Genomic DNA, 57246 nt, shown 5'->3' on the forward strand with positions numbered 1-57246 from the left:
ACCACCAGTAAAAAAGAAATAGCTGCCTAACCACTAGGTAGCTCCACTACGTGTCCACGATTTGCGGGCAACCCCACTCGGAGCGACCGCCTTATTAAACCAATCCTCAACCGTTTTTCCCGACACGATCGCACCATTATCAGCACCCAAAAACGCCGACACCCCAGCCACGTTTTCACCCCGAATCCACACCGACGCCGGCCGCTTTCCATCCTCGGAATAATACGAATCCGACCCCCGATCCTCATCAACCGTGGACTGATAATAGGCCACCGAATGCGCACCCATCTTCGCGATCGTCAGCACACCCGCCACCTCCTCTAACCAGCACGGTGAGCATCAGAACACCCCTAGGCACTTCTAGTGCAAATGTGCCATGGGATTAATCGCGGCAGCGACCATGAGTCGTGGTCAGAGGTGTGAACATCTGCGAGCAGATAGCAGGGCGCTTGTGTCACGCGATGTGCTGGCGCATTTGCGTATCAGTATGAGCAACAGAGCGCGTTCAAAACGTTAGGGTGCGCACGCGCAATCGAGCACCAGGACGTGACAATCACACGGGGCAAGGAAGTCTCGCGGGCGCGACTTCTGCGGCAGCACGAAACCTATAACTAGACCTACACATAACGAATTATTCGTCGCATCCGGTTTTCAACAACTCATCACACTTGATTGCACATACCGAGAGTTTTATTAGCTAGCGACCTACTGCGGATGCTCTTCGCTATAACGCAGCAAGGTTTCCGCAACAATCTGGGCTCCAAGCAAAGCTTCGTCACGCAGCTGTGCTTCGGAGTACTCAACCCCTTGATGATTCGATGCTCCGCGTGGATAACACTCGCAGTCTGCTGATCTGCACGAAAGACAACCAGCCACAGCGCACGATTATTAAAGTCGCTGATCCAATTAGGGTGTACTCTTTTTGTTCATTATGGATACATAATGAACAAGTCTTTACTTCATCTGCTCACTGTATGAAGCGCGTGATATGGAGGAGATTCCGCAGGCACTATCTGAGCATGCGTTCTTTTCGTAACTCAAGCGGGCTGTGATTTCTTCTGGGGCGTCCCATCGGCGGATTTCAATAGAGTCCTTGCGACGAATTCCGAAAAGCGCCTCAGCTGAAAAATTAACTGGCACAAAACTTTTCTCATGGAACTCCGGAATTGTTCCAGTGAGCTCCGGAGGTTTAGTGTCGCGGTGGTTGATAAATACGTTGCCGTTAGTGTCAATGACACCATTCTCGCCCAACGGTAGGCTTCGTGTAACAGCAAAGTCTTTAGGAAGAACCATGGAAAAATGGCTGACCTTCTGTGTTACCAACTCATCATCGTCACTGATTCGGACCTCAAACGACTTAAAAGGAGTGACCTCTCCTGTTGTTCGTCCCTCTAGGACCTCGAATACGCCGTTACCCAAATAGTTGACGTGAGGATATTTGAAATCCGGGATAGAGGTGTCATAACCGCGGGGGAAATCAATAGTTTTTACGGAACCATCGCTGCGGACCAACACGAGGTCCTTCTTGTGGCGTTCGCCTTCATAAGAATCTCCGACGACAAGTGCGGCGTCCTCTCCTACGGCAAGGGAGTGCGGAACGGTTGGAATCGGTTCCTTGAATGTTGATTGTCCGTGAAATACAACAAGGGAGTGGTGGAATTCAGCCGAATCGGAATCGTTTACGATGCCTACGGTTAAATTTCCTTCAGGAGAACCGCCATAGAACGAGACGGGACTTCTCTCTAGAAAGCAAGCTTTTTCTTCACCTGATCCGAGATCCTTTATTGAGTCTGGAAAATAGCCGTAACTTCCTTCGCGGGTGGTCAAGGCTACGGGGGTCCAGCTTCCTTTACCCTGCGATGAGGCAAGACGCTGCCCAGAGGAGGAGTACAAGTAATAAGTGTTGTGGATACTTGAAGGATAAGGCTCAACCACGGGGCCATAGGAGACTACGAAGTTTCCGGGAGAGGCCCAGGCTTGTTTGTCTCCAGTAGATCGCTCGACGTCTGTGCACCCCGCAAGAACTAGGCACGCAGCTGGTACAACCAGCCAGGGAAAGCTGTGTTTTCTCGAGAGCATCTTTCTCATCTGAAGGTTCCAGTACTATTCGTAGTCTTCTACGAACGGGCTATCTCTGACATCGTCTGGATAGACTCCTGGTCCTCCGTTTTTGTCCAAGTCAATATCATTTTTAGAAGCGTACATGTATGCAGCCCAAACTAGAGAAGAACAATTGAAAGAGTCACCGTCGACATTTCTGTTGAAAGCGAAGTTGTACCGATATCCTGCCCCAGGGGAATTATACCCTGCTCCAGCCTTGCTAGCTGCCCATCTTGCTGCAGAATTTCTTATTTCCTGGGACGCGTTGACTGTCTGCTTACGGAGGTTCCTTAGCCGCGGAGCATGGGTTCTTCGGGGATCTCCGTTTTCAAAGTTTTGACGTCGTTTCACCCCTGCTGTTGAGTCATCCTGTCCGGACAAAGAACTGCTGCCCACTGCCCCCGAGGCTTCAACAGTGTCGTTTTTCGAGTTATCGCTAGCATGGGGATCGCCAACAAAAATTCCATTGTGCCCATGATTTACACGAGCAGTTGTCGCGTCAGAATAGAATATATCTCCTCGATTTTTGGGATTAATAGGATCTACATCCGTACCTTCAGGCAGGCCCCCTGACTGTAAGGATATAATTTCCAGCTCATACCTGTCGTTGTATTCGATTAACTCATTAAGCGCATCAGCGAAAGCTTTCTTTACATCGCTCTGTTTAGTGAACTTTATGTAGTCCATTCCATCCGCATATACTTGGCGTGCGTCAAGATGTCCATGCTAATTACCGGGCATAAAATCTACGATTTTCTGGACTACATCGCCGTACCCCGTTAAAGTTTTATGCTCAAATTTTTGACTAATTTTCACATCATTAGCGGACTCAACGGCATCTTCTACAGGGTATCCGTAGCTACTTTTTTCGAAACCAGCTTTACCCCACTCTATGAGGATAGAACCGAGAACAGCATGTGCCCCATGTCGTGGAGTCCAGTAGATCATTCCGCGCTCGAAGACGTTGTAGCGTCCGACACCGTCCGGGGTGGTTAGCTCATCGCTGATCGGGTAGCCGAGTTCACTGTTTTGGGCTCCCATGGATTGCCATTTGTCATAAATTCGGCCTTGGATGCTGGCCTGAGTTGCCGGCAATGCATTGTGGGTGTAAACATGTCCGCCTTGGAAGTCTTGCTTAAACCACTGGTTTCTTAAAGCCATATCGCTGCTAGTGGGGTACCCAAGGAAGCCCTTTTCCCAGCCATGACGCTCCCAGACTTTAGCTACTGGGAGACTAACTGTATGTGCTCCTGTCTTGGGGTGCCAGTAGATATATCCATTGACAAACTCAGAACGCTTTCCTATTCCGTCTGGATTGGTGAGCTCATTAGACTTTGGCAGAAGAAGGAAGCTGGTCGGGCCGCCTACCTTATCGTATTTTTCTTTAATTAAACCGCATACTTCAAAGGAGGAAGGCCAGTACACTTTACACCCTGGCCGAGCATTCAGCGTTGGAGTATCAGGGCTGGCAAGTTGCGCTTCTCGTATTTCTGCCTTGTCGGCTTCGTGCTTGTCGATACCGGCAGGAATTTCTTCTCTGTCGGAGCGCATTTGACCAGGAATAACTTCACTGTTGGGATTAGTAGTCGGATGCCATTCTTTCAGCCCTTGCGGGTTGAGCTCTTCATTTGTGGCTTGGTTGATTTCATACCCTTCTGCCCCTGGAGGGGTTGGGATGCCCCACTGAGCAAACGGACCATCGACTACTTGCGGCGAAGTCGTATCACGGTGATCAGAGGGGTAAAAATCGTTGTCGACAGACGGCGTTTCAGATGCTTGAATTTTTGATTGTTGTTCATCGCGAATCGATGATCCCAGAAGTGATGATTGCGCGACTGCAGTACCGGGAGTGGCACTGATTAATAAGCTTGCTGAGACGAAAGCAAGGAGTTTGCGTGAGAGAGCTTTCATGGCGGATCCGTAGATGAGAGTGAAACAAGGAGTTGTTCTACTAGGTCAGCTTATAGCCTGGTGGCAGGCTACGCTGGTTAAGTGAAAAAGTTCTCCTTTCTAATCTCGTGGGGTACCGATGAAAATAGTTAAACTCGGTCTTTCTTCTCTAGCCTGCGCATTTACTGCGCTAGGAGCTTGTTCTGCCGTGGCTGTCGCTGCAGATAATGACTTCGCTTCATTACAGGCAAGCAGTACTGTGCCGGTGAATGATAATCGTATTGCGGCATTGTGGTCAGTAACTCCAAGTTTGGATGACTCACAGCAACAACGCGTTCGACGTGATTGCACGGCAAGCTATATAGGGGACAACTTCTGGTTGACCGCGCATCACCGTGTGTCTAATTCACCTTTTATGGATGGTTTTCTCCGCCAATCAGATGGTGAAGTAGCAGGTATCGCTACTATCTATACCAAGTCTTCTACCGAAGATGTTGCGCTTATTAAAGTCGGTGACGGAATCAATGCCGATTCATTTACCCTGGCCACAGAGCCGCTGAAGATCTGGGATCAAGCCGTACTTACCGGTTATGGTCAACCCCAGGACTATGCTTCTTCAGCGTCAACAGTCATTTCCGAAAAGTAGACTCCCTGAACTTCGGAAACGTTACGTATACCGATCTGCTCAAAGGAAAATGATCAACGGACTCACGATCCTGCGGCGGAGATTCAGGAGCACCTATCTACAAAAACAACACTCTCTACGCAGTACACACTGCCGGCGGATTCAACCCAGAATGTATCGATGGGAAAGATAGGCCCATGTGGCATACAAACCTCCCCCCGAGGGCTGACTGGGTACATGAAACCATCCACTCTAACGTGAGACTTTCCCCTCAAGAAAAAGTTAAAGCAGAAAACGGCCTTAAGTATGCTCCTCCTGCAGCTCATCTGCCCGTTGAGCCCCATGGCCCAGACACTCATAAAGAAACACGAAAGAGCTCTTCTGATATGTCCTCGCTATCAAGCTCGAGTCATTTTTAAAACATCAATACCCCGAGTAAAAGAAGTATGCTCTATATAGTTCCTGGAATACTAGTTGGAATAATTTTTTATCTTATTCTTACAGTAGTGAGCTGGTTCCTTGGGAGTGTATGGCCAAAGAATCAACGACTACATGCACATAGTCGTCTTGCTATCCATTGTCTAGCCGCTATAACGTTTACTATTTTCCTTGTTGTTTCCGGTGGCGGCGGGAATTGGGCTACTCACTTGCAGATTAGCGGTTTCCTATTTGCTGGATGTATGTTGAGCTTCATAACATCAATCCGAGACAACCCTCGTCCTCAGCAAAAAGAAACAGGCAAGTACCTGACGAAAAGTGGAGACAAAAACTCTATTTCTCAGCTATAAGTAACAATGCCAACACCAGTCCTGGGCGATTCTCTGAACTGCTCTCGATCGCTCTAGGCGCTGCCATCGGCGTACTGCTTGCCGACCCCATGACCGTCATAGACAGCTGGACGGAGCTGCTCGATCTGCTCGTCTTCTGGCGCTAGCGGCAACACACTATTGGCACTCTTAGTGACACCGGAGCATAATTCATCCAACCTAATCTTGTTAAGAGAGGTTTTACTTAACTGCCTAACGGCAGGGGAACCGTATATTGCTTATGGTGTGACCCCCTCCTCCGGTATTGCCCCTTCAGATCGGGGCGCTCTCAGATGTCGTTTCACGGTTGCCTCTGACAATCCTGTTTCAGTCATGATCTCTCGTCGTGTAGGGAGGCAGTCCATCTCAAGCCAAAAAGCCGTCTCAAACTGGCCAACAGATTGCTTATTAGTAAGCCCTGTACTTCCTTGCGTTTGTGTTTCTTTTTCATAACTCTTAATCGGCCTTGTGCGTAATCGCCATCAGGGTCGGTTTTCCTGCGTTGTACGGCTTTCTGCCCACGCTTGCGACCCATGGTGGCGAGTGCTTTACGCTCGCTGCTGGTAGCTTTACCTGGAGCACTAGAGCCGGTGTAGGCATCACCCTTGGACTGAGCACGTAGCCGCGCACGCGACGTGCCATGGTCTGGCGGTCGCGCATGGGCGGCATCTCACTGTAACGGCCTGCTCCGCCGTGGGTCTGAGCGACGTTGTAGGCATGCTCGTGTGCGTCGATAATCGCCGCATCAGTCAGGCGCTGCCCTTGCTGGCGCAAGCGGTGGCCGGTCTTGAGCGCATGCCGGAAAGCGGTTTCGTCACGTGCCGCCTCACCCTGGGGTAATCCACAGCACGCGCACCCCGTCATTAAACTCCCGATCGTACTGGTCTAGTCCCCCGGCGATTTCAGCATCCACGTCCCGGACAAGGGCTTTAAATGCCTGGGCCTCCTCGGGGCGAGTCTTGACCGCTTTGGTTATTGTCCTTGCGTGTAGCCCAGGTGACGCATCCGCCTGGGGCTTCGTTGTCTTCTGCATGGTTACAAGTTCACTCCGCGGCAGCCGGATAAAACAGGGCGCTAGGTGGCCTAGTTGTTGGGGAGTTAGCTCTACTGTGCTGGCGGCTAAAACCTAATAAGCTTTCTAAGCATCATGGAGCACTCATCAGTCTTCGCCGGATTTCATCCCGCACCGTGGAAACTCGTAGCTAGCGGGCATACGTGGCGTGCGCTGGGGATTAGTTTTGTCCTGGCTATGGCTGCGCTACCGATGGTGCTCTGCTCTGTTGTGTTGCTGCCCTGGCTCCCGCTTGTCGGACGCGCGGTAGCCGCGCTAGGGCGGGCGGGCGCGGGTGGAATGGGGATCGACATTGCTCCCCGGCCAAGAAAGGGGATGATAAACGGCCCGCAGCTTATCCATCTGGTAATTCAAATTCTGCTGGCCACAGTCAGTCTGATCGTGTGGTTTGCCGCGATGCTTGTCATCCCGTTGTTATTTGCCATGCCGTTCATCTTTTTAAGCTCGATCGACAGCAGGTTTGAGGTGGGTTTATGGTCGACCGACAACCCGGCCCTGGTCGCCGCGGCGTGCTGGCCGCTAGGGATAGTCTTGTTTATCGTCCTGCTCTACGGGAGCTGGGGTATCACCGGCCTGTCAGTTAAAGCCACCTCAGTCCTACTCAGCCCGAACCAGCAGGAACTGGACTCTCTGCTCGCTTCGCGCGCTACCGTCATCGACGCCTTCGACGGCGAACGCCAGCGCATAGAGCGGGAACTACACGATGGCCCGCAGCAATACCTGACTGCGCTGCAGTTAAACCTATCCACCTTAGAGCTGGCGCTGCAGTCTGATCGCGACCCCGAGAAGGCTCTGCGCTCTGCGCGGCACAATGCGAGTGAGGCCCTGGCGAGCCTCCGCGCCACGGTCCGCGGGATCTCGCCCCAGGTCCTTTACGATGAGGGCTTGCAGGCTGCCATCGACGAGTTGCTGGTGCATAGCGGCCTGGATACGACTCGCTCTTTTTCCGGCCGCGAACGCGGGCTAGACGCCACCTCGGCCCTACTGGCCTACCACTGTGTGGCCGAAGCGTTGACCAATGCCACGAAGCACGGTAAAGCCCAGCGCGTGGCGGTGCGTGTCGAATGGATGGCAGACTCCGTCCTCGTCTCCATCGCAGACGACGGACAAGGCCCGCCGGCCACCCCGAGCACCTCCGGCACCGGTCTAGTGGGACTGCGGGAACGGGCGGCTGACCTGCACGGTACGTTGAATCTACTGCCCGATGTCCGACTTGGTGGGGCACGCCTCGAACTCACCGTGCCCTATCGCAACCTACAGGAGCGAAAAGATGACTAAGACCGATTCCTCTACCCAGCCGTTAACCATCGTGCTGGCGGAAGACTCTGCCCTGTTGCGCGAGGGTCTCCGCGAGCTCTTGTCTGCACTCGGGCACGAGGTGCATACTGCTAACGATGCCGACCATCTCAAACACCAGGTCCGCCAGATCCAACCGGATATCGTGGTCACGGATGTTCGCATGCCCCCAGAACACAGCGATGACGGATTGCGCGCTGCTCACGACCTGCGGAGTGAATGGGAGGCTACCGGGGCCGGTAACCTGCCCGTGGTGGTTTTGTCACAATACGTTGCCGCCAGCTACCTCGATTCCCTACTCGAGCACGGCGGGTTCGGGTACCTGCTGAAAGAACGTATCGCGGACGTAGCTGAACTAAACCGTACCCTGGGCGAGGTAGTAGGTGGTGGAATTGCCGTGGATCCCGAGGTCATTTCTTCGCTTCTGCGATCGCGCCGCTCCGGCATAGCCAACCTCACCCCGCGGGAGACAGAGGTCCTAGAACTCATGGCACGAGGCTTGAGCAACGGCGAAATCCAACAGCGTCTCGTACTTACCGCCGGTGCCGTCAGCAAACACGTGGCCAACGTCTTCATGAAACTGGGCTTTAGCCCCCGAGACGACAACCGCCGCGTCAAAGCCGTGCTGTTGTGGTTGCGTCACCACTAAACGCGTCACTTAAAAGTCCCACCAGCACCTGCACACGCAAAAACGGCAGCAGGAATAGTACTCCCACTGCCGTTGGCCTCCTTAGACGTCGAGGAAACGGACGTCCTTGGCGCGGCGGGTGATAAACGAACGGCGGGCGGAGACGTCGTCGCCCATGAGGATGGAGAACAGCTCATCGGCGCGCTGGGCGTCTTCCAGATCCACGCGACGCAGGATGCGGGTTGTCGGATCCAGGGTGGTCTCCCACAGCTCCTTGGCGTTCATCTCGCCCAGGCCCTTGTAGCGCTGGATGCCGTCGTCCTTGTTGATCTTGCGGCCGGCGTTCAGGCCCTCCTGAAGCAGCTCGTCGCGCTCGTCGTCGGAGAAGGCGTAGCCCGGGGTGCCCTTGGACCACTTCAGCTTGTAGAGCGGCGGGTTAGCCAGGTAGACGTGGCCTTCCTCAACCAGCTGCGGCATGAAACGGAACAGCAGGGTCAGCAGCAGCGTGGCGATGTGCTGGCCATCGACATCGGCGTCGGCCATCAGCACGATCTTGTGGTAGCGCAGCTTGGAGATGTCGAATTCCTCGTGGATACCCGTACCTAGCGCGGTGATGATGGCCTGGACCTCAGCGTTTTTGAGCACCTTGTCCATGCGGGCCTTCTCCACGTTCAGGATCTTGCCGCGCAGCGGCAGGATCGCCTGGTAGAGGGAGTCACGGCCGGCCTTTGCGGAACCACCTGCGGAGTCGCCCTCCACGATGTAGAGCTCCGAAATCTTCGGGTCCTTGGAACGGCAATCGGCCAGCTTGCCGGGCAGGCCGCCCAGGTCGGTGGCGGACTTGCGGCGGACCATCTCGCGGGCCTTGCGGGCGGCCTGGCGCGCGTGCGCCGAGGAGACGGCCTTGTTAATGATGGCCTTGGCCTCCGCCGGGTTGGCGTCGAACCAGTCATTGACGTGCTCGTTAACCGCGCGCTGCACGAAACCCTTGATCTCGGAGTTACCCAGCTTGGTCTTGGTCTGGCCCTCGAACTGCGGGTCCCCCACCTTGACGGAGATGACCGCGGCCAGGCCCTCACGGCAGTCCTCGCCGGAGAGGTTGCCGTCCTTTTCCTTGAGCAGCTTGTGCTCCTTGGCGTAACGGTTCATTAGGGAGGTCAGCGCCGCGCGGAAGCCTTCCTCGTGAGTGCCACCCTCGTAGGTATTAATCGTGTTCGCGAAGGTGTGGACGGACTCCTTGTAGCCCTGGTTCCACTGCAGCGCGACCTCGACCTCGTGGTCCTCACCGATAGCGTCAAAGCTGACGATGGTCGGGTGGATTGCAGTCTTGGTCTTGTTGAGGAACTTCACGTAGTCCACCAGCCCCTCGGGGTAGTGGAACGTGGCCTTCTTCTGCAGCTTTTTCTTCGGCTTGTTCTCCGCCTGCTCCTCGGCGGATTCCGGGTCGGCCGGATCCTCGTTGATGTCGGCGTCGTCGAAGGAGGCGGCATCCAGCTGCGACTCCCCTGACTCGGCCTCGGCGATGGCCTCGAGCTCGAGCTGCTCCTGGGTGACGCGCTCGTCCACCAACTCGATGATCAGGCCCTTGTTCAGGAAGGCCATCTCCTGCAGACGACGCGCGATCGTGTCGTAGTCGTAATCGGTGGTTTCGAAGATCTCCGGATCCGCCCAGAAGCGGACGGTGGTGCCGGTCCCGCGGGCGTTGCCGCCCTCGACCAGGTCCTCCGGGATGGCGTTGACGAAGTTCTGGTACCAGTGCTTCCCGTCGCGCTTGATCTCCGCCTCGACGCGGGTGGACAGCGCGTTAACCACGGAGATACCCACGCCGTGCAGGCCGCCGGAGACCGCGTAGGAATCCGAATCGAACTTGCCGCCGGCGTGCAGCTGGGTCATGACCACCTGCACGGTGGGCGCGCCGGAAGCGTGCATGGAGACCGGGATACCGCGGCCATCATCGATGACCTCTACCCCACCGTCCTTGAGCAGGCGCACGGTTACCTTGGTGGCGTAACCTGCCATCGCCTCATCGACCGAGTTGTCCACGACCTCCCAGATCAGGTGGTGCAGGCCGCGTATGCCGGTGGAACCGATGTACATGCCCGGGCGTTTGCGAACTGCCTCGAGGCCCTCCAGGATCGTAATTGATCCGGCATCATATGCTGGTTGTTCAGCCACGGAACTACGTTCTCCTTTTGGCTATAGCTAGTTTTAAGACCTTTACCATTCTACACTGTGGTCCCCTACTGAAGGCCAGCTAACACGCCTTAAAACCGCCTTTTAAGGGCTAAATTAGCCGTAGGTGTCCTGGGAGCCTTGAGGTTTAACCCACATGCGGCCCTGGTAGTTGCGGTGTTGCTTGGGGCCTACGATCTTCAGCTCGGTGACGACATCGGGGCCGATGGTCTCGGCGATCCGCTTGATGATCTGGCGCTGCAGGTAGCGCAGCTCCGTGGCCCAGTTGGAGTTATCCGTCTGGATGTAGACCGTCTGCCCATCGATCTTCTCTGGCCGGGTGTGCGCGGCGATGCGTTCGCCGACCAGCAGGGCCCAGTGCCCCATGATCCACCCGTGGGCCAGGTCCTGCTGCCACCCGCGCTCGATGATCTCGCGACCCAGCGCCATGCCGAGGCTCGGAACGCCGATGGAGCGTGCCACCCGGCGGCCGTCGGCGCCACTGGGACGGCCCTCCTGGTAGCCCTGGTAATTGTCTATCTCGGTATACCGCTTGAGCGAGGAAATCGAGTGAATATCCCGCTCGTCGCCGGCGTCCTGAGTGTCGTTGTCCGCGTCGCGTTGTGGACGCTCCGCCGAGTTTCCCAGTAATTTGCCGGCAATGCCGGGCACCGAAAGGTCCTCGCGGCCGGGTTCCATCCGCAGCTTGCGGGCCCGGCGAGCCAGCTTGGGCGGGTTCTTGGCCGTCAGGCGAATGCGGTGGAAAAACTCACTGACCGGGTCATCGGGATCAAATTCTTCGCGTTCTACCCAGCGCGCCACTACTGCTCCTCCGAGTCTTCCACGGAATCATCTTCCGCAGAGATTTCCGAGATCCGGCCCTCGTCGGTATCGCGCACGGTGACCTCGTAGCGGTGGATGGTCTCGAGGTTGTCCGGCAGATCCTCGTCCACGGCGGCGGTGATGAGTACCTGTTCGGCGTCGCTGGCTAGGTGCACCAGCTTCTGGCGTCGCTTCGCATCCAGCTCAGCGAAGACATCGTCCAGGATCAGCACCGGGTCACTTCCCTCCTGGCGCAGCAGGTTGAACTCCGCCAAGCGCAGCGCGATGGTGTATGACCAGGTCTCGCCGTGGCTGGCGAAGCCCTTGGCCGGCTGCGGCCCCAGGTTCAGGACGAGATCGTCGCGGTGCGGCCCGACCAGAGAGATGCCGCGTTCGATCTCCCGGTTGCGGGCGTTGCCCAGCTCCGCCAGCAGCACGGCTTCTAAGACCTCGCGGTCGCTGGTGTCGATCGTGGACTTGTAGGTAATCTCCGCCGGGCGCGACTCGGGAGCCAGCCCCGCGTAAGCGGCGGGGATGAGCTCGGACAGGGCATCGACGAGCTCGAGACGGGCGGCAATTACCTGGGCGCCCAGGTGCGCCAGCTGCCCGTCCCACACGTCCAAGGTGGAAAGCGCCGAGGCGCCCTCGTCGTCCTGGTAGCCGCGGCGCAGGGCCGGCGATGCCGACTTCAGCAAGGCGTTGCGTTGCTTGAGCACCTTGTCGTAATCCGCCTTGACCCCGGCTAGCCGCGGGGTGCGTGAGGCGATGATGGTGTCCAAGTAGGCCCGGCGCTCGGCGGGCTCGCCGCGCACCAAGGCCAGATCCTCCGGGCAAAAGAGCACGGTCTTGACCACGCCCAACAGCTCGCGGGGCGAGTTCAGGCGGGTGCGGTTGATCTGCGCCTGGTTCGCGGCATGGGGCTTGAGCAAAAGGTGGGTGGTCAGCTCCCGGCCCTGGTTGACCGCGGTCATGGAGACGCGCGAATTCTGGGCGCCCTGGCGGATGAGCGGGGCGTCGTGGTTGACCCGGTGCGAAGACAGGTGGGCGGTATAGCCCACCGCCTCGACGATATTCGTCTTGCCGAAACCGTTGCGGCCCACGAACAGGGTGATCCCCGGCTCGAGCTGTAAGTGCAGGTTGGGCCAGGAACGGTAGTCCCGCAGATCCAGATCGCGAATATACATGCGTTAGACGCACCCCGCTTTCTGTTTAACCGGGCAGGCGAACCGGCATAAGCAGGTAAGTGAAGTCGGTCTCCGGGGTCGGGAAGTTACCGTCTGCGTCTGCCTCCGGCATGTTTTCAGGTTCCGGGATCATGATGGCCGGCCGGGACGGCTCGGTAAAACCGAAGACCACGCGGTCGGTGTGCACCACGCCCAGGCCATCCTTCAGGTAGCTCGGGTTAAACGCGATGATGAGCTCCGGAACGCCGGAGAAGGCACACGGCAGGGTTTCCTCGGCGGTACCGGAATCCGAACCGCCGGCGGACAGGATCACCTGGCCGGAGGTGAACTGCATGCGGATCTGCGCGTTGCGCTCCGTCAGCAGGGACACGCGCCGGATGGCTTCCTGCAGCGGACCAATCTCGATGGAGGCCATCGCCGTGTGGGTCTTAGGCAGCAGCGGGGCGACGTTCGGGAAGTCCGCGTCCAGCATGCGCGTGGTGGTTTCCCGGCTGTCGGCGTGCAGGCCGAACAGGCCGTCGCCGCCGATGTTCTCGCCGGTACCCACGGCGATCTCGACCGGGGTGTTCAGGCTGGTATCCAGCGTGCGGGCGTTGTCCTGGAGGGTTTTCGCCGGGACCAGGAGCTTGGCCTCGATGCTGTCATCCTCCGGCTCCCATTCCACCGTGCGCATAGCCAGGCGGAAACGGTCCGTGGCCGTGAGGTGAATGGTCTTTCCCTGGATGTCCATGTGCACGCCCGTGAGCATCGGCAGCGTGTCATCCTTACCGGCGGCGGAGGCGACCTGGAAGATCGCGTCCACGAAGAGCTGCGGGTTGATGGTGCCGGTGACCTCCGGCAGCGTCGGCAGCTGCGGGTAATCATCCAGGGGAATAAGCGGCAGCTCGAAGCGAGAGGAGCTACAGGTCAACAAAACCTTGTTGCCGTCCAGGCGCAGGTCCACCGGCTGGTTGGGCAGGTTAGCCACAATCTCAGCGATCAGCTTGCCGGCGACGGCAATTCGGCCGGGGTTTTCCACTTCCGCCGGGATCCGCACGCGCGTGGATACCTCGTAATCAAAGCCGGTAAGTTCCAGTCCCTGCTCGTCAGCGGTGATGAGCATAGCGCGCAGGACAGGCTGCGTGACCTTGGTCGGCAGGTTGCGAGCAACCCAGGCGACTGCGCTGGACAGGTCGTCCTTGGCCACGCGGAATGACACGGAAGAGGAATCATCCATGGTGGGTCTAGCTCCTAGAAATTCGCGAATTATGTAAGTGCTTCCAACTTACCCGATCAGTACCCGCGCTCGATCCGCGGGTTGAACGACATTTTGTCATTCTAGTCCGGGCCGTCTCGGCGGGCGAGGCGAGCCCGAGCCGGACTTTTCACACGCCCCAGTTTTGTTGGATCTCTAGAAATTTAAAGTAGCAATAGTAATAACCGCTGTGGGATCTGTGGATAGCGCCCTAAAAGACAAGTTCGGAGCGCAAATCCGGGCTGTGGGTTCGGCTGTGATCATTCTGTGATCAAATCGGCCGATCTGTGATCAAACTCGGATTCTTGTCATTTGATCACAGGGGCGCGCGGTTTGATCACCGGAATTACACAAATCCCCTCACAGATGAGGCCCGGAGGTGTGTGCCCTGTGTAATTCATTTTGTGAGGCGGATCTATGAATTACAAATCTGTAATTACACAGGTGTGGATAACCGTTGTGGATAAACTTCTCTCCCTGCTGTGAGCTGGTGCGACGCCCAGTGTGAGGCCGGACCGGAAGGGCTGGTGGCGGGCTGCGGGATGTGTAATTCCAAAAGTGGCACCGACTCCGTGTCTGAGTTACTCAGTTACCGAGTTACCGAGTTACCGGGAGGACTAGGCCGGAGGATTAGAGACGCAGAAAGGCCCGCCGTCCCTCGAGGAGATGGCGGGCCTTGGGCTCTGTGTTCTTTGTCGCGGTTAGCTACGCCCGCGGGCCTTGATCCGTTGGGTCAGGGTTTGGATCTCGTCGTAGGTGGCGCGCTTTTCCGTCATTTCCTTGCGGATCTTGCGATCGGCGTACATGACGGTGGTGTGGTCCTTGCCGCCGAAGTGATCGCCGATCTTCGGCAGGGAGAGCTCGGTGAGCTCGCGGCATAGGTACATAGCCAGCTGGCGCGCGTGGGCGACCGTGCGCTTCTTACCGGCGCCGGTCAGCGTGGAGACCTCGATGTCGAAGTACTCGGCGGTCACGTCCATGATGGTGGCCGGGGTGATCTGCGCGTCGGTGGCGTCCGGGGCCAGGTCCCGCAGGGCGATCTCAGCCATCTCGACGTTGATGGGCTCGTTGACCAGAGAAGAATAGGCCGAGACGCGGATGAGCGCGCCCTCCAGCTCACGGATCGAGGACTCGAAGCGGGAGGCGATGAGCTCCAGGACCGCGCGGTCGACGGTGGTGCCGTCGGCGGCCGCCTTCTTCATCAGGATGGCGATGCGCGTTTCCAGGTCCGGTGGCTGAATATCCGTGATGAGCCCGCCCTCAAAGCGGGTGCGCAGGCGGTCCTCCAGGGTGGTCAGCTGCTTGGGCGGGCGGTCAGACGACAAGATGATCTGCTTGTTGGCCTGGTGCAAGGCGTTGAAGGTGTGGAAGAACTCCTCCTGCGTCGACTCCTTGCCCTCCAGGAACTGGATGTCGTCGACCATGAGGATGTCCAGGTTGCGGTAGCGCCGCTTGAAGGACTCCTGGCGGTCGTCGCGCAGGGAGTTGATGTAGTCGTTGGTGAATTCTTCGGAGGAAACGTACTTGACCCGCAGGCCCTTGTGCAGGTACTGCGCGTAATTGCCGGCGGCGTGGAGCAAGTGCGTCTTGCCCAGGCCGGAGCCGCCCCAGATAAACAGGGGGTTGTACGCGCGGGCCGGGTTTTCGGCGACTGCGACGGCCGCGCCGTTGGCGAAGCGGTTGGACGAGCCGATGACGAAGCTGTCGAAGGTGTGCTTCGGGTTCAGCGACTGATCGCGGTTCGGGTCGTGCGCCGGCTCCTCGCGCGGCATCCGGTTGCCGTAGTGCGGCGTCCGCTGCGGTTGCTCCACCGGGGCGGGGGCCTCCGGCTGTTGCTGCTGGTAGTGATCCGCCAGTTCGTCCAGGCTGGCCGGCGCGTGGGTCTGGGACCACGGCTCGCGGCGGTGCGGCTGTTCGCTGAACTCGCGCTGCTCCGGCGCCGGCTGCGTAGCGGTCTGGGAGGTGGCCGGATCCGTGATCTGGTGCGGGAAGTTCGGCATCTTGGTCACGTCCACCTGGTGCAGGCCCGGCTCGGGTTCCGGTTCTGGTTCCGGGGTCTGCTGCGGCGCGGCGGGGGCCTCGGGGGCGGCTACCGTCACGGCCAGGGCGCAGGGGCTGGCCAGGTGCCGGTTGAGGGACTTGGTGATGTAGTGGCCCAGTTCCTGCTCGAGGGTGCGCTTGCCGGTTTCATCGGGCGCGGCGATCAGCGCGTAGCCGTTCATGACCATGATGGGCCGGGCGATTTGCAGGTAGAGCCGCTGGGAGTGGGTAAAGGTTGGTACGTCGGAGTCTGGCTGCTCGGATTGAGCCAGGAGATCATCGACCACAGTTCGCCAGGTGGCGTTTATGTTCGCTTGCGGATCAGACACACCGTTGCCTTTTATTCTCGTTGACGGATAGGGACAGTTAGAAGCCAAAAGCGCGCCGGAGGACGCGCGGATTGCCGAAATTACAGTTTTCCACGGGGTCTTCCACAACGGGATTTTGTGGTTAACCTCGGTCTCCACAGAAGTTTTCACAGGTGTGAAAGATCAGTTTATCCACAGCCTATACGATAGGGTGTGGATAAACTCCACTCGGGTGTTTAACGGTTGTGACCTCGGGAAACTCCGTAAGTCTCAACTATCGATTAAGGGTTATCCACACCCGAGTGCTTTCTGTGGAATATCGATTCTTCATTGATACCCCTTCGATCGCGGCGCTGTCTAGCGGGCGATTTCGTCCCTTCGTGTGTCGCTTCCCGGTGTGGGGGTCACGGTGATGGCACAATCCCAGTAAGACTGGCAAATCTATGGCCTTAGCTGGGCGAAACAACATCTTTGTAATTTCGGGTACCCCTGTGTGTCGATTTGTTCCGAGGTGGGTTCGTCACGTAATCTGTCAGGGTCTATCGCAACTTTATGGTTGCGCGTAAATGCATAACTCGCGCCAAGTTCGCGCGCTTTGGTTGCGCTTTACGGAATCTAATCGTCGTGGAGGCGAGGGTTTGCGCTCTGCGCCTCCACACCCAAATTTCAAGGAGTTTTACCGTGGCAAAGGGAAAGCGGACGTTCCAGCCGAACAACCGTCGTCGTGCGCGCAAGCACGGCTTCCGTACTCGTATGAACACCCGTGCAGGTCGCGCCATCGTGGCCGCACGTCGCAAGAAGGGTCGCGCTAAGCTGACCGCTTAAGACAAGTGCTCCCTAAACCCCATAAGCTCACCTCGCCGGCGCAGTTTCGCCGGACCATCAAAGGCGGGCGCCGGGCTGGGTCACGCACCCTCGTGGTGCATGTCTTAGACACTTCTCACCAGCGTGACGAGATCGCGGTCACAGGTCCGCGGTTCGGGCTGGTGGTCTCGAAAGCCGTCGGGAACGCCGTGGTTCGCCACCGCACCTCCCGGCGGCTTCGCCATGTGTGCCTCGGACTGCTAAACGAACTGCCCGGGCACTACGACGTGGTGATCCGCGCTCTGCCCGCCAGCGGTAACGCCCCGAGCGCCCAGCTGGACGCCGACCTGCGGAAGGCCTTGGCCCGCGCATGCCGTATGTAAATAGCTCCGGGAAAGAAATCCCGGCTGCCCGTGGCGTAGCGAAGCCGTTGGTTGCTATGGTGCGCTTCTACCAAAAACATTTATCAGGCCTTAAACTGGTTTCGACCTGTCGTTTCGAACCGACCTGCAGCGCTTATGCACTCGAAGCTATTTCGGTGCATGGGGCCGTGCGCGGCACCGGGATGGCACTGGCGCGCTTGGCCAAGTGCGGCCCGTGGCATCCCGGCGGGTTTGATCCAGTAAAGAAGAAAACTTAGGAATTCGTTTCAGTGCTTAATATCATCTACTGGCCTATTTCGGCCGTCCTGTGGTTCTGGCACTGGCTGCTGAGCTTCGTGCTCGATCCGGCGGCCGGTATCACCTGGATCCTGGCGATTGTTCTGCTGACGTGGACCTTGAAGGCGATCATGGTTAAGCCGACCATCACGCAGATCAGGTCCTCGCGCCGCATGCAGGAGATCCAGCCGAAGATGCAGGAGATCCGCAGCAAATACGCCAACGACAAGACCAAAGCTGCCGAAGAGATGCAGAAGGTCTACAAGGAGTCGGGCGTCAAGCCGGTGGCCGGCTGTCTGCCGATGTTGGCCCAGATCCCGATGTTCATCGGCCTGTTCCACGTCCTGCGCTCCTTCGACCGAACCGTCTCCGTGGCGGGCGGGCTAGGCCACACGGCCGGCGAGCCGATGACGGTCGAGCAAAACCGCCAGACCGCCAACTACATCTTCAGCCCGGAGCTGGTCCAGCAGTTCCTGGACGCGAAGATCTTCGGCGTTCCGCTGGTGGCCAACCTGCGCGTGAACTCCCCGGTCCTCGAGGACGTCACCGTCGGCCAGGCGGCCGTTATCATCGTGCCGCTGATTGCCATCATTGCGACCCTGACCCACTTCAACGCCCGCATGAGCTTGAACCGCCAGGAGAAGCGCCGCCAGGCCGGCAAGGTTAACGCGCCGGAGGGCGATAACGCGCAGATGATGCAGCAGCAGATGGCTGTCATGAACAAGATGATGCTCTGGGTCATGCCGGGCATGCTGGTCTTTTCCGGCTTCATCTGGCCCATCGGCCTGCTGTTCTACATGCTGGCCAACACCGTCTGGACCTTCGTCCAGACCCGCACCATCTACGCCAAGATGGACGCTGAGGAAGAAGCCGAGGAAGAGGCCAAACGCGAGCTCAAGCGCACCACGGCTCCGAAGCCGGGGGCGCGCAAGAAGGACAACCGCAGCAAGAAGCAGCGCCGTCAGGGCTAGCTCCTTTTGCGGGCTAGTTTCTCAGGAGTACACCACAAGAAAACGGAGATTAGAGTGTCCCAACTGGACCCGTCTGTAGTATTCGGTTCCCGCCTGCCGCTGGCGCAGGCCTACCACGACTCGCTCGCTACGGACGGGTCCACTCGTGGTTTTATCGGCCCCCGCGAGGTGCCGCGCCTCTGGGACCGCCACCTGCTCAATTGCGCCGTGGTCGAAGAGCTCATTGCTGCCGATGCCCGCGTGGTCGACGTCGGCTCCGGCGCCGGCCTGCCGGGCATCCCGCTGGCCATCGCCCGCCCGGATCTGCACCTGGATCTGGTTGAGCCCCTGCTCAAGCGCTACAACTACCTCAACGAGGTGGTAGACCTGCTGGGCCTAGACAACGTCACCGTCTGGCGCGGGCGCGCCGAGGAAGGCCCCATCAAGAAGGCCGTTAGCGGGTGCGACGTGGTGACCTCCCGCGCGGTGGCGCCGCTGGGCAAGCTGGCCAAGTGGTCCCTGCCGCTGGTGCGCACAGGCGGCGAGATGATCGCCTTAAAGGGCGAGTCGGTACGCGACGAGCTCGAGCGGGATGCCGCGGATATTAAGCGGGCCGGCGGCGGTAAAGCCGAGGTCACTACGGTGCGGGGAACCACCGTCATCCGTGTCCCGCGCGTGAACTAGAGTAGTGGGCATGACTACTCCCCGGCTTATCACCATCGCCAACCAAAAAGGCGGTGTCGGCAAGACCACCAGCGCCGTGAACCTCGCCGCCGCACTGGCGGATTCCGGGCACAAGGTGTTGGTGGTCGACTTGGACCCGCAGGGCAACGCCTCTACCGCTGTCGGGGCGGCTCACAATTCGGGCACGGACTCCAGCTACGAAGTGCTGCTGGGTGATTGCCGCGCGGACCAGGCCATGCAGAAGTGCCCGGACGTGGACAACCTCTACTGCATCCCCGCCACCATCGACCTGGCCGGGGCGGAGATCGAAATGGTCTCTCTGGTGCGGCGCGAGTTCCGCCTGTACGACGCCCTGCACAAGGGATTTTTGGATGAGCACGAATTCGACTACGTCTTCATCGACTGCCCGCCCTCGCTGGGCCTGCTCACCATCAACGCGATGACGTGTGCGGAAGAAGTAATCATCCCCATTCAGTGCGAGTACTACGCCCTGGAGGGCGTGGGCCAGCTGCTGGGCAATATCTCCATGATCCGGGAGCACCTGAACGAGGATCTGCACATCTCGGGCGTGCTGTTGACCATGTTCGACGCCCGCACGAAGCTGGCCGAGCAGGTCGCCGACGAGGTCCGCGATCAGTTCGGCGCCGTCGTCTTGGGCAATGTCATCCCGCGCTCCATCCGGGTCTCGGAAGCGCCTGGCTATGGCAAGACCGTCGTGGACTATGATCCTTCATCGACTGGTGCGCGCGCCTACGTGGCGGCCGCCCGGGAACTCGACGAGCGGGGCGACTACCGCCCCCACCCCACCACGGGCGCCATTGGGGTAAGCCCGGAAATTTTCGCGGAATTGGAGGAAGGCTAAAACCATGGCGGACAAGAAAGCAGGAGCACCCAAGGCGGGTAAGGCACCGAAGGCGCAGCACGGCGGCCTCGGCCGCGGTTTGGCGGCACTCATCCCGTCCGGGCCGGACGCGCCGACCCGCAAGCCGCGCCTGGGGGATTCCGCGGCGGACGTCATCCTGGGCAACGCCACCTCGCGCACGCCCGCTGAAGGCTCCTCCGAGGGCGGTTCCGAGGGCAAGCGCGTGAAGGGCGCTCCCACCATCCAGTCCGGGAACACCGGCAAGAAGAAGCAGCCGAAGCCGGCCGCTATCGGGGCCACCTACCGCGAGGTCCCCGTGGGCGACATTCTGCCCAACCCGAAGCAGCCGCGTACGGTCTTCGACGAGGACGAGCTCAAGGAGCTGGTCCACTCGATCAAGGAGTTCGGCCTCCTGCAGCCCATCGTGGTGCGGCCTTCGGAGGAGGGCGGCTTCGAGCTCATCATGGGTGAGCGCCGCTGGCGCGCCTCCGCCAAGGCGGGCCTGGCCACCGTCCCGGCCATCGTGCGGGACACCACCGACGACAGCATGCTGCGCGACGCCCTGCTGGAAAACCTCCACCGCGTGCAGCTCAACCCGCTGGAAGAGGCCAACGCCTACCAGCAGCTGCTGGAGGAATTCGGGGTCACGCAGAACGAGCTGGCCGACCGCCTGGGCCGCTCCCGCCCGCAGGTGACCAACATGCTGCGCCTGCTGCGCCTGCCGGTGGCCGTGCAAAAGCGCGTCGCCGCCGGGGTGCTCAGCTCCGGCCACGCGCGCGCCCTTCTGGGCCTGGATTCGGCCGAGGCGATGGAAGAAATCGCCAACCGCATCGTGGCCGAGGGCCTGTCCGTGCGCGCCACGGAGGAGGCCGTGACGCTCTACAAGCGGCAGGGCAAGGTCGACCAGCCGGCCAAGCGCCAGGCCCCGGTGCAGCCGCAGTACTTCACCGACTCAGCCGAGCGGCTGTCCGATCGCTTCGACACCAAGGTCACGGTGACCATGGGCAAGCGCAAGGGCAAGATGGTCGTGGAATTCGGCGACCAGGAAGACTTCGAGCGCATCATGTCCCTCATCGAGGGCGAGAAGAACTAGCCGCGGCTTCCCCGGCAATACAAAGGCCAGCGTCGAGAGTCTCGACGCTGGCTTTTGTGTTTACCGTGGCTTTTTAGGTCCTAGGACTGCTCGGCCTCGAGCAGCTCGGCGAATTTGTAGGTGCCGGTGGCCAGGTTGTCCTCGTCCATGAGGTAGAGGCGCTTGACGGCCACGACGATGGCCTCGGCGATGTCGTCGCGCTTGGCGGGATCGGTGAGGACCTCCGTGTCGTGCGGGTTGGTCAGGTAGCCCAGCACCACCTGCACGACGGGCATCTGGGTAAAGCGCAGCAGCTCCCAGGTGCGGCCGTGGTTGCGGCAGTTGGTCAGGTGCGTGCGCGCCACGATTTCGCGCTGGATGAACCCGGACAGGGTCTCCCCGATGAGCGAGGAGTTGCCGGACTCGGAGCCGAAGTAGAACGTGGCTACGCCGTTGGCCTTCTCGTTGGCGTAGGAGTCACAGGCCAGGGAGATGACCAGGTCCGCGTCGAAGGCGTTGGCCATTTCGGAGCGTTCCTTGATGGACGGATCGTGCATGCGCGGGCGGGAGAGGATGGTCTCCATCCCGGCGGCAATCATGCGGCCCTCGACGCGCTGGGCGAGGTCCCAGATGAGCTCTTCCTCGGTGATCTCGCCGTAGCGCCCGGTCACGGTCTGACCCTTGCGGGAGCCGCCGAGGCCCGGATCGATCACCACGCGCTTGCCGCTGAGCTTCGGGCCCGCGTTGCGCACGCGCTCGCGCTCCTGGATGTTGTGCGCCGAGCCGCCGGTGATCCGGCGCCCCAGCAGGCTTAAGGCCCGGAGGGTGACCGGACCGCACACGCCGTCGGCCTGCAGGCCGCTGTTGAGCTGGTAATCAGCCAGCGCGTCGTGGGTGTACTGGCCGAAGTGCCCGTCCACGCGGTTGTGGTAAAAGCCGAGCTCTTCCAGTTGGGATTGGAGCTGCGAGACGTCGTCGCCGACTAGCTCGCTGCCCTGCTGGAACTGCAGGACACGGGTGCCGAGGGAATAGGACGCCAGGCGCATCTCCCGCAGCGTCATGTCATCAATGCGACCGGAGGGGATGATCCCTCGCGACTGCTGGAAAGCCTTGATCGCTTCCGCCAACTCAGCATCAAAGTACTTGTCTTGCTCCGAGTAGCTCTGCTTCTTCCAGGCGCTTACCTCGCCGGAGTACTGAGTCAGCTGGCCGAGGCGAGCCAGGTTCGCGCGTGCCTCAGCGACGCGCACGCTGGTGTCGCCCACACTTAAGACGCGATTCACATTCATTCCTTCATCCTTCAAGCATCCCTGAACCACGGTTAAAGGTGGTTGTTGATCTTGGACAGAATGTCTTCCTTGCTGCGCAGGCCAGCAAATTCCTCGACCTTCTCGCCGTTTTTAAAGATCAGCACCGACGGCAGGGACATGATCTGGAACATGGCCGCCAGGTTGCGCTGCTCCTCGACGTTGACCTTCACCACGCCGACCTTGTCGCCCAGCTCTTCTGCGATCTCGTCCAGCAGCGGGGAGAGCTTCTTGCAGGGACCGCACCAGTCCGCCCAGAAATCGACGACGACCGGCTTACCGGCCTCGATAACCTCGGAACGGAAGTTATCAGTGGTCACTTCTTTGACATTGCTCATAATGATTTAACGATTCTCCGCGAGGAAATGTTCCGCATCGATCGCCGCGCGGCAACCGGAACCGGCGGCGGTGATGGCTTGCTGGTAGTGGTCATCGACCAAGTCGCCGCAGGCGAAGACGCCCGGCAGGTTGGTCTCGGTGCCCGGGTGGGTCACGGTGACGTAGCCGGCCTCGTTGAGGTCGACCTGGCCGTCGAGGAAGGCCGAGCGCGGGTCGTGGCCGATGGCCACGAACATGGCGGTGACGTCGAGGGTCTTGGTCTCCCCCGTCACCGCGTTGTGCAGCTCCAGGCCGCTGACCTTGCCGTCTTCTTCGAGGACGCGCTCGACGGTCTGGTTGAGCTCCCACTTAATCTGCGGGTTCTGCTGCGCGCGCTCCAGCATGATCTTGGAGGCGCGGAAGTTCTCGGAACGGTGCACGATGGTCACGGTCTCCGCGAACTTGGTCAGGAAGGTCGCCTCCTCCATGGCGGAGTCGCCGCCGCCGATGACCGCGATGTTGTGGCCCTTGAAGAAGAAACCGTCGCAAGTCGCGCAGGTGGACACGCCGCGGCCGGTCAGCTCCTGCTCACCCGGCACGCCCAGGTGACGCGGGGCGGCGCCGGTCGCCAGGATGACGGTGCGGGCCTCGAAGACCTCGTCGCCGACGTGCAGCTTCTTAATCTCGCCGTCGAGCTCCAAGGAGTCGACGACCTCCATGCGCAGGTCAGCGCCGAAACGGGTGGCCTGAGCGCGCATTTCCTCCATGAGGTCCGGGCCCATGATGCCCTTCTGGAAGCCGGGGTAGTTTTCTACCTCGGTGGTGTTCATCAGCTCGCCGCCGTATTCGAAACCTTCGAAGACGATGGGGTTTAACTCCGCGCGGGCCGCATACAGCGCCGCGGTGTAGCCGGCCGGGCCGGATCCAACGATGGCGACATTGTGAACGGTCATGTGTGTGTAACTCCCCTTGATTCAAATCGAGTCGCTTAACGCCCCAGATTCTACTCGGTCTAGGGAAAACTCCCGCATCGACAGCGCGGGCCTGCGGGAAGTTGATACACAACCTTAATCATTGGGTCGGAATCTCACGGGCTAAAAGAGATGGCTTCTTTGAGTACCCCCTTGGCCCGGGCGCGGCGGGACTTGATGGTCCCGGGCGCCACTCCCTGCTGGCGGGCGACCTCGGCCACGTCGAAGCCGGCGACGTCGATCAGCCACAACGCCACCCGTTGATCCGGGCGCAGCAGGCGCAGCGCGGCGCAAAGCGTTATCCGCAGGTCCACGTCCCGGTCGTCGGTGCAGGCCAAAAGGTGGTTATAGTCCTCGTCCACTACCCCTGCGTCGAGGGAATAATTCTCCCGGTTGGAGCGGTGATTGAGGAAGTCGTAGCCGGAGTTCATCACCAGCCGGTGCAGCCAGGTGCCCAGCCGGGCCTCCCGCCGGTAGGTGTGCAGCTTCCGGCTGGCGCGCAGCAGCGCCTCCTGCACGATGTCCTGGGCGTCGGTGTCGTTGTGCGTGTACCGCCGCGCCACGGTGGTCAGGCGTGAGCGGTGGCGCTCCACGATGGCGGAAAACGCCTTGCCGTCTCCCCCGATATACGCGTCGACGAGTTCCTGATCGGTCTTGTCGCGCCCCGTGTTGTCAGTCCTGCTCGCCCTGTTTGCACTGCTTGTGCTGGTTGTGCTGTCTGTGCTGTCTGTGTGATCTGCTTGGTCGGTTTTATGGCTGGATAGAGTCTCCCCCGAGCCCATCGCTTGAAACACCCCCGAGTTTTAAAAAGTGATGGTGACTCCTATTCCACCTTATTTTTGCGACCTGCGCCACTCGGGGAGGCGAAGTTTTCTCGGGAAGGTGCTCCTAGTGCTGGGCCGGCGAGGCCTTCACGGCCTGCCGGCGGCGCAGCTCGTCCTGGCATTCGGTCAGCACGCGGGCCAGCGCGCGCGGGGGCTGGTGGCTCTCGATAAAGGCCGTGGTGGCTGCGTCGCGGCCCGGTAGGTACGGGTAGAGGCCGCGGACCAGCCGGTTGGCAATCTCGATGGGGTGGGCCTCCCAGAGGTGCGACAGCTTATCGAAATAGGCCTGGGCGAAGGGCTCGCGCAGGGCCTTCGAGCGCGGGGCGTTGAAGGCAGCCAACAGGGAGTCGACCTGGGCGTTGGAGAACTTCTCCGGGGTGGTCACCAGGTCGAAAACCTCGCGCTTGGTGGCGTTATCCGGGGTGGAATAGCGCGCGCCGAGGGCGGCTGCGGCGCCGGTCAGCGTGGCATCGTTAGCCTGCTCCGCCGCCAGATCCTCGGCGCTGAAGGCGTCGCGGGCGCGCAGGGCCTTGACCAGGGACCAGCGCACATCCGGATCGAGGCGCAGGCCGGCAAGCTGCCCGTCCAGAAGCTGTTTCAGGCGCGCGATGGGGGCGTCGCCGGGCGCGGCGGCCAGGGCGGCAATCGTGCTGCGGGTCAGGATGAGCTGCTCGTCGGAGCCGGGCGCGGCTCGGTGGACGAGGTCCCAGAGCCGGTCCGCGAAGTCGGTGCGGGCCGGGTCCTGCTCGGCCTCCGGCACGAAGCAGTTGATCGCGTAGTGCGCGTTGTTCAGCGCGGTGGCCAGCAAAGTCGCGTTGGTCTCCGCGGCGGCGTGGCGGGTGACCGTCTCCACGTACTGGCTGACCGGCCAAGCGCCGTCGCGGGTCATGTTCCACACCCCGGTCCAGATCACCGCCCGGGTCAGATCGCTGTCGATCTCGGACAGGCGGGTGCGGATGGTCTCCAGGGAACGGTCGTCGAAGCCCACCTTGGCGTAGGCGTGGTCCGAGTCGTTGACCACCACCAGCGCGGGCAGGTCCAGCCCGGCGGCCGCGGGGATCTCCGTGGCTCCGGCGCCGGCTGCGATATCGACGTCGAAGGTGGCCTGCTTTCGCAAGTGCTCGTCCAGCAGCGTCACGTCCAGGCGGTGCGGGCGGGTGGATTCCGGGTCCTCGCTGAGAACGGAGAGGTGCTCGATGGTTGTGGTGCCGGTGACCTGCGGGCGCAGGCTGTCGATGCCGGTGGTGCGCAGCCAGTGCCGCGCCCACTCCGGCAGGTCGCGGTCGGTGTGCCCGGCCAGCGCGTCCAAGAAGTCGTCGAAGCTAGCGGCGGCGAAGGCGTGGGCGGCGAAATAGTCCCGCGCGCCGGCGTAGAAGGCCTCGCGGCCGACGTAGTGGACCAGCTGCTTCAACACGGCGGCGCCCTTGGCGTAGGTGATGCCGTCGAAGTTCTGGCGGGCGGCGTCCACGTCCGGGATCTCCGCCTTGATGGGGTGCGTGGTGCGCAGCTGGTCCTGCTGGCAGGCCCAGTTCTTGCGGCTGCCGGCGAAATTCGCCCAGGCCTCCGTGTAGGCGGTGGCCTCCACCGAGGAATCCGCGCCCATGAACTCGGCGAAGGACTCTTTCAGCCACAGATCGTCCCACCAGCGCGGGGTCACCAGGTCGCCGAACCACATGTGCGACATCTCGTGGAGGATGGTGTTCGCCCGCCCAGCGTGCTGGGCGCGGGTGGCCTGCGAGCGGAAGAGGTACTTCTCCGTGAAGGTGACCAGGCCCGGGTTTTCCATGGCGCCCAGGTTGTATTCCGGCACGAAGATGGAGTCGTACTTGCCCCACGGGTACGGGAAGTCGTAGTGCGCGTGGAAGAAGCCCAGGCCCTGCTGGGTCAGCTCAAGGATCTCGGCGTCGAGGTAGTCCGCCATGGACGCACGGGCGAAGGCCCGCAGCTGGATCGGCTGGGCGCTGTCGCCCTCCGGGGCCCAGGTGTCCTCCACCACGCGGTAGGGCCCGGCCGCGAAGGCGGTCAGGTAGGTCGACAGCGGCGGGGTGGGCGCGAAGCTAACGGTCACGCAGTCCTCGCCGCAGTCGGTGCGGCTTAACTCCGGCTGGTTGGACAGCACCTGCCAGGTGGCGGGGGCGGTGATGTGGACGCTGAAGGCGGCCTTCAGGTCCGGCTGGTCGAAGCACGGGAAGATGCGGCGGGCGTCGGAGGGCTCCAGGTGGGAGTAGATATAGACGGCGTCGTCCGCCGTGTCCACCATGCGGTGCAGGCCCTGGCCGGTGCGGGAATAGCGGCTCTGGCCGTGGGCCTCGAGGCGCACGGTCTGCCCCACCGGCACGTCGTCGACGGTCAGCCAGCCGTCGGCGAAGGCGAACGGGCTCGGCTGGCCGTTGAGGGTGACGCTATCCACGCTGGCGCCCAGGTAGTCCAGGAAGACGTGCGGGTCAGCGGTGGAAAACTCCACGACGACGTGCACGCCGAAGGTGGCCTGGGTGGCCGCGGCGCTCAGATCCAGGTGCAGATCGTAGGAGTCCACCCGCAGGTTCTCGCTGCGGTGGCGCGCCGCCTCCTGGGTGAGGGTGGCGGGTTCGGGCACGGAGGCAGTCTGCGAAGTCATAGCCACCACAGTAGTGCCTGAAAACGCCGGAAACCCCGGAATCGGCTTTGCACAGTCTGCGAGCCGACCCGGGGTCTGGTTTCGGCTGGAAGGAGGCGAGCGCCTTACTGCTTGATAGCGGAGGCCTCGATCTCCAGCTTGATGTCCTCGGAGACCAGCACGCCGCCGGTCTTGAGCGGGGCGTTGAAGTCAACGCCGAAGTCGGTGCGGTTGATCTTGCCCTTGGCCTCGAAGCCCAGGCGGGTGTTGCCGAACGGGTCCTCGGCGATACCGTCGGTCTCGACCTCCAGGGTGACCGGCTTGGTGGTGCCCTTGATGGTCAGGTCGCCGGTGACGGAGCCGTTGCCGGACTCGTCCACCTTGAACTCGGTGGCGGTGAAGGTGATCTCCGGGAAGGACTCAACGTTGAAGAAGTCCTCGCCCTTGACGTGGTTGTCGCGGTCGGCGTTGCCGGAGTCGATGGAGCCAGCCTTGATGGTGACCTGGGCCTGGGAGTCAGCGATGTTGTCCGCGATGGTGATGTTGGAGTCGAATTCGGTGAAGTTGCCGCGGACCTTGGTCACCATGGCGTGGCGGGCGACGAAGCCGATGGTGGTGTGGGCCGGGTCCAGAACGAAGTTACCTGCGAGGTTGGTCATTGTTACTCCTTGAAGTAGTCGGTGTAGTAGGCGATGTTTGTTTGGCAAGCGCCAGTCTATGCAATTCTCCGCGCACCTGTTGTTGATGCGTCTACAAACGATGATACACCAAGGTTTAAATCTGTCAACCGCTGCTAGGAGATAATTTTTTAGTTAACGGATAAACTAACCACTAGCTGCGGGAATCCGCCGGGGCCGCAGCGGAAGAAAAGCTACTGCGGCACTCCGGCGACGCGGATATCGGCCAGGGTGGCCTTCTTATTCTTCGGCAGTTCGCTGATCCAGACCAGCAGGCCGTCGTAGAACTCCGGCTTCTCCTTCAGATCCAGCGAGGTGCGCGAGCCCTGCAGCGGTTCGCTGGCCAGCTGCGGCAGCTCGTCGAGCTGCGGGTTCGTGGGGTCGAAGGTCTCCGACTCCACCGCGTAGATTTCCACCTTTGCCTGGGAGCTCCCCGACTGATCGATGATGACGTCGCGCAGCTGCACCGGATCCTCAAGGCGCAGGACCACGCCGGTCTCCGCCTTCTCGGTGGACCAGCGCGTGGACTTGTCGCCGTCGATGAGGTCTTTGGCGTCCTTGTTCGCCGGCACGGTGTGGGCCGACTGGGCGTCGAGGAGCAGCGGCGGGCCGGAGAGCAGGGTCGGCTCGGCCTGCTTGACCGCCTCCGTGTTGATCGGCGCGTTCTCGGTGTTGTTGCCCAGGATCGACATCACCCAGGTGGTCAGGGCCGCCATGAGCACCACGAAGATGGTGGCGAGTACGCCGATGAGCAGCACGCCGGAGCCCGAGTAGCCGCGCCCGCCGAAGCCGGCGGTCGGTTCTGGGGTCTCCTCCGGGGTATCGTCCGGCAGCTGGCTGACCGGCAGGGCCTCGTCGCCTTCCGGATCGTTCGGGGCGAAGTCGTAGAGGCGGTGGGCAATTCCGGCCAGGGTCTTGCCCTGCGCGGCGGCCAGTGCCTCCTCCTTGTCTTCCTTATCGTCCGCGTCCGCGGCGTCCAGTTCCCGGTAGGCCTGCTCCACCTCGGCCGCGACCTCCTCGCCGGAGAGCTCGGCATCGGCGGCGATATCGCGCAGCACCTTCGGCGTGGGCGAGGTCGACTCGACCAGCATGTCGAGTGCGGAGCTCAGGCTCTCGCGGTCGGTGGACTCCGCGGCGTCGCTCAGCACCGCCGGGAAGGCCAGCACGGCCACGCCGTCGGTGGAGATCCGGATGCGGTCGCGGTGATCCAGGCCCATGAGCACGCCGGCCTCGTGGGCGGTGGCGGTGTCCTCGACCATGTAGCCCATCGCGTGGGCGACCGCGTGCGGGTCCAGCCCGTCGGAGGCGGCAACCGTCTTCAGCTCGGTGCCGGCGACCCAGTCGGCCACCACCAGGCAGCCGGAGCGATAGGACAGCACCTCGATATTCGGCGCCACCGAGGTCAGTCCCAGCTCGCCCAGCTTGCGGGTGTTGCGGGCCACCGCGGCGGAGCGGCGCGCGGCCTGGCCCGGGTTGGCCGGCGCGAACGGCGCCTGGTTGGTGGTGTCCACGAAGGTCAGCGCCACCGTCCGGCCGGTGGACTGCTCGCGCGCCTGCCAGAAGCGGGCGCCGGCCACGGATCCGTGGTCCTTGAGCAGGCGGAAGCGGCCGTCGGAGACCGGCGCGCCCGGGACCAGCCGGGGGCCGCGGACAATGCCGGCCGACATGGGCGGCGGGACCGGCGAGGAGTTGAAGGAGTCCTGCGTGAACACGGACTGGATTTCCTGCAGCTCCGGCTCCTCGACCTCGATGGCCTGGGAGTTGTCGACCTTGATGAAGCGGGCCATGCCCGGGATGCGGTGCAGGGCCCGGCCCAGGTTCTGGACCTCGGGCAGGCCGGAGCGGGACAGCGCCAGGCCGGTGATGACGACGAAGAGGATCCCGAAGACGATAACGCGCAGCAGGTAGAAGATGGACGGCATGGGATCCGGCAGCACCAGGCCCACCAGCCAGTTCGCGGCCATCGTGATTGCCACGCCCACCACGCCGGAAATCGTGGCCCACACGATCGTGCGGCTGAGCTCCTTGCCGCCCAGGGATCCCAGCTTGCGCTTGAGCAGGAACGCGCCGATGACCGCGCCGGAGATGAAGCCGAAGCCGTTGGCGGTACCCAGCAGGATGACCACGTGCTCCGGGCTGCTGGCCACCAGCGGAGCCAGCAGCGTCAGCACCACCTTGGTGAAGGTGATGCCGGCGATGATAAACGTCGGGGTCCAGGCTTCCTCGCGGGCGTAGAAGACGCGCAGGTGCAGCAGCACCAGCGCATAAGGGATCAGCGTGAAGGCGGAGAAGCTGATGGTCAGGCCGAGCTGCTCGGCGCTGTCGGCGCCGTAGGAACCGTACTGGAAAAGAGCGCGTGCGATTGGCGTACCGAAGGCCGTCATGAAGATGACGATCGGGATCAGCGCGATGAAGGTCAGCTTGGAGCTCAGCGTCAGATCCCGGACCACGCCGTCGACGTCGCCGTCGGCCGCGTTGCGCGACAGCCGCGGCATGATGGCGGTCAGCAGCGTGACGCCGATGATGCCGTAGGGCACCTGTAGCAGCAGCCAGGCGTTTTGGTAGACCAGCGGCGCGCCGGCGTCGGCGTGCGCGGCCACCCGGGAGGTGACCACGTAGCCGGCCTGGGAGATGGCCACGTAGGCGATGATGGCCACCGCCATGCTGCCGAATTGCTTGATGCGGTCGTCCAGGCCCCACATCGGCCGCATGTTGATGCCGGCCTTTTTCAGGTACGGCAGCAGGATCAGCGCCTGGACCACCACGCCCGTGGTGGTGCCCAAGCCCAGCAGGATGACGTGCGGGTCGGTCACCGGGCTGGGCGCGTCCGGGTGCAGGCTGCCCGGCAGGAAGCGGTACATCAACAGCACCGAGATAGAGATGATGTTGTTGACCACCGGCGCCCACGCGCCCGAGCCGAAGATGTTCTTCGTGTTGAGCACCGCTTGGGACAGCGCGAAGAGCCCGTAGAAGAAGATCTGCGGCAGCAGGAAGTAGGCAAAGGAGATCGCCTGGATCGAGTTTGCCTTGGAATCTTCGGGCAGCATCAACTCCGTCAGCAGCGGAGCAAAGAGCACCGAGAGCAGCGTGACCACGCCGAGCAGGCTAAAGGCCAGCGTGAACAGCCGGCGGATGAAGACCTCGCCGCGGTCGGAGTCCTCCTTCTCCGCGCGCACCAGCACCGGCACCACCAGCGAGGTCAGCACCGCGCCCAGGACGATCTCGGTGACGAGGTTGGGGATCTGGTTGGCGGAGCTGAACGCCGTGCCGACGGCGGCGCCCAGGGTGGCGCCGATGAGCATCTGGCGGAGGAAGCCGGTGATACGCGACAGCAGCGTGGCGATGGCCATCGTGCCGGTCGCGCGCACCACGTCGCGGTCGCTGGTGGACTGTTCGGCATTCTTGCCGCGCAGGTCCGACTTGTCCTCCACCGGTTCCGCGGCCGGCACGTTCACCGGCTCGCGGCGGGTGGGCACGGGAGCCGGCGGCGACGCCGAAACGATCCGCCCGCGGAGGCCGGCGGGTTTCGGTTCTTCGTGCCTGGATTCTGATTCAGCCTCGCGGCCCTGCTGGTTGGTCATAGAAAAACTTAAGCTCTTTTACGTCTCTGATTTCTTCTTGCGCCCGACCTTAAAAAGAAGGGCCAAACCTACTGCGAGTGCAGCGGCGATGCCGATGCCATAGACACTGAGGATACCGGCTCGGGTCTGCACGGCGATACTTATCGGCTGCGAGATCATGTCGGATTCCGGGGTGGCCAGCCACAGCTCCATACGGATGCGGTCGGTCTGCTCGGGCAGATCGGCGGTCATGTTCACCGTAATAGAGCCGGTGGCGGGGATCCGAACCCGCTCCGGCGTGTTCAGCCGGGCGTTATCCGGGCCCTGGTACTCCAGCGTGGCCTCCACCGGCAGCGGCAGGCCGTTTTCCGCCACGATGAGCAGCGGCGAGGACTCCGAGACGCGCGTGTAGACGTTGCCGGGCGGCAACAGCGTCACCGAGGAGCGCAGCTCTTGCAGCGTGTTCGAGTTGGCGTCCAGGCGCCGGGTGGAGGCCTCTTCCGATTCCTTAGCGGTCGGCAGGCTGGTCCGCCGGGTGGCCGAAAGCGCCGTGAGCAGATCGTGGCGCAAGGGCTGGGTAAAGCCGTAGCGGGTCAGCGCGATATGCGGATCGTTGACCATGATCTTGGTCAGCTCGTCGGCGTACTTCGCCTGCTGCTTGATACGCCCGGTCTGGGTGGCATCGAAAGCAGCCGGGTCCACGTAGGGGCTGCCGGCCGGCAAACCCTGCTCCGCCGCCTCGCTGGTTTCCAGCGGCAGCGCGGAAATTGGCTTGGCGCGCGCGGTGTTATCACTCAGCACGGCCTCGCCCGCGGCGAGCACCTGGTCGGCGGTGGCCGGCTCCAGGGTGGCGGGCAGCACGGCCAGGGTGTCGTCCTCCTGGGCGCCTAGCCGGAGTGCTGCGGCGGCGCTCAAGTCCCGCGCGAGGACGGAGTCCACCCGGTAGTCGTAGCGCAGCTCCGGGTTGGAATAGGCCGTGGTCTGTGGGCGCGTGCCGGTCTGGGCCAGCAGGCTCCCCAGGGAGGCGTCGAAGGAAAGCGCCTGGCCTTCCCAGATGCTGTTGTCGGCCACGACGGCGGGCCGGCCGAGGTCTTCCGTGACGTAGCCCTTGCTGCCCACCAGGGCGTTGCTGGCCAGCGGGCGGCCGGCCAGGCGCTCGATGATCTCGGCGCCGTGCGCGAAGGCCTCGTGGTCGAGCCAGGCGTTGTCCACACTGCGCACGGCCGAGGGATCCGCGTCCGCCCAGGGCATGGCCATAACGCAGTCGAGCTGCTTGATCTTGGCCAGCCACTCACTGGCGGCCCTACTGCCCTGCCCGTTCTCGCCGCGGTAGTCCGCGTCATCGTTAAACCACGAATCGCGCAGGCGCTTGGTCTGGTGTGCCACTGAAGGCCGGGAATCATGGACGGTGTAGCCGTCCTCCATGCGCTCGACCACGCTGAGTAGCGCCGGGTCCAGCGCCGCGCAGGCCGCGCCCTGCAGGTCGTGGGACAGGTAGCTATCCACCAGGCGATCCAGCCGTCCCCCGGGCGAGAGGGACTGGGCCAGGTGATCGGACTCCAGAATCAGCGACTGCCCGCCGGTATCCCCCGGCACGATGTCCACCGTGTCAGTAATCGGATAGATAACGGACAGGTCGTGGGGCTCGGAGTTCTCTGTCTCTTCTATGTTTTCTGCGTCTTCGGCCGCGGGGCCCGCGGCTTCGCCTTGTTTCTCGCCTTGTTCCTGTCCGTCAGGTTTAGGGGCGAGGTCGAGCAGGGTGCGGTCCTCCGACAGGCTGACCGGTTCCCCATCGCGGGTGCCGGTCAGCGTGTAGAGCAACGGGTAGATACCGGCTTCGGTCATAGCCAAAGAGCCCTCGCCCTCCAGCCCGGTCGGGATCGTCAGGCTGACCTCCCGGGTCTCCCCGGGGCCCAGGGTCCCGGGGTGGGCGCTGGCGCCGAAATACGGGAAGGAGCCTTGGGCCAGCTGCGTGCGGGCCTCGGCGGTGGTGGGCACCGCATCCCCCCGCCGGGTGGTGACCTGCAAGTCCTCCACGGTTTGATCGGTCGGGTTGTGGATCCGGAAGCGCACGGTCAGCGCGTCGCCCACCTGGACCGGGTTGGCCTCGATGAGCTCGAGGTCCAGCTGGTCCGGCTGGCGCGCCTGGCCCCAGGCGGCGGATTCAGCGTCCTGCGCGGTCGCGTCGGGGGTGGCCGCCGGGCCGCCGATGCTGATTCCGAGCGCCACGGCCAGGCAGGCGGTCGTACCGGCGGTCAGGCGGCGGAGTCGGCGTCCCATCACCGCGGCGTGGCCTTCCCGGCAGCTGCCTCCTGACGGGCCATGTCCGGCAGGATGTCGTGGGCAATGCGGGCCAGCTTGCGCTCGTCCGCGTAGGCCAAATGCTCGATGAGTTCGGAGACGGGGATCCAGGCCACCTCGGTGACCTCCGGGTCCTCGTCGTTGAGGATGCCGTCGACGAAGCGCAGCAGGTGGTGGTGCACCGTCTTGTGGATGCGCACCCCGTCAGAGACGAACCAGTAATCAATAGTGCCCAGATCGGCGAAGACCTCGCCGCGCACGCCGGTTTCCTCCCAGACTTCGCGCTCGGCGGTGGTGTGCCGCGGCTCCCCGGGCTCCACGTGGCCCTTCGGCATGGACCACAGCAGGCGGCCCCGGCGGTCGAGCCGGCCGATCAGTGCCACGTAGATGCGGGTGAGATCCACTTCGCCGCCGTCGTGGACGGCCTCCGCGAGGCCGGAGACCACCAGGCCGCCGGCCGAGGTCTCGTCCCGGGTGGTCATGTGGCTGGCCGCCGCCTGCCGCCGGGAGTTGCTGCCGCCGCGCCCGCCGCGGGACTTGGAATGGGTGCGGGTATTCTTGCCGCCCTTGCGGGCGTTGTTCGCGCGCCCGCCGCGCCGCGACTTGGCCCCGCCGCGCCGGCGCGAGCGACCGCGGCCCCCGCGGCGCGAGGAGCCGGAACCGTTCCCGCCTGCCGTGGCAGCCGCAGGCTCGCCGCCGGGCGCGGCGTTGGTGTTGCTGGCCTTCGGGCTGGCCTCGTTGTGGTTAGTCATCCTGGTTAATCGTAGTAGACTAACGTGCGTGAATTTTCAGGACACTCAGCTAATTGGCGTTATGGCGCGGGCAGAATCCGCGATTGCCCAACTCAGTGACCTGTTGAGCGGGCTCGTGGAGCGCTTCGCAGAGCGCGGCTTCCCGCTCTACCTGGTAGGTGGTTCCGTCCGGGACGCCCTCCTGGGGCGCCTGGGCAATGACCTCGACTTCACCACCCCGGCCCGCCCCGACGTCGTCCAGGAGATCTTGGAAGACTACGCCGAAAAGGTCTGGGACACCGGCATCGCCTTCGGCACCGTCTCCGCGGTCTACCGCGGACAGCAGATCGAGATCACCACCTTCCGCGCGGACTCCTACGACGGCGACTCCCGCAACCCGGAGGTCGTCTACGGCGACACCCTGGCCGGGGACCTGGTCCGCCGCGATTTCAAGATCAACGCCATGGCGGTCGAGCTCAAGGCCGACGGCGGCCGCGAATTTCACGATCCGCTGGGCGGCCTGGAGGATCTCGTCGCCGGGATCATCGACACCCCGGACGCGCCGGAGATCTCCTTCCACGACGATCCGCTGCGCATGCTGCGCGCCGCCCGCTTCGCCTCCCAGCTGGAATTCCACGTCGCCGACCGGGTCTTCGGCGCCATGCAGGACATGGCCGGCGAGATCCGGCGCATCACCGTCGAGCGCATCACCGTCGAGCTAGACAAGCTGGTCGGTGGTACTGCGCCGTGGGTGGGTATCGACCTGCTGGTTGATACCGGGATCGCCGAGATCGTCATCCCGGAGATCCCCGCCATGCGCATGGCCCCGGACGAGCACGCCCAGCACAAGGACGTCTACGCCCATTCCCTGCAGGTCATGCGGCAGGCGATGGATCAGGAAGAAGGCGGGCCCGACCTGGTCCTGCGCTGGGCGGCGCTGCTGCACGACTGCGGCAAGCCGGACACCCGGGACACCACCGGCGGCAAGGTCACCTTCCACCACCACGAGGTGGTCGGCGCGAAGCTGGTGCGCAAGCGCCTGCGCGCGCTGAAATTCCCGAAGGCCATGACCCAGGACATCGCGCAGCTGGTCTACTTGCACATGCGCTTCCACGGCTTCGGCGAGGGGCAGTGGACGGATTCCGCCGTGCGCCGCTACGTCACCGACGCCGGCGCGCTGCTGCCGCGCCTGCACAAGCTGGTGCGCGCCGACTGCACCACGCGCAACGAGCGCAAGGCGCGCCGCCTGCAGCGCACCTACGATCACCTGGAGGAACGCATCCAGGAGATCCAGGAAAAGGAAGACCTCGCCCGCGTGCGCCCGGACCTGGACGGCAATGAGATCATGGAGATCCTGGGGCTGCAGCCGGGGCCGGAGGTGGGCCGCGCCTGGTCGTTTTTGAAGGAACTGCGCCTGGAGCAGGGCCCGCTGCCCCGCGAGGAAGCGATTGCAAAGCTACGTGCTTGGTGGGAGTCTGGTAGTTAATGTACGCCGACCGACTATTTAATGCCCTCGAACGCAACGACCCAGAGCCCGGCCAACTGCTGGTAGCCGCCCCGGGCATGTTCTCTGCCGAGTTTGCCCGCTCGGTCATCCTGCTCATCCAGCACGACGACTACCTGACCTTCGGCGTGAACCTGACGACCCGCAGCGAGCTGGCGGTCTTCAACGTGCTGCCGGAATACCTGCCGGTGGTCGCCAAGCCGCAGGCCCTCTACATCGGCGGCCCGCTCAACCAGCAGTCCGTGGTGGGCCTGGGCATGACCAAGCAGGGCGTGCGCTTCGAGGATCACCCGCAGCTAAGCCGCCTAGCCCCGCGGCTGGCGCACGTGGACATGCGCGCCGACCCGGAGTTTCTGGCGCAGACCCTAGACGGGATGCGGCTGTTTGCCGGCTACGCCGAGTGGGCCCCGGGCCAGTTGCAGCAGGAGATCGACCGCGGCGACTGGTTCGTCGCCCCGGCGCTGGCCCAGGACGTGTTAACGCCCGGCCCGGCCGATTTGTGGGCGGACGTGATGAAGCGCCAGCCCATGCCGCTGCCGCTGTATTCCACCTTCCCCGCCGACTTGGACGACAACTAGAATATTTCTCTGTTTTCTGGGGCGGCGGTGGGCCTGCCGCCGTTACGATAGGCGCATGCACGCTGATGTTCGCCAGGGATTGAAGGACACCTGGACCGTAGCCTTGGGCCTGGTTCCCCTGGGCCTGGCCTTCGGTGTCCTGATCGTCCAAACCGGCTTCGACTGGTGGTGGGCGCCTATCTTTTCAATTGTCATCTATGCCGGCTCCATGGAGTTTTTGGCCATCAGCATGGTCACCTCCGGGGTGGGCCCGGTCTCTGCGGCGCTGACCGGCTTCATGGTCAACTTCCGCCACATCTTCTACGGCTTAAGCTTCCCCCGGCACCGCATCTCCTCGGTGGGCGGGAAGGTCTATTCCACCTACGCGCTGACGGACGAGACCTACGCGATCGTCTCGGCGCTGCCCCACGACTCCGCCCTGACCGGGCGGCGGATACTTACCATCCAGCTCTTCGCCCAGTTCCTCTGGGTGGGCGGCGGCGTGGTGGGCGCGCTGGCGGGCCAGGCCATACCGGACAACGTGCAGGGGATGGAATTCGCGCTGGTGGCCCTGTTCGTGGTGCTGGCGCTGGATTCCTTTTGCAACAACCCGGACTTTTCCCTGCCGGCGGTCGCCGCCTTGCTGGGGGTCCTGGCCGTGGTCATCACGCCCAACCAGGTGCTCATGGTGGCCTTGATCGCCTATTTCCTTTTCCTGCTGGCGCGCGTGTATTCCCCGCGCTTCGACGAACTGATCGAGTGGCGCCGCGGGCCGGGAGGTGAACGCTAATGCCAGCCGGCGTGAGCTTATCCATGATCCTGGCCGTGCTCGTCCCAGTCTGCGTTGTCACGATCCTCCTGCGGCAGATCCCGTTTAGCTTCGTTAGGGCGCTGCGCGGCAGCGATCTGGTCGGCGTGCTGGGCCGGACCATGCCGGTCGGCGTGATGGGGGTCCTGGTCGTCTACACCATCGTCGGGCAGTCTGGGGCCCCGGGCGGCATCCTGGCCGCCCTGCTGGGCGCGGCCGTGACCGCCGGACTGCACCTGTGGCGGCGCGAGTCTGGCCTGTCCATCCTGGGCGGCACCGCCGTCTACATGGTGCTCGTGAACTTCGTCTTTTAGAGCCCCGGATAGCGCAGCTGGGCCTCGACCCAGAGGGACTCGAAGTCCGCCGAGTTAAGGTATTCGGCGTCGATGTCCGGGTAGGACGCGTACGTGTCCGGGTGCGGCACGGTACTGTTGGGCTTGTCGATGCTGCCCACGCGTTTATCGCCCCTGACCGCGCCGGCGATCTGCCCGTCCGGGGTCTGTGCGATCAGCCGGTGGATGCGGCAGCTGCGGGCGTCGAGCTGCTGCATCTCCGCCACGTGGATGGCGGTTCCGGCGCCCGGGATGCTCAGCGTGGTCTTGACGTAGAGCAGCGCCTTTTCGGCGCCGGTGTTCTCTGCGGAAGTCATGGCACCCAAGTCTAGTGCCTAGCCCGCCCCCGGTGTTTAACCCGCCTCGGCCGTAGGCTCCTGCCGGGCGTAGCGTGCGGCCAGCCACGAGCAGACCATCAGCTGGACCTGGTGGTAGATCATCAGCGGCAGGATGAGCAGCCCCAGCTGCCCGCCGCCGGTGGCGAAGATGACCGAGGCCATCGGCAGGCCGGTGGCCAGTGATTTCTTCGAGCCGCAGAATTCGATGGCGATGACGTCGGGGCGCGCGAAACCCAGCCGTGCGCTCACCCAGCGGGTCAGCCACAACACGGCGCTGACCAGCACGACGGCGAAGACGATGAGGAAAAGGAGCTGGCCCAGCCCGATGTCGGACCAGATCCCGCCGACTACACCGGAGGAAAAGGCGGAGTAGACCACCATAGCGATGGAGCCGCGGTCCACGACCTTGGTGGCCTTGTGGGCCGCGAAGTTCTTCACCCAGCGGCGGGTCAGCTGCCCTAGGACGAAGGGCAGGAGCAGTAGGAGGGAAATCTCCGCAAAGACCGAGGAGTCGATGTGGATACCGTGGCCGGCGCCCATGCACAGCATTACCAGCAGCGGGGTGAGGATGACCCCGGCGAGGTTAGATAGCGAGGCGGAGACGATGGCTCCCGCCACGTTTCCGCGCGCAATGGAGGTGAAGGCGACAGAGGATTGCACCGTGGACGGGACCAGCGTGAGGTAGAGAATGCCCAGGTAGAGCTCGTCGCCCACCACCAGGGACAGGGGCCGCAGGGCCATGCCGATGATCGGGTAGAGCACGAAGGTGGCCGCCAGGATCGTCAGGTGGAGCTTCCAGTGCTTCAGGCCCGCGAGCGCCTCCCGGGTGGACAGCCGCGCGCCGTAGAGGAAGAAGAGTAGCGCGATCGCGATGTTGGTGAGTACCGCGAAGACTTCGGCGAACTGTCCCCGGGCGGGCAGGACGATCGCGATGAGGACCGCCGTGATGATCAGGACGATGAGCGGGTCTAGTCGGCGCAGTACGTTGAGCATGTACCGCAGTTTACGCCCCGCCTCCCCCTCGATGGCGGGGTTTCACGTGAAACCTTAGACGGTCTTCACGGTAGTGCCGTCGTCCTCCACGGAGATCTCTTCGAGCGGATCGCGGCCGGGCCCGGAGACGACCGAGCCGTCGGTGATGTCGTACTCGGTGTAGTGAGAGGTGCAGATGACATGCGAGCCCTCCACCTCGGTGATGGGGTTGCCCTGGTGGGGACAGGTCTGCGAGTAGGCCTTGAAAAGCCCCTCCTCCGGCTGGGCGAAAATTACATTGTCGACGATGACGGCGGAGCCGACCGGGATCTCGGTGGCGGCGATTTCCGCCGAGGCCTCCTTGCCGCAGGCAGCGAGGTAAGCGCCAGCGAAGGTGGTGGCGGTCCCGAGCAGGAACATGCGACGCGAACACTTCATAGTCATGATCCCTACTCTATCCCTCGGCTGGCGGGGAGACTATTTACGGCAGGCTATCCTTCCGTCGCCGCGGGCATGTCCGGGGAGCTACCCGGACGGCAGAAAATACAAAAAGGCCCACCACTATGGTTTTGTCACTGTGACAATAGTGGTGGGCGCTAAGACCCTACCCGCGGTGGGGTCGCAGGCCGGGGATCGGCTACCGATCCGCGCGGTTGGCGGCCTGGCGGACGGCGTCGAGATCGATCTGCGCGGGCGCGGTTTCCGCCGCGCTGTCGCTGCCGCAGCCGCCGGAGCCGCAATTGCAGCTGTCCCCGCATCCCTCGTCGGCGTTGTTGGCCTGGTCCCACAGGAACGCCGAACGCGCGCCGAGGTTGGCGCCCACCGACAAGGTAATGACGGCGATGATGGCGGTTGCCACCGGGATGAGCCACATCCAGCCGGTCGCGGTCAGGGCGACGATCCCGCCGAAGGCGAGCGCCACTCCCCCGAGGAACCAGACGGGGCCGGCGACGGCATGGGCGGCGTCCCAGGCCTCGCGGGACTTGCGGACCTCCTCGACGCGCAGGCCCACCACCGAGTTACCCGGCAGTTTGCGGGCGGTGGCAAGAGCGCCGACCACGATCAAGACCGCGGCGAGGATGAGGATGACAATACCGAGAACGACCATGCCTCATATCCTAACCCGCTAGGCCGGACGAGCAGCAATTGTCGGCGGGTGCAGTTAGCTATCCCCCCTTCCGGCGGGGCATGCCCGTTGGGTACACTTTAATTCAGGTCGATCGATAGAAAATATTTGGTGATTGGCCCGCTGTCTTTGAAAGTCTCATCCTGCGCACCGACGGACCGCCGGGGCGCAGGATATAAAAATAGTTAGTGACACCATGAAATTGAAAACACTGAGCCAGAACCTGTTGTTCCGGATCGCCGTGGCCATTGTGCTGGGCATCGCCCTCAGCTTTATTGCGCCGGAATGGCTGGGCCGGGTCTTTGCCACCTTCAACGGGCTCTTCGGCAATTTCCTTAACTTCTTCATCCCCGTACTGATTTTCGCCCTCATCGCCCCCGCCATCGCTGCGCTCGGCCGCGGCGCGGGCAAGTGGCTCGGGGTTACCGCCGGCATCGCCTGGGGCTCGACCATCATCGCGGGTCTTCTGGCCTATGGTGTCTCCCTGCTGGTCTATCCCTGGATGCTGGCCGGCCAGACCATCGATACCAACGTCTCCGATATCGACGCCGGCGCGCTGGAGCCCTACTTCGAGGTCGAGATGCCCGCGCCCATCGAGGTCATGACCGCCCTGCTGCTGTCTTTCTGTATCGGCGTGGCCATGACCCAGGTCAAGTCCGACAACCTGTACAACGTCACCAAAGAGCTTGAAAACGTAGTGGTCAAGGTCATCTGGGGCTTTGTCATCCCGCTGCTGCCGTTCTATATCTTCGGCATGTTCCTGGATCTGGGCATGAACGGCAACCTCGTCGACGTGCTCGTCGCCTTCGGCAAGGTCCTGCTGCTGTCCGTCGCTATGACGCTGGTCTACCTGGTCATCCAGTACCTGATCGCCGGCGCTATCACCGGCAAGAACCCCTTCAAGGCGCTCAAGAACATGCTGCCGGCTTACGCCACCGCGCTGGGAACGTCCTCCTCGGCCGCTACTATCCCGGTGACCCTGGAAAACGCGCTGAAGAACAACATCTCCAAGCCGGTCGCCAGCTTCGTGGTCCCGCTGTGCGCGACCATCCACATCGCCGGCTCGATGATCAAGCTGATGCTCTACGCCTTCGCCATCATCTACCTGACCGGCATGGACGTCAGCTTCGGCTCGGCTATGGGCTTCATGGTCCTGCTGTCTATCACCATGATCGCCGCCCCGGGCGTGCCGGGCGGCGCGGTCATGGTGGCCGTCGGCCTGCTGAGCCAGAACATGGGCTTCGACGACAACCTCGTCGCCCTGATGATCGCCGCCTATATCGCCGTCGACTCCGTGGGCACCGCGGCGAACGTCACCGGCGACGGCGCTATCGCGATGATCGTGGACAAGTTCGCCCGCGGCAAGGTCAACGCGGAAGGCGAGCCCGCTAACGCCGAGGCCGCGCGCCCGGTCGCCCAAGACGAGCGGCCGTAGCCGGAGGCCCCGAGCCCAGTTAGACAACACTGTTATGCTGGGTAAATGACCGATCATCGAATACGCTTATTGCGTTGGATTTCCCTAGTCCTGCTGGTCCTCGGCCTGGGCGTGAGCGCCCTGGGCGGCGTGGACCAGCCGGAATCCGCCACGGCCACCGCGCCGACCGGCATGGATTCCACCAAGGTCGCCGAGTTACAGGAAAAGTACTCGGCCCAAAACTCTGACGGCGAGTCCGGCAGTACCGCGCTGGTCTACCTCAAGTCCGCGGAACCGCTGGACCTGCCCGCCCTCAAGAACGTGACCTCCCAGTGGGGCGAGGCCCTCATCCCCAGCGAGGACGGCACCGCGGCCCTGCTGCCCGTCACCGTGAACGCGGGCACCGCCTCGGAAAACGCTGAGGAAGTCGAGAAGCTCCGTGCGGATATCAACGCGGAGATGCCCGCGGGTGTTTCCGCCCAAGCCACCGGCCCCGCCGCCATCCAGGCGGATCTGGCCGGCGTCTTCGAGGGCGCGAACTTCCTGTTGCTGGGCGTGACGGCGGCTATCGTCGCCTTCCTGCTCATCGTCACGTACCGCTCCCCCATCCTGTGGATCCTGCCGCTGGCCGTCATCGGCGTCGCCGACCGCACCGCGGCCACCGCGTTTACTTATGTCCTCGACGCCTTCGGCCTGTCCTGGAACGAGTCCACGGCCGGCATCCTGTCGGTGCTCGTCTTCGGCGCCGGCACGAACTACGCGCTGCTGCTTATCTCCCGCTACCGCGACGAGCTGACCGGGACCGCGGACCGCTTCACCGCCATGGCGCGGGCGTGGACGCCGACCGCCAAGACGGTCTCCGCCTCGGCGGCCACCGTCATCGTGGGCGTGGCCTGCCTCCTGCTGTCGTCGGTGCCCACCACCCAGGGCCTGGGCGCGGCCGCCATCGTCGGCATCTCGATCGCCTGGCTCTTTGCGCTTTTCGCCCTGCCTGGCTTCCTGGCTCTGTTCGGCCGGTGGATCTTCTGGCCGCGCATCCCGCGGGAGGGCGACACCCCGAACCACGGCGTGTGGGCGAAGGTGGGCTCCTGGGTGCGCCAGCGCCCGCGCAAGGTCGTGGCCGTGGCCCTGCTGGTGCTCGGCATCTGCTGCACCGGGTATTTCCAGACCAACACCGGGCTGACCCAGTCCGAGCAATTCATCGACACCCCGGAGTCCATCACCGCCGCGGAAGAGCTCAGCCGCGACTTCCCGGATCAGTCCGCCACTCCACCGGTGGTGGCCACCCAGGACGTGGACCGCACGCAGGAGCAGCTTCAGCAGATGGGCGCTAGCGGGCGCGAACAAGGCAGCGTCGACGGCTGGACCCTGCTGCAGGTCAGCGGCGCGGACTTCCAGGAGTTGCGCGGCGAGCTGGACGGGGCGCTCGTGGGCGGCCCGGACGCGGAACTCGCCGATGCGGAGACCGCAGCTGCCGACGACCGCCAGCTCATCTTCCCGCTCGTGCTGGTGCTGATCTTCGCCGCCCTCGTGGTCATGCTGCGGGCCCTGGTGGCCCCGGCCATCATGATCGCCTCGGTTCTGCTGACCAATATCGCGGCGCTCGGCCTGGGCTGGTGGGTCTCCCACTACCTGCTGGGCTTCAACAACTTCGACTCCACCACCCCGCTCTACGCCTTCGTCTTCCTCGTCGCCCTGGGCGTGGATTACACGATCTTCTTGGTCACGCGCGCCCGCGAGGACTCCGCTAGGGAGGGCACCGCCTCTGGCATCTACACCGCCCTGGCCGCGACCGGCGGCGTCATCACCTCGGCCGGTATTCTGCTGGCCGCGGTCTTCGCCGCCCTGGGCGTCCTGCCGCTGGTGGTGCTGGCCCAGATCGGCGTCATCGTGTGCATCGGCGTCCTGCTCGACACCCTTATCGTGCGCACCCTGGTCGTGCCCGCGGTGGTGCAGCTGCTGGGCGAGCGCTTCTGGTGGCCGGCCCGCCCGGCCAAGAACGCGAGCGGGAAGTCCCCTGCTCCCACTGCTGCTGACGACGCCGATGGTCTGGCTCGGCCAGTCGGTGGTCCCAGCGACTAAGAAATGACAAAACCGCCGGTCCTTCTCGGGCCGGCGGTCTTTTTGTGTCTTCTGGTCAGTACTGCGTGCTTGCGCCTAGCGGCGGGTGGCGGCCTTCATCGCGGAGACGTACTCGCCTAGTTTGGCGTCGAGTGCTTCTCGGTCCGTCACGCGAGCCGGCGAGTGCTCGTCGTTCGGATCGGTGCGCTCGACGTACTCGTTGATGATCTGGGTGATCGCGGAGCCCGTGATGGCACCGGAAGCCCCGGCGGCGATGGCATCCCGGACGTGCTCCGGCTGGGAGATGCCGAAGCCGAGCAAGACCGGCGGACCGTCGTGGCGCGCGACGTTGTGGACGACCTCCTCGAGGCCCAGCGTTTCGGAGGTGCGCTCCGTGCCGGTCACGCCGTCGCGGGAGATGGCGTAGATATAGCCCTCGGAAAGCGCCGCCACGCCAGCCAGGGTGGCATCGGTGGCGCGGGCCGGGGCGATGAAGATCGGATCGATTCCGGCCTTCTTCGCGGACTCGGCGAAGGGCTCGCCCTCCCGCACCGGAACGTCCGGCAGCAGGATGGAATCCGCGCCGGCGTCGTGGAACTCCGCGTAGAACTTGTCGCGGCCGCGGGTGAAGGCGACGTTGCCGTAGATGAGCATGCCGATGGGCAGATCGGGGAATTCGGCACGGACGGTGCGGATGATTTCTAGGGCCTGATCCACGGTGGCGCCGCCGTCGAGGGCGCGGATGTGGGAGGCCTGGATGGTCGGGCCATCGGCCACCGGGTCGGAGAACGGCACGCCCAGCTCGAGCGCGTCGGCGCCGGCGTTAACGACGGCGCGGATGGTGGCCAGGCAGTCCTCGGCGTTCGGGTCGCTGAGCATAATGAAGGGAACGAAGGCTCCCTCGTTGCGCTCAGTGAGGGCGGAAAACATCTTTTCGTAGCGGTTGTCGGTCATTTTTAGTCCTCCTGGTTCAGTTGCAGTTCGGGGTGGGCCTTCAGGGTGGCGCGCACGTGGTCGATGTCCTTGTCACCGCGGCCGGACAGGGAGACCAGGATAGTGATGTCCTCATCCTTGCGCTTGAGTGCGTAAGCCAGGGCGTGGGAGGACTCGAGGGCCGGGATGATGCCCTCCTTCTGGCTCAGCAGCTGGAAGGCGTGCAGGGCTTCGGCGTCCGTGATGCCGACGTACTTCGCGCGGCCGGTGGCGGACAGGTAGGCGTGCTGCGGGCCGACTCCCGGGTAGTCCAGGCCGGCGGAGATGGAATAGGATTCCTCGACCTGGCCGTCCGCGTTGCGCATCAGGTAGCTGCGGGCGCCGTGGAGGATGCCCACGGTGCCGTTGTTGATGGTCGCGCCATGGTGGCCGGAATCCAGCCCCTCACCGCCGGGTTCGGCGCCGACGAGTTCCACCCCTTCCTCGTCGATGAAGTCGGCGAACATGCCGATGGCGTTGGAGCCGCCACCCACGCAGGCCACCACTACGTCGGGCAGGCCGCCGGTGCGCTCGAGCATCTGAGCCTTCGCCTCGGTCGAGATGACGCGGTGGAATTCGCGCACGATCGTCGGGAAGGGGTGCGGGCCCGCCGCGGTGCCCAACAGGTAGTGGGATTCGTGGAAGGTGGCGGTCCAATCGCGCAGGGCCTCGTTCACGGCGTCCTTGAGGGTGCCGGAGCCGGTGTCGACCGGGACCACCTTCGCGCCCATGAGCTCCATGCGGTAGACGTTGGGCTGCTGGCGCTGGACGTCCTTGGCGCCCATGTAGACCACGCACTCCAGGTCGAGCAGCGCGCAGGCCAGCGCTGTGGCGGTGCCGTGCTGGCCGGCGCCGGTTTCTGCGATGATGCGGGTCTTGCCCATGCGCTTAGCCAGTAGCGCCTGGCCGATGACCTGGTTGGTCTTGTGGGCGCCGCCGTGGACCAGGTCCTCGCGCTTGAGGAAGATGCGGGCCTTGCCGCCCAGCTTGGTCGCTTCGGTCAGCGGCGTCGGCCGGCCCAGGTAGTCCTTGAGGTAGCCGGCCAGCTCCTCGTGGAACTCCGGGTCGTCCATCGCTTCGACGAAGGCGGCCTCGAGCTGGTCGAGGGCCGGGATGAGGGACTCGGGCACGAACTGCCCGCCAAACTCCCCGAAATAGGCCGGGAGGATCGTCTTCTTGGTTTCACGTGAAACTTCCGCCATGGGAATCTCCTTGTGTCTTGTGTGCTTCTATGTTCTGGTCTGGGTCTAGCTGTTTAGGGGTGTTGCTTCGGTGTCGGTGCGGATTTCCTGGAAGGCGCGGGCGATAAGCCCGGTGTCCTTGCGGCCCGGTCGACTCTCGAGCCCGGAGTTCAGGTCCAGCCCGCGGGTGCCGACCGCGAGTGCGGCCGCCAGGTTGGTGCGGTCGATGCCGCCGGCGAGTAGGCTGTGTTCCTTCACCGCGTCGGGGACGTCCGACCATCGGAAGGTCTGGCCCGTGCCGCCGTGGCCGGAGTCGAGGACTAGGATGTCGGCCTCGCGGGCGAGGTCTTCGGCGAGGGCGGCGTGCTCGGGGTCGGTCATGGCGACGGCGCGCCAGACCTCCGCTCCCCCGGCCTGCTCCCGGGCCCTGGCGATGAGAGCCTGCTCGCCGTCCAGGCTGCCCTGGTACGGCGCCTGCACCTGGATGGCGTAGACGCCGGGCAGGGCGAGCTCGGCGAAGTCGTCCGCGCGGCGGCTGACGGCCACGTAGCGGAGGCCCTGCTCGGCGCTGATGATCTTTTCCGCGGTTTCACGTGAAACATTGCGGGGGCTGGCCTCCTCGAAGATTAGGCCGCCGTAGCAGGCGCCGGCGGCGCGGGCCGCCTGGGCGTGCTCCGGGGCGGTGAGGCCGCAGACCTTGTGGGTGCCGTAGACCAGCTCGCGGGCCGCGCGGTCCACGTCCGGCTGCGAGGACAGCTGGGAGCCGACCAGGAAGGCATTGGCGTGCGCGCCCAGGCGGCGGACCGTGGCGTGGTCGCGGATGCCGGATTCGGAGACCACCACCTTGCCCGGGGATACCAGGCTGGCCAGCCGCTCCGTGCGGCTCAGGTCGATGCTTAGGTCGTGGAGGTTCCGGTTGTTGATGCCGATGATATCGACGCCGAAGTTCTCCGCGCGCTGGACCTCCTCCGGGGTGATCGCCTCGGTGAGCACGTCGAGCCCGAGCTTGTCCGCGAGCGCCTTGAGCTCGGCGAATTCCTCGTCGTTGACGATCGACATCATGAGCAGGATGGCGTCCGCCCCGTAGTAGCGGGCGGCGTAGACCTGGATGGGATCGACGATAAAGTCCTTGCAGAGCACCGGTAGGTGCGTGGACAGGGAGACGGTCTGCAGGTGGTCGTAGTCCCCGCCGAAGTGGTCGGGCTCGCACAACACCGAGATGCCCGCGGCGTAGCGGGAGTAGATGCGGGCCATGTCCCCGGGGTGGTAATCCGAGCGGATGAGCCCCAGCGACGGCGAGGAGGACTTGCACTCCATGATGAAGCGGTTGGTGCCCTTAAGGGACTCGTAGAGCGAGCGCTCGGAGCGCGGCAGCGCGGAGGTATCCACGTGGGCGAGGCGCTCGCGGATTTCCGGCAGGTGCGTCCGGCGGTTCGCCACGATGTTTTCCAGCACCGTGGGCAGCGCCCCGGAAGGATTCGTAGGGGAGGGATTACTGGGCATAGTTGGCCTCCTCGTGCTTGGCCAACCATGCGTTGACCTCGCCGGAGGTAATCAGCTGCTGGGCGCGGGCCACGCCTTCGGCGATGGTCTCGTCGTGGCCGTCCAGGTAGAACATGGCGCCCGCGGTGGCCGCAATGGCGTCGAAGTGGGCTTCGCTCCCCTGCCCCGCGAAGACGGCACGGATGGCGGCGGCGTTGTCCTTGCCCTCGCCGCCAACCAGGTCGGCCAGCTGGTGGCGGCCGATGCCCATGTCCTCCGGCGTGAGCTCGTAGTGGGTGATCTCCCCGTCGCGCAGCTCCCAGACCAGCGTGGTGCCGTGGGTGGCGATCTCGTCGGTGCCGGCGCCGTGGACCACCAGGCCGCGGCTGCGGCCGAGCTCCTTAAAGACCTCGGCGATGAGCTGGCCCTGGTCGGGGTTGGCAATGCCCATGATCTGGAACTCCGGGCGGGCCGGCGAGAGCAGCGGGCCCATGGTGTTAAAGAGCGTGGACACGCCCAGGGCCTTGCGTACCGGCTGCACGTGCGCGACGGCCGGGTTATAGGCCGGGGCGAAGAGGAAGGTGAAGCCGGAGGCCTCGAACTGGCGCACGGCGCGCGGGGCGTCGAGGTCGAGCGGGATATTCAGCGCCTCCAGCACGTCCGCGGAGCCGGACTTGGAGGAGACCGAGCGGTTGCCGTGCTTGACCATCTTCACTCCCCCGGCGGCGGCGACCAGCGACGCCGCGGTAGTGATGTTGATCGTGTTGGCGCCGTCGCCGCCCGTACCCGCGGTGTCCATGAGGCCCTCACCCGTGATCGGGAACGGGTAGCCCACCTTGAGGAAGGCCTTGGCCGCGCCGGCCACGTCCGCAAAGGTCTCTCCGCGAGTGCGGATGTGCGTAAGAAGTGCCGCGATCTGAATGTCGTCGTAGTCACCGACCGCCAAGGGGGCGAAGGCCTCCATAGCCTCCTCCACCGTCGGCTCGTAGTTGTCGAGGAACTGCTGCAGAATCCTGCGGGATTCGTTGTTTGCCATGTGTTGGTCTCCTTGAGTGATAGTTCTTAGTCTTTAGGGGTGGTTGCTTCGGTGTGTTGTGGCTCTAGCCGGGGCTGAGCCGGGCGATGCACCGCTCCAAGATGAGCGGGCCGGTCGGGCTCAGGATCGACTCGGGGTGGAACTGCAGGCCTAAGATGGTGCCCTCCGCGTTATCAGAGGCCATAGCGACCGGACCGATGGCGGTCTCCGTGGTGGCCAGGGCCCGCAGCGGTTCCGGGAGCTTTCGGCAGCCCAGGGAGTGGTAGCGCGCGACCGGCACGGCCGCCGGGTCGGCGTCGGTGCCTAGCCCGGCGAAGAGCTCGCTGGCGGTACCTTCCTCGGTCAGCTGCATGGGAACCGACTGGCCGTGGACGGGGCCGCAGCGCTCGACCTCGCCGCCGAAGTGCTCGCACAGGGCCTGGAAGCCCAGGCAGATGCCCAGCAGTGGGATGCGGCCGGCGGCGCGCTCAACGAATTCCATGAGGTTGCCCGCCTCGCGAGGGTGGCCCGGCCCCGGCGAGAGGCAAAGGACGTCCGGTTGGGTCTCGAGGACCGCGTCGACGTCCACGGTGTTGCGGAACACGTGCACGTCGTAGGCGCGCAGCGCGTCGGTCAGGTTGTAGACGAAGGAGTCGTGGTTGTCGATGACGGCCACGGTGGGGCGCTTGTCGCTCATCGGATAACCTCCAATTCGGCGTGGTGGGCGGTGGCGATGGCCTTCAGCACGGCGAAGGCCTTGTGGACGGTTTCATCGGCCTCGGCCTGGGGCGAGGAGTCCCGCACCACCCCGGCGCCGGCCTGGACGATGGCGCGGGAGCCGCGAATGAAGGCCGAGCGAATGGCAATGCAGTTGTCCATCACCCCGTCGCCGCGGAGGTAACCCACTGCCCCGCCGTAGGAACCGCGCCGGGTCCCCTCGGCGTTGCGGAGCAGCTCCGTGGCCTTGAGCTTCGGAGCGCCCGAGAGCGTGCCCATGTTCATGCACGCGCGGTAGGCGTCTAGGGCGTCGAGGCCTTCGTCCAGCTGGCCCGTCACGCGGGAGACCAGGTGCATCACGCGGGAGTAGCGGTCCACCTGCATCAGCGCGGAGACCTTCCGGGTCCCCGGCACGCAGACGCGCGCCAGATCGTTGCGGGCCAGGTCAACTAGCATGGTGTGCTCGGCTAGCTCCTTGGAGTCCGTGCGCAGGTCCAGTTCATTGCGGACATCCAGCTCTTCGTTGAGGCTGCCGTCCGGGTTCAGGCCGCGGGGGCGAGTGCCGGCGATGGGATACAGCTGCAGCTGTTGGGTACCCGGCTCGTAGGTCAGATTAGACTCCGGGGAGGCGCCGATGAGCTCGTAGTCGCTGCCGCGCACGTAGAACATATAGGGCGAGGGGTTCGCCGCGCGCAGTTCGCGGTAAGCGGCGAAGGCGTCCGGGCAGGGGATGCTAAAGGCCCGGGCCGGCACGACCTGGTAGATATCGCCGGCGTGAACGTGCTCTTTCATCTGCTCGACGATGCCCCGGAACTCCTCGTCGGTGCGGTCCGCCCGCGCCTGGAAGGTGGTGTTGGGCTCCCCCACCGTGGAGGTCTCCCGCGGTAGGCTATCCCTAGCGCCTTGGACGCGGCGCACCAGCTCGCCCAGCTGCTGGTCGACCTGGCCCTCATCAACCCCCACCACGTGCAGGTGAGCTTCGCCCGCCTGATGGTCGACGTGCAGCAACTCCTGGGCCACTATGAACTCGTAGTCCGGGTAGGTGTTAGCGCCGTCCGCGACGGCGGGCAGCTCTTCGAAGCCGGAGAGGTAGTCGAAGGCGAAGCCGCCAGCGACGAAGGGAAGCATCCCGTCGCCGTAGCCGGCGTCCGCCTGGAGGGCCCGGAGGACGGAGACCGTTGATTCCTCGCGCAGTCGCTCCCGCTCGTCAATGGCCGTGGAACGGCTAAAGCGGAACGTGGCCTGGGCGGCGGACTCGCTTAGCAAACGGTGGGAAAACTGCTCCTTCAGGCGCGAGAGGATCTGCTGGCCTGCCTCGGTGAGAGCGGTCGCGGTTACTTCATCGTCCTGGCAGACCACCTTGGCGGCGGCGGTGAGGACGGCTAGGGAATTGAGGCTGTCCTTGGACTGGATGTCCGCGGATTCCAGCAGCAGGCTGTCGTGCGGCGTGCTGAGCTCTTGGAACACGGCCGCGGTGTCGCCGTGAAAGGCCAGCGTCTGGCTGGCGGTTACTAGCGTCATTGAAGACCTCTCTTGCGGGTCGAAAGTGTGGAAGCGGTGGGAATTTAGCTTTACCGCGAGCAAGAGAGGTGCAAAAAACACCACTAGGCCCGCGCTAAGCGGACCTAGGACATGACTAGAAGCTGGTGGTCCGCTACGTTAAGCGAGCCACCACCACTGGGCGTTGAGTGTGTTCTGCTTCATGAAACCTATATTAACGTAGAAACTCCGGATGGTGGGAGCGAATCGGGAGATTTATTCACCCCGGGCGGCCTCTTGGGCCTCCGCCGGCCGTAGCCGCCACAGATGCACGGTCACGCAACTGGCGATGATGATGAACACTACCCAGACGAGGGGCTTGTTAATCAAGGCGGCGGAGACGAGGATGCCTATCCACATGATGCTGAGGGTGCGGACCTTGTGGCGGGTACTCATCTGGCCCGACTCGTAGTTGCGGAGGTAGGCGCCGAAGACCCGGTGGTTGTAGAGGTAAGCGTGGAAGCGTTCGGAACTGCGGGCGAAACAGAACGCGCTCAACAGCAGGAAGGGCGTCGTCGGCAGAAGGGGCAGCACTACCCCGATCGCCGCCAGGGCCACGCTCACCCAGCCAAGACCAATGAGTAACGCCTTCCGCATAGTTGCCACCCTAGCGGATGTCCTCCCCCGCCCACCATTCGCCAAACGTGGGATCAGAGCCGCAACACAGCGGTACCGACGCTACCAAGGTATAACGTCACAGTGACTATAAGGGCGCGAGTGAGTGTCCGTCCCCGAATTGTTTCCGAAGGTGTGATCGGGGCCGCACTTTTCTAGACAAGTGTAGAGTGGCGATCAGAAGGGAACCTCGATTAGTAGTTTAGGAGTGGGACATGGCAGTTAATGTGGAAGAGCTTCTCAGTCGCGTACCGAAGGGTTTGCTGATCTGCGGGGAGTGGCGCGACTCGAGCGACGGTTCGACCTATGAGGTGGAAAACCCCGCCACTAAGGAAGTTATCGCCACGATGGCCTCCGGCTCCTCGGCGGACGCCCTGGCGGCTTTGAACTCCGCGTGCTCCGTCCAAGACCAGTGGGCCGCAACGTCCCCGCGGGAGCGTGCCGATATCCTGCGCCGCGCCTTCGAGCTCGTCCACGAGCGCGCGGAAGACTTCGCTACCTTGATGACCCTGGAGATGGGCAAGCCCTTGGCCGAGTCCCGCGGCGAGGTTACCTACGGCGCGGAGTACCTGCGCTGGTTCAGCGAGGAAGCCGTGCGCGATTACGGCCACTCCTCCCCCGTCCCGGAGGGCACGCTGCGCATGATTACCCGCCGCAAACCGGTGGGACCGTGCCTGCTGATTACCCCGTGGAACTTCCCGTTGGCTATGGCGACCCGCAAGGTCGCGCCCGCCGTGGCCGCCGGTTGCACGATGGTGCTCAAGCCCGCCAAGCTCACCCCGCTGACTGCGCAGTACTTCGCCAAGACCATGGAGGACGCCGGCCTGCCCGCGGGCGTGCTCAACGTGGTCTCCGGGCAGTCCGCCTCCACGATTTCCAATCCCCTGCTTGCCGATGCCCGCCTGCGGAAGGTGTCCTTCACCGGCTCCACCGCAGTCGGCCGCTCGCTGCTCAAGTCGGCATCCCACAACGTCCTGCGCACCTCGATGGAGCTCGGCGGCAACGCTCCCTTCATCGTCTTCGAGGACGCCGATATCGACCAGGCCGTCGAGGGCGCCATGGGCGCCAAGATGCGGAACATGGGCGAGGCCTGTACCGCCGCCAACCGCTTCTTCGTCCACGAATCCGTTGCGGAGGAATTCACCCGCAAGCTGGCCAAGCGGATGGGCCAGCTGAAGCTGGGCAACGGCCTAGACGAGAAAACAACCTGCGGTCCGGTCATTGAGGAAAAGGCCCTCAAGAACCTGGAGAAGCTCGTCGAGGACGCCGTCTCCAAGGGCGCGACCGTGGAAACGGATCAGCGGGCCGTGAAGAAGCCGGGCTATTTCTTCCGCCCCACCGTCCTGAGCAACGTATCCAGCCGGGCCCGCGTGATGCGTGAAGAGATCTTCGGACCCATCGCCCCCATCATGACCTTCCGCTCGGAGGCGGAGGTCATCGAGCTAGCCAACGACACCGAGTATGGTCTAGCCTCCTACGTCTATACTGAGGATTCCGACCGTCTCTGGCGCCTTGCCGACGGGCTGGAATTCGGCCTGATGGGCTTCAATTCCGGCGTCATCTCCAACGCCGCCGCCCCCTTCGGCGGCGTGAAGCAGTCCGGACTGGGCCGCGAGGGCGGCGCCGAGGGCATCGAAGAATACACCGAGGTCCAGTACCTCGGCATCCGCGACCCTTACGCAAACCAGGCCTAGCGAGGGCCCAGCCCAGCTCCTCGGGTACGCAAAAACTGGGGTGGATAGTCGATATCCGCCCCGGTTAAGTCTGCTGTGGGTCGGCCCCTAGGCTCGCGAATCGATGCTCGCTTTGACCCGACGCAGGGCAAGGACCATCAGAGTACCGATGGACAGTGCAGTGAGAACTCCCAAGATTCCTGGGTAGCCGAAGTCGTTGACCTCAATGGTGAACCAGACGCTGCAGGCTACTGCCGCTACCATCCACAAGATGAGCATGGCGATTAGGGAGCGCAGCAAGAATGCGGCCCGTGATCGCCCGCCCCGGGTCAGGCAGAACCAGGTGCAGGTGGCAAGAAAGACTGTGAAACTGAGCCCGCAGACCGCAAAGCAGACGGAATAAGGTATGCCGGCTCGCGGATTACCGGTAACCTCGGTGAGCCAAGGGGCGACGGTGGAAACTGTCGCGGCTGTGCCTAGGCAAGTACACAAAAGAGCCAGGGCCGCTGTTATCAGCAAAACAATTCTTTTGACGACGCTCAAAGTCGTGCTCCAATTCTGCGTGGTTGGAATACATACTTCGGAAAGGCTTTTAGGGACCAATGATGAAGTTGTAATTCAACACTGTGCGAGCTGCGTTATTTGGCATGAACAACGTCTTTCGGGACTGATATGGATAGGGTATGAAGATGGCGAAAATAAGTCAAGAGCTGGATCCTATCATCCAGGTTGGACGGAAAATGCATCTTGGGTGCTGAAGGACAGCTCGACTCTATTTACGTCGCAGCTCGTTCTGATCCTTAATGTTCCACGTGAAACATTCGCATTCGGGGGCGAAGAGTCCTTGCCGGGTTCACCGGGTGCGCATAGTATTGCGTTAACCGGCCAGCCCCATCCGCCAAACCAGGAAGGTTTCTTCCATGAAGTTCAACCCGTTAACTGAAAGCTCCGGACTGCCGCACTCGCCGTTCAAGGGCTGCACCGTGCCTCGCCCCATCGGATGGCTCTCCTCGGTGAGCGAAGACGGTCGGGAAAATATCGCGCCTTACAGTCAGTGGCAGAACCTGACGTTTGACCCGCCGATGGTGATGTTTTCCGCGAACCACTACCCCGACGGGCGCCGCAAGGATACGGTCATTAATGCTGAGCGCACCGGATGGTTTGTCTGGAACATGGCCACCTATCCCCTCCGCGAAGAGGTCAACAAGTCTGCGATGGCGCTCGAGGCGAACGAGAGCGAGTGGGACCACCTCGACGTCACCAAGGTCTACGCTGACAACTACCCCATCCCCATGGTCAAGGAATCCCCGGTCCACTTCGAGTGCCGTTACCTGTCCACGCAACGGCTTATGGGCAACTCCAACCAGGGCAGCATCGACGTCGTATTCGCGCGGGTGGAGAAGATTCACATCGATGACGATTATCTGACCGAGGATGGGCTGCTCGACATCCTCAAGGCCGAGCCGATCGCCCGCATGGGCTACTTCGACTACACGGTAGTCCGCGAGAAGTTCGAGATGCGCGTCCCGGGCGCCTCGGAAGAAGCCCGGCAGGGCCTGGAAGGTACCGCCAACTAACCGCATGGTTTCACGTGAAACCATGGATGTGTGACCTGTGCAATACTGGAGGCCACGTTCTTGACCCTCCGATCCTCTCCTAGGAGTTCTCATGACCACAGTGCACAACTACGCAGACCTGCTCCCCAACGTCGACTCGGGCAAGGGGCGCGAAATCATCAACCCGGCGACCGAAGAGGTCGTCGGCGTCGCGCCCGTCGGCACGGTCGATGACGTCGAGACTGCGGTGGATAAGGCCCGCGCAGCGCAGAAACACTTCGACCGACTGGGGGATGCCGCCCGCTGCGACCTCTTGCTCAAGGCTGCTGACGCCATCGAGGAACACACGGAGGCGCTGGCGGAGCTGCTCTCCCGCGAGCAGGGCAAGCCGCTCAACGGGCCGAACGCGCGCTTTGAAGTCGGTGCCTGTTCCGCATGGCTGCGCGCCACGGTGACGTTTGAATCCCCGGACTACACCGCGGTGGAGGACGACATCACTGCCACGGTGCACTACCGCCCGCTTGGCGTGGTGGGTGCCATTGGCCCGTGGAACTGGCCCATGATGATCACCGTCTGGCAGGTGGCGCCGGCGCTGCGGATGGGCAACGCGGTCGTCGTGAAACCCTCCGAATACACGCCGCTATCCGTGCTGGCGTTGATGAAGATTGTCAACGAAGTGCTGCCCGAGGACGTGCTCCAAGTGGTTACCGGTGACGGTGAAGTAGGCGCGGCGATGTCGACGCACTCTGGCATCGACAAGATTATGTTCACGGGATCGACCGCCACGGGGCGCAAGATCGTAGAATCCTCCGCGGCTAATCTGACGCGCCTGACGCTGGAGCTGGGCGGTAACGACGCCGGCATCGTCCTGGATGACGCGGACATCGACGCTATCGCCGGGGATCTGTTCTGGGGTGCGTTCATCAACACCGGGCAAACCTGCGCGGCGATGAAGCGCCTCTACGTCCCCGCCGGAAAATACGACGACGTCGTGGCGGCCCTGATTGAGGTGGCTAAGAACTCCCCCATGGGCGTTGGTCTCGAGGAGGACAACGTGCTTGGTCCGCTGCAGAACCAGCAGCAATTCGAGATCGTCGACCGCTTGGTCAAGGAGGCAAAAAAGGGCGGCGCTACGGTACTGCTCGGCGGCGATCCGGACTACGACGCGCCGGGCTACTTCTACCCCGCCACGTTGATCGGGGACATCGACCCGGATAACGCGCTCGTGGTGGAAGAACAGTTTGGCCCCGTGCTGCCGATCATCGCCTACGAGGACGAGGAGTGGGCCATTGAGCAGGCCAACAAGCTGGATGTCGGGCTGGGCTCTTCGGTCTGGTCCAGCGACCGCGAGCGTGCGCGCCGCGTGGCTGCCCGGCTGGAGGCCGGTACCACGTGGATCAACGGCCACGGCGGGGTGGATCCCCGCGTCCCCTTCGGCGGCATCAAGTCCTCCGGCTACGGGGTGGAGTTCGGTGCGGAGGGGCTGAAGGGCCTAGCCTACCCGCACATCATCAACGGCTAAAGGCCGAAACCGGCCGGGGAGATAATTCACCGCAGCGCAACGTGGAGAAAACCTGGTATTAACCTCCGGGGACTTGGATGGTCAGACATGGTGTCGAGGCTCTGAGCTAAAGAGCCGACGCTAAAGTCCCTATCTCTATCACTTGCATGAAGGAGTTTGCGCATGAAACTCTCCGGTTACTTTAACCGCTACCGTCCCTCCCACCGCCCCCGTGCGGCAGCCGTTATCGCGGGCGTGGCGACCGTGGGTATGGCGTTAACTGCCTGCTCCGAACCGGCCGAAAACGGCAGCGGCGGAGATGACTCCGCGGCCGGGGGCGACCAGACGACCCTGACGGTCTACACCTCCGAGCCGGAGGACAAGGTCGATGAAATCAACGCGGCGTTCGAAAAGGCACACCCGGATATCTCCGTGGAGGTTTACCGCGCGGGTACGGGCGACCTGAATGCCCGTATCGAATCCGAAAAGTCCTCCGGCGGTATCGAGGCCGACGTCCTGTGGGCGGCGGACTCCGCCACCTTCGACCAGTACGTCGCCAGCGACGACCTGAGCCAGCTAAAGGACGTGGACACCTCCAGTCTCATCGATGAGGCAGTCTCGGAGGACGGTTACTACGTCGGCACCCGCATCATCCCGACGGTGATCGCCTACAACACCGACGTTATCGATGAGGCTGACGCCCCGCAGTCGTGGGCCGACTTGGTCGACCCGGAGTATCGCGACAAGATCGTTCTGCCGAACCCGGCGGTCTCCGGCGCAGCGGCCTTCAACGCCTCGGTCTGGAAAAACCACGAACAGCTCGGCGAGGACTGGATCAACCAGCTGGGTGAGAACTCCCCGATGGTGGCGGAGTCCAATGGGCCCACCTCCCAGGAGATCGCATCGGGCTCGCGCCCGGTGGGCATCGTCGTGGATTATCTGGTGCGCGACCTGGCTGCCCAAGGCTCGCCTATCGCCACCGCCTACCCGAGCGAGGGCGCACCCTACATCACGGAGCCGGCCGGTGTCTTTGCCGATAGTGAACAGCAGGAGGCCGCCGAGAAGTACATCAACTTCCTGCTGTCCGAGGAAGGCCAGAAGCTGGCGGTGGAGCAGTCCTACCTGCCGGTTCGCGACGACGTCGGAGTGCCGGAGAACACCCCGGCCCTAGACGAGATTGAGCTCATGACCCCGGATCTGGACACCGTGACCGAAGACAAGAATGCCGCGGTCAAGGTCTTCCAGGACGCGATGAACTAAAGCCTTGGCAAGTACACTTACGCGAAACACTCAGCGAAGCGCCCAGGCCACTAAGGCCTCCGGCACCGCCCCCAGCGCCACGTCGCTGTTGTCGGGGGTTTCCCTCGCCCGTTTCGGCACCTGGCTCGTG

At 63.2% G+C, this 57246-nt stretch carries 52 protein-coding genes and 1 pseudogene (1 of these 53 only partly in view); 22 read left to right on the forward strand and 31 right to left on the reverse strand.

Going from position 1 to position 57246, the window contains the following annotated elements:
- Window positions 1-33: 33 nt before the first annotated feature.
- From QQS53_RS11790 to QQS53_RS11805, 4 genes are all read right to left on the reverse strand, one after another.
- Window positions 34-306 carry a hypothetical protein gene (locus QQS53_RS11790; RefSeq protein ID WP_472775999.1) on the reverse strand — a complete coding sequence of 91 codons (273 nt, stop codon included), beginning with the start codon at window positions 304-306 and terminating at the stop codon, window positions 34-36.
- 648 nt (window positions 307-954) lie between these two features.
- A complete protein-coding gene (locus tag QQS53_RS11795) occupies window positions 955-1827 on the reverse strand; it encodes a hypothetical protein (RefSeq protein ID WP_472776000.1) in 873 nt (290 codons plus the stop codon).
- 276 nt (window positions 1828-2103) lie between these two features.
- Complete coding sequence (locus QQS53_RS11800) at window positions 2104-2787, reverse strand: hypothetical protein (protein WP_472776001.1); 684 nt, start codon at window positions 2785-2787, stop codon at window positions 2104-2106.
- A 39-nt stretch (window positions 2788-2826) separates the two neighbouring features.
- On the reverse strand, window positions 2827-4011 hold the full coding sequence (locus tag QQS53_RS11805) for an LGFP repeat-containing protein (RefSeq protein WP_472776002.1): 1185 nt from the start codon (window positions 4009-4011) through the stop codon (window positions 2827-2829).
- Window positions 4012-4198: 187 nt separating this feature from the next.
- On the opposite strand from QQS53_RS11805, the gene QQS53_RS11810 reads away from it, so the two are divergent.
- Both QQS53_RS11810 and QQS53_RS11815 read left to right on the forward strand, forming a co-directional pair.
- A complete protein-coding gene (locus QQS53_RS11810; RefSeq protein ID WP_472776003.1) occupies window positions 4199-4636 on the forward strand; it encodes a trypsin-like serine protease in 438 nt (145 codons plus the stop codon).
- A gap of 655 nt (window positions 4637-5291) precedes the next feature.
- Complete coding sequence (locus tag QQS53_RS11815; RefSeq protein WP_472776004.1) at window positions 5292-5549, forward strand: hypothetical protein; 258 nt, start codon at window positions 5292-5294, stop codon at window positions 5547-5549.
- 111 nt (window positions 5550-5660) lie between these two features.
- Here the strand turns inward: QQS53_RS11815 and QQS53_RS11820 are convergent.
- Window positions 5661-6394, reverse strand: a pseudogene (locus QQS53_RS11820) (replication initiation protein); the annotation flags it as partial.
- Window positions 6395-6772: 378 nt separating this feature from the next.
- Between QQS53_RS11820 and QQS53_RS11825 the strand changes: the two are divergent.
- Together QQS53_RS11825 and QQS53_RS11830 are read left to right on the forward strand one after the other, a co-directional pair.
- Window positions 6773-7771: a sensor histidine kinase gene (locus QQS53_RS11825; RefSeq protein WP_472776005.1), complete on the forward strand. Its 999-nt coding sequence runs from the start codon at window positions 6773-6775 to the stop codon at window positions 7769-7771.
- Window positions 7764-8438 carry a response regulator gene (locus tag QQS53_RS11830; RefSeq protein WP_472776006.1) on the forward strand — a complete coding sequence of 225 codons (675 nt, stop codon included), beginning with the start codon at window positions 7764-7766 and terminating at the stop codon, window positions 8436-8438. The genes QQS53_RS11825 and QQS53_RS11830 overlap by 8 nt, the downstream gene beginning before the upstream one ends.
- 81 nt (window positions 8439-8519) lie before the next feature.
- On the opposite strand, the gene gyrB is transcribed toward QQS53_RS11830, so the two are convergent.
- The 5 genes from gyrB to dnaA all read right to left on the reverse strand — a co-directional run bounded on the left by gyrB (window position 8520) and on the right by dnaA (window position 16198).
- Window positions 8520-10592 carry a DNA topoisomerase (ATP-hydrolyzing) subunit B gene (gene gyrB, locus QQS53_RS11835; protein WP_472776007.1) on the reverse strand — a complete coding sequence of 691 codons (2073 nt, stop codon included), beginning with the start codon at window positions 10590-10592 and terminating at the stop codon, window positions 8520-8522.
- A gap of 114 nt (window positions 10593-10706) precedes the next feature.
- A complete protein-coding gene (locus tag QQS53_RS11840; RefSeq protein WP_472776008.1) occupies window positions 10707-11411 on the reverse strand; it encodes a DciA family protein in 705 nt (234 codons plus the stop codon).
- Window positions 11411-12595 carry a DNA replication/repair protein RecF gene (gene recF / locus QQS53_RS11845; protein ID WP_472776009.1) on the reverse strand — a complete coding sequence of 395 codons (1185 nt, stop codon included), beginning with the start codon at window positions 12593-12595 and terminating at the stop codon, window positions 11411-11413. The genes QQS53_RS11840 and recF overlap by 1 nt, the downstream gene beginning before the upstream one ends.
- 25 nt (window positions 12596-12620) lie before the next feature.
- A complete protein-coding gene (gene dnaN, locus QQS53_RS11850) occupies window positions 12621-13811 on the reverse strand; it encodes a DNA polymerase III subunit beta (RefSeq protein ID WP_448871349.1) in 1191 nt (396 codons plus the stop codon).
- A 719-nt stretch (window positions 13812-14530) separates the two neighbouring features.
- Window positions 14531-16198 carry a chromosomal replication initiator protein DnaA gene (gene dnaA / locus QQS53_RS11855; RefSeq protein ID WP_472776010.1) on the reverse strand — a complete coding sequence of 556 codons (1668 nt, stop codon included), beginning with the start codon at window positions 16196-16198 and terminating at the stop codon, window positions 14531-14533.
- Window positions 16199-16858: 660 nt separating this feature from the next.
- Here dnaA and rpmH point away from each other — a divergent pair.
- Genes rpmH through QQS53_RS11890 form a run of 7 tightly spaced genes read left to right on the forward strand, consistent with a single transcriptional unit; the run spans window position 16859 to window position 21229 of the window.
- Window positions 16859-17002 (forward strand): 50S ribosomal protein L34, encoded by a 144-nt coding sequence (gene rpmH / locus QQS53_RS11860; RefSeq protein ID WP_035106118.1) that lies wholly within the window; start codon window positions 16859-16861, stop codon window positions 17000-17002.
- 5 nt (window positions 17003-17007) lie between these two features.
- Window positions 17008-17364, forward strand: a complete 357-nt coding sequence (rnpA, locus tag QQS53_RS11865) for a ribonuclease P protein component (protein ID WP_472776011.1) — start codon at window positions 17008-17010, stop codon at window positions 17362-17364.
- Window positions 17352-17621 (forward strand): membrane protein insertion efficiency factor YidD, encoded by a 270-nt coding sequence (yidD, locus tag QQS53_RS11870; protein WP_472776012.1) that lies wholly within the window; start codon window positions 17352-17354, stop codon window positions 17619-17621. Before rnpA ends, yidD begins: the two co-directional genes overlap by 13 nt.
- Window positions 17622-17633: 12 nt before the next feature.
- Window positions 17634-18611 (forward strand): membrane protein insertase YidC, encoded by a 978-nt coding sequence (yidC, locus tag QQS53_RS11875; RefSeq protein WP_472776013.1) that lies wholly within the window; start codon window positions 17634-17636, stop codon window positions 18609-18611.
- Between the two features lie 54 nt (window positions 18612-18665).
- Window positions 18666-19274, forward strand: coding sequence for a 16S rRNA (guanine(527)-N(7))-methyltransferase RsmG (gene rsmG / locus QQS53_RS11880; protein ID WP_472776014.1), 609 nt, complete (start codon window positions 18666-18668; stop codon window positions 19272-19274).
- 10 nt (window positions 19275-19284) lie between these two features.
- Window positions 19285-20136, forward strand: coding sequence for a ParA family protein (locus QQS53_RS11885; protein WP_296203902.1), 852 nt, complete (start codon window positions 19285-19287; stop codon window positions 20134-20136).
- Window positions 20137-20140: 4 nt separating this feature from the next.
- Window positions 20141-21229 (forward strand): ParB/RepB/Spo0J family partition protein, encoded by a 1089-nt coding sequence (locus QQS53_RS11890; RefSeq protein ID WP_472776015.1) that lies wholly within the window; start codon window positions 20141-20143, stop codon window positions 21227-21229.
- An 80-nt stretch (window positions 21230-21309) separates the two neighbouring features.
- On the opposite strand, the gene QQS53_RS11895 is transcribed toward QQS53_RS11890, so the two are convergent.
- The 9 genes from QQS53_RS11895 to QQS53_RS11935 form a co-directional block, all read right to left on the reverse strand.
- Window positions 21310-22491 (reverse strand): N-acetylmuramoyl-L-alanine amidase, encoded by a 1182-nt coding sequence (locus QQS53_RS11895; protein ID WP_472776080.1) that lies wholly within the window; start codon window positions 22489-22491, stop codon window positions 21310-21312.
- Between the two features lie 38 nt (window positions 22492-22529).
- On the reverse strand, window positions 22530-22853 hold the full coding sequence (gene trxA / locus QQS53_RS11900; RefSeq protein ID WP_070767829.1) for a thioredoxin: 324 nt from the start codon (window positions 22851-22853) through the stop codon (window positions 22530-22532).
- 6 nt (window positions 22854-22859) lie between these two features.
- On the reverse strand, window positions 22860-23786 hold the full coding sequence (trxB, locus tag QQS53_RS11905; RefSeq protein ID WP_472776016.1) for a thioredoxin-disulfide reductase: 927 nt from the start codon (window positions 23784-23786) through the stop codon (window positions 22860-22862).
- A 134-nt stretch (window positions 23787-23920) separates the two neighbouring features.
- Window positions 23921-24598 (reverse strand): RNA polymerase sigma factor, encoded by a 678-nt coding sequence (locus QQS53_RS11910; RefSeq protein WP_472776017.1) that lies wholly within the window; start codon window positions 24596-24598, stop codon window positions 23921-23923.
- Between the two features lie 94 nt (window positions 24599-24692).
- Window positions 24693-27245, reverse strand: coding sequence for an aminopeptidase N (gene pepN, locus QQS53_RS11915; RefSeq protein ID WP_472776018.1), 2553 nt, complete (start codon window positions 27243-27245; stop codon window positions 24693-24695).
- A gap of 104 nt (window positions 27246-27349) precedes the next feature.
- Entirely contained in the window at window positions 27350-27883 is a 534-nt protein-coding gene (locus QQS53_RS11920; RefSeq protein ID WP_472776019.1) for a YceI family protein, read from the reverse strand.
- A 212-nt stretch (window positions 27884-28095) separates the two neighbouring features.
- The gene (gene murJ, locus QQS53_RS11925; RefSeq protein ID WP_472776020.1) at window positions 28096-31482 is read right to left on the reverse strand and encodes a murein biosynthesis integral membrane protein MurJ; all 3387 of its coding nucleotides are present in this window, start codon (window positions 31480-31482) and stop codon (window positions 28096-28098) included.
- Between the two features lie 18 nt (window positions 31483-31500).
- On the reverse strand, window positions 31501-33741 hold the full coding sequence (locus QQS53_RS11930; RefSeq protein WP_472776021.1) for a hypothetical protein: 2241 nt from the start codon (window positions 33739-33741) through the stop codon (window positions 31501-31503).
- Complete coding sequence (locus tag QQS53_RS11935) at window positions 33741-34514, reverse strand: NUDIX hydrolase (protein ID WP_472776022.1); 774 nt, start codon at window positions 34512-34514, stop codon at window positions 33741-33743. Before QQS53_RS11935 ends, QQS53_RS11930 begins: the two co-directional genes overlap by 1 nt.
- 28 nt (window positions 34515-34542) lie before the next feature.
- On the opposite strand from QQS53_RS11935, the gene QQS53_RS11940 reads away from it, so the two are divergent.
- From QQS53_RS11940 to QQS53_RS11955, 4 genes are read left to right on the forward strand one after another with little or no spacing between them, the layout of a single operon-like run.
- The gene (locus tag QQS53_RS11940) at window positions 34543-35979 is read left to right on the forward strand and encodes a CCA tRNA nucleotidyltransferase (protein WP_472776023.1); all 1437 of its coding nucleotides are present in this window, start codon (window positions 34543-34545) and stop codon (window positions 35977-35979) included.
- Window positions 35979-36575, forward strand: a complete 597-nt coding sequence (locus QQS53_RS11945; RefSeq protein ID WP_296203874.1) for a YqgE/AlgH family protein — start codon at window positions 35979-35981, stop codon at window positions 36573-36575. Before QQS53_RS11940 ends, QQS53_RS11945 begins: the two co-directional genes overlap by 1 nt.
- A gap of 55 nt (window positions 36576-36630) precedes the next feature.
- On the forward strand, window positions 36631-37344 hold the full coding sequence (locus QQS53_RS11950; RefSeq protein ID WP_472776024.1) for an AzlC family ABC transporter permease: 714 nt from the start codon (window positions 36631-36633) through the stop codon (window positions 37342-37344).
- Window positions 37344-37676, forward strand: a complete 333-nt coding sequence (locus QQS53_RS11955; protein ID WP_472776025.1) for a branched-chain amino acid transporter permease — start codon at window positions 37344-37346, stop codon at window positions 37674-37676. Before QQS53_RS11950 ends, QQS53_RS11955 begins: the two co-directional genes overlap by 1 nt.
- On the opposite strand, the gene QQS53_RS11960 is transcribed toward QQS53_RS11955, so the two are convergent.
- From QQS53_RS11960 to QQS53_RS11975, 4 genes are all read right to left on the reverse strand, one after another.
- Window positions 37673-38011, reverse strand: a complete 339-nt coding sequence (locus QQS53_RS11960; RefSeq protein ID WP_472776026.1) for a hypothetical protein — start codon at window positions 38009-38011, stop codon at window positions 37673-37675. The genes QQS53_RS11955 and QQS53_RS11960 overlap by 4 nt on opposite strands.
- 36 nt (window positions 38012-38047) lie before the next feature.
- Window positions 38048-39025, reverse strand: a complete 978-nt coding sequence (locus QQS53_RS11965; protein WP_472776027.1) for a bile acid:sodium symporter family protein — start codon at window positions 39023-39025, stop codon at window positions 38048-38050.
- A 54-nt stretch (window positions 39026-39079) separates the two neighbouring features.
- Entirely contained in the window at window positions 39080-39424 is a 345-nt protein-coding gene (locus tag QQS53_RS11970) for a Rieske (2Fe-2S) protein (protein WP_472776081.1), read from the reverse strand.
- Window positions 39425-39641: 217 nt separating this feature from the next.
- Entirely contained in the window at window positions 39642-40112 is a 471-nt protein-coding gene (locus tag QQS53_RS11975) for an SdpI family protein (protein ID WP_472776028.1), read from the reverse strand.
- Window positions 40113-40326: 214 nt separating this feature from the next.
- Between QQS53_RS11975 and QQS53_RS11980 the strand changes: the two genes are divergently transcribed.
- Together QQS53_RS11980 and QQS53_RS11985 are read left to right on the forward strand one after the other, a co-directional pair.
- Complete coding sequence (locus QQS53_RS11980) at window positions 40327-41565, forward strand: dicarboxylate/amino acid:cation symporter (protein ID WP_472776029.1); 1239 nt, start codon at window positions 40327-40329, stop codon at window positions 41563-41565.
- A 69-nt stretch (window positions 41566-41634) separates the two neighbouring features.
- The gene (locus QQS53_RS11985) at window positions 41635-43626 is read left to right on the forward strand and encodes an MMPL family transporter (RefSeq protein WP_472776030.1); all 1992 of its coding nucleotides are present in this window, start codon (window positions 41635-41637) and stop codon (window positions 43624-43626) included.
- A 75-nt stretch (window positions 43627-43701) separates the two neighbouring features.
- Here the strand turns inward: QQS53_RS11985 and trpA are convergent, their stop codons facing one another.
- From trpA to QQS53_RS12020, 7 genes are all read right to left on the reverse strand, one after another.
- Complete coding sequence (gene trpA, locus QQS53_RS11990) at window positions 43702-44559, reverse strand: tryptophan synthase subunit alpha (protein WP_472776031.1); 858 nt, start codon at window positions 44557-44559, stop codon at window positions 43702-43704.
- Between the two features lie 2 nt (window positions 44560-44561).
- Window positions 44562-45779 (reverse strand): tryptophan synthase subunit beta, encoded by a 1218-nt coding sequence (trpB, locus tag QQS53_RS11995; RefSeq protein WP_472776032.1) that lies wholly within the window; start codon window positions 45777-45779, stop codon window positions 44562-44564.
- 45 nt (window positions 45780-45824) lie between these two features.
- Window positions 45825-47261, reverse strand: coding sequence for a bifunctional indole-3-glycerol-phosphate synthase TrpC/phosphoribosylanthranilate isomerase TrpF (gene trpCF / locus QQS53_RS12000; RefSeq protein ID WP_472776033.1), 1437 nt, complete (start codon window positions 47259-47261; stop codon window positions 45825-45827).
- Window positions 47251-48276 (reverse strand): anthranilate phosphoribosyltransferase, encoded by a 1026-nt coding sequence (gene trpD / locus QQS53_RS12005; protein ID WP_472776034.1) that lies wholly within the window; start codon window positions 48274-48276, stop codon window positions 47251-47253. Before trpD ends, trpCF begins: the two co-directional genes overlap by 11 nt.
- A 64-nt stretch (window positions 48277-48340) precedes the next feature.
- Window positions 48341-48952: a glutamine amidotransferase-related protein gene (locus QQS53_RS12010; protein WP_472776035.1), complete on the reverse strand. Its 612-nt coding sequence runs from the start codon at window positions 48950-48952 to the stop codon at window positions 48341-48343.
- A complete protein-coding gene (locus tag QQS53_RS12015; protein ID WP_472776036.1) occupies window positions 48949-50493 on the reverse strand; it encodes an anthranilate synthase component 1 in 1545 nt (514 codons plus the stop codon). The genes QQS53_RS12010 and QQS53_RS12015 overlap by 4 nt, the downstream gene beginning before the upstream one ends.
- Window positions 50494-50727: 234 nt before the next feature.
- Complete coding sequence (locus tag QQS53_RS12020; RefSeq protein ID WP_472776037.1) at window positions 50728-51108, reverse strand: YbaN family protein; 381 nt, start codon at window positions 51106-51108, stop codon at window positions 50728-50730.
- Window positions 51109-51341: 233 nt separating this feature from the next.
- Between QQS53_RS12020 and QQS53_RS12025 the strand changes: the two genes are divergently transcribed.
- Window positions 51342-52820, forward strand: a complete 1479-nt coding sequence (locus QQS53_RS12025; RefSeq protein ID WP_472776038.1) for an NAD-dependent succinate-semialdehyde dehydrogenase — start codon at window positions 51342-51344, stop codon at window positions 52818-52820.
- Window positions 52821-52907: 87 nt separating this feature from the next.
- Here the strand turns inward: QQS53_RS12025 and QQS53_RS12030 are convergent, their stop codons facing one another.
- Complete coding sequence (locus QQS53_RS12030; protein WP_472776039.1) at window positions 52908-53099, reverse strand: hypothetical protein; 192 nt, start codon at window positions 53097-53099, stop codon at window positions 52908-52910.
- A gap of 620 nt (window positions 53100-53719) precedes the next feature.
- Here QQS53_RS12030 and QQS53_RS12035 point away from each other — a divergent pair.
- The 4 genes from QQS53_RS12035 to QQS53_RS12050 all read left to right on the forward strand — a co-directional run.
- The gene (locus tag QQS53_RS12035; RefSeq protein WP_472776040.1) at window positions 53720-54376 is read left to right on the forward strand and encodes a flavin reductase family protein; all 657 of its coding nucleotides are present in this window, start codon (window positions 53720-53722) and stop codon (window positions 54374-54376) included.
- Between the two features lie 91 nt (window positions 54377-54467).
- A complete protein-coding gene (locus QQS53_RS12040; RefSeq protein WP_472776041.1) occupies window positions 54468-55877 on the forward strand; it encodes an aldehyde dehydrogenase family protein in 1410 nt (469 codons plus the stop codon).
- 162 nt (window positions 55878-56039) lie between these two features.
- Window positions 56040-57116, forward strand: coding sequence for an ABC transporter substrate-binding protein (locus QQS53_RS12045; protein ID WP_472776042.1), 1077 nt, complete (start codon window positions 56040-56042; stop codon window positions 57114-57116).
- Between the two features lie 85 nt (window positions 57117-57201).
- Window positions 57202-57246: the start of an ABC transporter permease gene (locus tag QQS53_RS12050; RefSeq protein ID WP_472776082.1), read on the forward strand. The gene runs 1557 nt beyond the window's last position; only the first 45 of its 1602 coding nucleotides appear in the window; it begins with the start codon at window positions 57202-57204; the stop codon falls past the right edge of the window.

The organism is Corynebacterium sp. 2571A, assembly GCF_055700935.1.

What these genes read in the sequence shown, in the direction of transcription:
- QQS53_RS11800 (WP_472776001.1), bottom strand. Translation starts at nt 2,787, where the DNA reads ATGGACTACATAAAGTTCACTAAACAGAGCGATGTAAAGAAAGCTTTC.
- QQS53_RS11805 (WP_472776002.1), bottom strand. Translation starts at nt 4,011, where the DNA reads ATGAAAGCTCTCTCACGCAAACTCCTTGCTTTCGTCTCAGCAAGCTTA.
- QQS53_RS11815 (WP_472776004.1), top strand. Translation starts at nt 5,292, where the DNA reads ATGTATGTTGAGCTTCATAACATCAATCCGAGACAACCCTCGTCCTCA.
- QQS53_RS11825 (WP_472776005.1), top strand. Translation starts at nt 6,773, where the DNA reads ATGGGGATCGACATTGCTCCCCGGCCAAGAAAGGGGATGATAAACGGC.
- QQS53_RS11830 (WP_472776006.1), top strand. Translation starts at nt 7,764, where the DNA reads ATGACTAAGACCGATTCCTCTACCCAGCCGTTAACCATCGTGCTGGCG.
- recF (WP_472776009.1), bottom strand. Translation starts at nt 12,595, where the DNA reads ATGTATATTCGCGATCTGGATCTGCGGGACTACCGTTCCTGGCCCAAC.
- dnaN (WP_448871349.1), bottom strand. Translation starts at nt 13,811, where the DNA reads ATGGATGATTCCTCTTCCGTGTCATTCCGCGTGGCCAAGGACGACCTG.
- yidD (WP_472776012.1), top strand. Translation starts at nt 17,352, where the DNA reads ATGCCGTATGTAAATAGCTCCGGGAAAGAAATCCCGGCTGCCCGTGGC.
- QQS53_RS11885 (WP_296203902.1), top strand. Translation starts at nt 19,285, where the DNA reads ATGACTACTCCCCGGCTTATCACCATCGCCAACCAAAAAGGCGGTGTC.
- QQS53_RS11890 (WP_472776015.1), top strand. Translation starts at nt 20,141, where the DNA reads ATGGCGGACAAGAAAGCAGGAGCACCCAAGGCGGGTAAGGCACCGAAG.
- trxA (WP_070767829.1), bottom strand. Translation starts at nt 22,853, where the DNA reads ATGAGCAATGTCAAAGAAGTGACCACTGATAACTTCCGTTCCGAGGTT.
- trxB (WP_472776016.1), bottom strand. Translation starts at nt 23,786, where the DNA reads ATGACCGTTCACAATGTCGCCATCGTTGGATCCGGCCCGGCCGGCTAC.
- pepN (WP_472776018.1), bottom strand. Translation starts at nt 27,245, where the DNA reads ATGACTTCGCAGACTGCCTCCGTGCCCGAACCCGCCACCCTCACCCAG.
- QQS53_RS11920 (WP_472776019.1), bottom strand. Translation starts at nt 27,883, where the DNA reads ATGACCAACCTCGCAGGTAACTTCGTTCTGGACCCGGCCCACACCACC.
- murJ (WP_472776020.1), bottom strand. Translation starts at nt 31,482, where the DNA reads ATGACCAACCAGCAGGGCCGCGAGGCTGAATCAGAATCCAGGCACGAA.
- QQS53_RS11930 (WP_472776021.1), bottom strand. Translation starts at nt 33,741, where the DNA reads ATGGGACGCCGACTCCGCCGCCTGACCGCCGGTACGACCGCCTGCCTG.
- QQS53_RS11935 (WP_472776022.1), bottom strand. Translation starts at nt 34,514, where the DNA reads ATGACTAACCACAACGAGGCCAGCCCGAAGGCCAGCAACACCAACGCC.
- QQS53_RS11945 (WP_296203874.1), top strand. Translation starts at nt 35,979, where the DNA reads ATGTACGCCGACCGACTATTTAATGCCCTCGAACGCAACGACCCAGAG.
- QQS53_RS11950 (WP_472776024.1), top strand. Translation starts at nt 36,631, where the DNA reads ATGCACGCTGATGTTCGCCAGGGATTGAAGGACACCTGGACCGTAGCC.
- QQS53_RS11955 (WP_472776025.1), top strand. Translation starts at nt 37,344, where the DNA reads ATGCCAGCCGGCGTGAGCTTATCCATGATCCTGGCCGTGCTCGTCCCA.
- QQS53_RS11960 (WP_472776026.1), bottom strand. Translation starts at nt 38,011, where the DNA reads ATGACTTCCGCAGAGAACACCGGCGCCGAAAAGGCGCTGCTCTACGTC.
- QQS53_RS11965 (WP_472776027.1), bottom strand. Translation starts at nt 39,025, where the DNA reads ATGCTCAACGTACTGCGCCGACTAGACCCGCTCATCGTCCTGATCATC.
- QQS53_RS11970 (WP_472776081.1), bottom strand. Translation starts at nt 39,424, where the DNA reads ATGTTCCTGCTCGGGACCGCCACCACCTTCGCTGGCGCTTACCTCGCT.
- QQS53_RS11975 (WP_472776028.1), bottom strand. Translation starts at nt 40,112, where the DNA reads ATGGTCGTTCTCGGTATTGTCATCCTCATCCTCGCCGCGGTCTTGATC.
- QQS53_RS11980 (WP_472776029.1), top strand. Translation starts at nt 40,327, where the DNA reads ATGAAATTGAAAACACTGAGCCAGAACCTGTTGTTCCGGATCGCCGTG.
- trpA (WP_472776031.1), bottom strand. Translation starts at nt 44,559, where the DNA reads ATGACCGACAACCGCTACGAAAAGATGTTTTCCGCCCTCACTGAGCGC.
- trpB (WP_472776032.1), bottom strand. Translation starts at nt 45,779, where the DNA reads ATGGCGGAAGTTTCACGTGAAACCAAGAAGACGATCCTCCCGGCCTAT.
- trpCF (WP_472776033.1), bottom strand. Translation starts at nt 47,261, where the DNA reads ATGCCCAGTAATCCCTCCCCTACGAATCCTTCCGGGGCGCTGCCCACG.
- trpD (WP_472776034.1), bottom strand. Translation starts at nt 48,276, where the DNA reads ATGGCAAACAACGAATCCCGCAGGATTCTGCAGCAGTTCCTCGACAAC.
- QQS53_RS12010 (WP_472776035.1), bottom strand. Translation starts at nt 48,952, where the DNA reads ATGAGCGACAAGCGCCCCACCGTGGCCGTCATCGACAACCACGACTCC.
- QQS53_RS12015 (WP_472776036.1), bottom strand. Translation starts at nt 50,493, where the DNA reads ATGACGCTAGTAACCGCCAGCCAGACGCTGGCCTTTCACGGCGACACC.
- QQS53_RS12020 (WP_472776037.1), bottom strand. Translation starts at nt 51,108, where the DNA reads ATGCGGAAGGCGTTACTCATTGGTCTTGGCTGGGTGAGCGTGGCCCTG.
- QQS53_RS12025 (WP_472776038.1), top strand. Translation starts at nt 51,342, where the DNA reads ATGGCAGTTAATGTGGAAGAGCTTCTCAGTCGCGTACCGAAGGGTTTG.
- QQS53_RS12035 (WP_472776040.1), top strand. Translation starts at nt 53,720, where the DNA reads ATGAAGTTCAACCCGTTAACTGAAAGCTCCGGACTGCCGCACTCGCCG.
- QQS53_RS12040 (WP_472776041.1), top strand. Translation starts at nt 54,468, where the DNA reads ATGACCACAGTGCACAACTACGCAGACCTGCTCCCCAACGTCGACTCG.
- QQS53_RS12045 (WP_472776042.1), top strand. Translation starts at nt 56,040, where the DNA reads ATGAAACTCTCCGGTTACTTTAACCGCTACCGTCCCTCCCACCGCCCC.